Below are 57,671 nucleotides of genomic sequence, written 5' to 3' on the forward strand. Positions count from 1 at the left end.
TACTGATCGAGGAAGAAACGATCGCCGTTGCGCAGCAGGTGCGGCTCGTTGTTGGCGATGGTCGATTCGGGATCGTTGATCGCAAGCGGGTTGCGACCGAGTCCTTCGAGATAGAACGCGCCGTTCACGCAGCGAACCCGGGCGTGAATGCGCGAGATGTACTGGTCGTTGATGACCCAGTCGCTCTCCTTGGAACGCCCGATCTGCGCACCCTCCGGTCCCACGGTCTTGCGGCGATTGCTTCCCAGCAGATCGCCGTTCGGACTGATGACTTCGAGTGTCAGGAGCATCGGTTGGATTATCTTCGGAAAACAATCACCTGCAGACCAATCCGAGGACTGTACCGTCCTGCTTGCATTGATCGCAACGGTCGATGGGACAAGGGGTCGGATGATAGACCAGACTTCCGCTCGAATGGGCCGTGAGGCGCGCGCCAGATCACACTTCGGGGACTTCGCGCGCGAAGGCAGTCGCGTCGCGTCGAACCGGCAGATCCGTCGACACCGCGGAATGGCCAAACGGTGCCTTGACCGTTCACGCAACCGTAGTATTGAATCGAGCGAGACATTGAGCGGGGATATTCATGCGTAAGAAAGGGACGAAGGTGGCGGCTCTGTTTCCCGAGCGTCGCCGCGAGAACAACAGCGCGCCGCAAGCTGTCCCTGCGCCGGTCCCCGTCGCTTCGATGCCGACGACGCTCGGCTGGATCGTCGCGGCCAGCAGCGAGAGTGAGAAAGACGCCACTGTGATGGTCGATTTTCCCGGCTCGCCGCACGGCACGCATCCGGCCCGTCTGGGTATCGCACTCGAAGCCTGCGCCATCGAATCTGCCATCACGCGCCGGCAACCCGCGGTCCTGGTGTTCGAGAACGGCGATCCGCTGCTGCCGATCATCGTCGGACTCATCCAGGCGCCGTCGCCGGATTCGGCACAGGCGACGGTCGTCGAAGCCGATGTCGACGGCAAACGCGTGCGTGTGGTCGGCCAGGACGAGATCGTGCTCCAGTGCGGACAGGCCTCCGTCACCCTGCGTCGCAACGGCCGCATCGTCATCCGCGGCACCTACGTCGAAACGCATTCCGAAGGAACGAACCGCATCAAGGGCGGCCAGGTTCAGATCAACTGAACCACGCATCGTCGCCCGCATGTCATCGGCGTCCTCCGCCCGCTCGCCTCTGCCCGATCTCATCGAAGAAAGTTTCGATGAGGCCACGTTCCTGTGGCAGCGCTGGGAAGCCGAACTCACCAGCCTCACCCGCAATCTCGATGAAGTCTGGAGCTGGACGGAGGATCGACTGCACGGCGCACTCGCGGGCGTTCACGTTCTCGGCGACGGTCTCATCGATTTCTGTCGGCCGCATCTCGCGTCCGACGATCCACGGCGCATCACGGTCGCCACGGCGTTGCTTGCATCGCGCGGTTCCGCGGATGTGGTCAATGTCCTGAGCGAAGCCCTGACAGATGCCGACGCTCCGAAGCTCGCGGCCATGGCGCGCGGACTGGAGACGACCGGATCCAGCCAGGTACTCAGTTCGACCGCGGGCCTGCTTGCGGGCCTGTCGCCCGCGCATCAAGCAACGCTCTGCCGCATCAAGACGGCACGCAGCGCACGGCCCGGTCCGGAGCTGGCCGCCGCCTTCGCCGCCGGCGAAGCTGGAATGCAGATCGCCGCATTGCGTGCCGTTCGCTTCGCGGCGAGCGAACATCTCGACGAGTGGGTCGGCGCGGGACTGAGAACGAAACATCCGCAGGCGCGGCTGACGGCGATCGAAGCCGGCATCGCCCGCAATGTGCCGGCGGCCTGGACGGCGGCGATCGATGCGGTCGGCAATGCGAACGCGGAGCTGGCTCCCGTATTGCGCCTGATCGCGATGCTGGGCGGCGCGGAACATCACGCGCTGATTCACTCCTCGCTGCGCGTGCCGCAATTGCAGGCGCAGGCGCTCTGGGCGCTCGGGCACGTCGGTACGCGTCACGCCGTCGAGTTGTGCCTGCAGGGAATGAAGCACGAGAAGCTCGCGCGCAGCGCCGCCGAGGCGTATTGCCACATCACCGGCGCCGATCTCGCTCGCGATCATCTCGCCGCCGCCGAAACGCCTGCCGAGACGCCGGCGTTCGAAGCCGACGATCTGGAAGCCGATCTGGTGCCCGCACAGGAATCGCTCTGGCCGCTGCCCGATGCGGATGCCGTGCGCCGTCACTGGGAACAGCATCAGGCGTCCTTCCAGCCCGACGTGCGCTACATCCGCGGCCAGCCTGCGTCAGTCGAAGCCCTGCTGGGTGCCATCGAAACGGGACCGATGCTGCGGCGTCCCGACCTGGTATTGAATCTCGCCGCGAAAACACAGGGCGCCTACGACGTCGAGACCCGCTCCTTCGCTGCGCGCCAGCGGATCATGATGGCGCGCGGACGCAGCGCGCTGGCGGGAGCGCGCTGAGTCATGCTGCAGCTCGACAACCGCACGCCCTTCAAAGCCAGCATCGCGGTCCTGCCCGACAGGGCCGGCATCGACACGCTCCATGTCGTCATCAAGGCCACGCTCATGCTGCGCCCGAGCTTGTCGCTCGCGCCTGAACAAGTGCCGGTGACGATGGCGGATGAGTACTACGGCGATCCTGCACTCTCCAGCCTGCGTGCGGTGTCGGAATTGCACATCGGCAAGCCCGGCACGGACGTGCTGCTCGTCGGTCACGCACATGCGCCCGAAGGACGTCGCCTGCAGCGCATGCACATTTCCATGACGGTGGCCGAGCGGCGCAAACAGATCCTCGTCAGCGGCGATCGCACATGGCAGTCCGATGGCACGCCAACCGCGCCCGTGCCTTTCGAATCGATGCCGCTGGTGTGGGAACGCGCCTTCGGCGGCTTTCACCGGCTATCCGATCGCACGCTCGCCGAAGAGCGCAATCCGGTCGGCTGCGGATTCGCGGGCGAGCGCACGGGCAGCGAAATGAAACAGCAGCCGGTGCCGAATCTCGACGATCCCGCGGCGCCGCTGCAGAAGCTCGGCCAGGCTGCGAATCCAGCCTGCTTCGCGCCCACGTCGGCATCCTGGCTGCCGCGCCGCGCTTTCGCGGGCACCTATGACGCGAACTGGCAGCGCACGCGCGCGCCTTATCTGCCCGCGGATTTCGATCCCCGCTTTCTGCAGTGCGCCGCGCCGGAGTTCGCGTTCGACCGATTCCTGCAGGGCGGCGAACGCATCGACGTAGATGGCTGCACGCCCGATGGCCCGATCTCATTCAACGTGCCGGCTTCGCCGCTGGATGTGACGATCGACGTGGCTGGCGCGCCGCAACGCCCGCCCGCCAATCTCGAAACGCTACTCATCGAGCCCGATGCCAATCGTCTGTGCATGACCTGGCGCAGCGCCCTGTCCTGCGATCGCAACGTGCTGAAAGTCGAGAAGATCACGCTCGCCCTGGCGAGCCGGTCACGCGCATGAGCTCCATCGTCATCCAGTCGAGCAATGTCCTGTGCGCGATCGGTCGCGGCAGCCAGCAGGCGTGGGCATCGGCACGGGCGGGCATTGCGCGCATCGTCAACTCGGGCGTAATGGACGGGCGCTTCGATCCCATTCAGATGGGTTTGGTGCCGGAAGATGCGCTCGGTCAACTCACTCCGGATATCAGCCGTCTGCCCCTGCCCACGCGCGCGCGGCGCATGCTGCGGCTGGCAACACCTGCCTTGCAAGGACTCTCCGTCGACACATCGGCACCGATGAGACTGTTCCTCGGCGCTCCCCGACTCACTCCTGCCGAGGCGCCCTGGCTGCGGCACTTCCCGCAGTATCTGCAGACGCTCAGCGGGTTACCGATCGATGTCGCGCGTAGCATCGTAATCCCCCAAGGACGTGCTGCGGCGCTGCTGGCGCTCGAAGCGGCGGTGAATGCCCTGCAGGAAGATGCGTCATCGCCCGTGATCGTCGGAGGCGTCGATTCGTTTCTGGATCTGCGATTGCTGAGCGCGTTGAGCGATGAAGGCCGCGTGCTCGGCCCGCGGATCATGGATGGTTTCATTCCAGGCGAAGGTGCGGCCTTCCTGGTCGTCGCAAGCTCTGATACCGGCATCCGCATCGACGCAGTCGCAAACTTCGACGATCCGGGGCACCGCTACGGATCCGCGCCAGCGCGCGGCGAAGGACTGGCGGAAGCGCTCAACGTGCTGCGCGGTCGCCTGCCTGCATCGATACCGCCCGTCGGCGTGACCTTCGCCGGATTCAACGGCGAAGGATTCGAGGCCAAGCTATGGGGCGTAGCGCAACTGCGTCATCGCGACTTTTTTGCGCCGGACATGGCACTGGAACATCCCGCCGACAAGTACGGCGATGCCGGCGCTGCCACGGGCGCAATACTGTCAGCCATTGCGACAGTGGCATTGCGTGACACAAGTCGCGCCGGACCCGCGCTGGTGTGGGCCGCGTCGGATTACGATCCACGCGCCTGTGCGTTACTCTCTGTTTCACCCTGACCGACTGGAGACGCAGACATGCCGGGAACGGTGTTCGCCAATCTTCGCGGCGTCGCTCACAAGGGCAGCGGCGGCCAGAGCCCCATCTTCCCCGATGTCTGCAAGACACCGACGCCCGGCGGTCCGGTGCCGATTCCCTATCCGAACATCGGCATGTCGTCGAACACATCTTCCGGCCCGACATCGGTGAAGACCGATGGCCAGATGCCCATGACCAAAGGCGCCAAGTACATGATGTCGACCGGCGACGAAGCGGGTTCGGCGATGGGCGTGATGAGCAACAAGATCAAGGGCGCTTGCGAATACATGATGTATTCGTTCGACGTGAAGTTCGAAGGCAAGAACGTCTGCCGGCTGGCAGATCCGCTGTTTCACAACGAAAAGAACGGCATGGGCTGAACGGAGAGTCCGGCGCAAGGAAGCGAGCGATGCCGCACTTCGTGATGGCCTGCCACGGCGTGAGCGTCGATGCCATCATCGTCGACGAAGCAGTCAAGGCCGCCGTCGAACAGCGGCAGATCGAGGGAATGGTTTTTTACGATCCTGCCGACTGGGCCGGGTGTATCCGCGAAGCGGATCGAAATCAATCTCGATGGGAGCCGGGAAGTCCCTTTCCTCTGCCAGGCCATCTTGCCAGTCCCAACCCACGTCGAAGCAGTTGTGGCAGGGACGGTGTCCGCCGGCTCAAATCGCCATGAAGTCTTCCGGCTTCACGAATTTCATCGTGTCGATCCCCGCATTCTCGATCGCCTCCTTGACCGTACGGTGAATCATCACGACGGAAAATTTTTCCGCGAGTCTGAACATGAGTACGTCCTTCGCCAGCGAGTCTTTGATGGCCAGCCCATGTATCTGAGTGTCGCCGAGAAAGTCGCCGTCGTGACTCGCCATCGTAGACTTCGCCCGATCAGCCGCTGACACCAGCCCGATCAGGTTGAATGCAAAGTACTCGTAAGCCTCGCCGCTCGATGTATTGCGTAGCGTGACCGGAAGGAAATCGACGTTGTCGACGCCCGCCGACTCGATGGCCTGCTTGAGGCGCTTCGACATCAACGGAACGCTCGCGTCCTGAAAATCGTCGGGCTTCCCTGCATATCCCTTGTACGGCACGGCCTTGATCTCGACCAGGCCTGACGGTCGCATCTGCGCTCGCGTCCCGCGCCCCCAGTCGTCAAAACCCTCTACATCGTCCCAGTCCTCGATTTCCATGTATCCCTGCACCGATTTCTGTTCAATCGAGGGAATCGCGCGCAAAACAAAATAGTCGGACATCCGTGGACTCCAGCTTGCTCAACCATAGACGCCAAGTACGCGACTGGACGTGTAGTAGCCATTGTTGATGGCCTTGCGATTATGAGCCGTGAAAATGAGGGCCTTCTTGTGTTCGGCGGACAGCGCATTAAGCCGCCCCACCAGGCCATACGGCGGCGTGAGCTGATCCTTGAGATCCTTGTCGCACACCGGGCACTTCGAACGGTCCGTCCACAATGCATCGAGCTTCTTGGCAATATCGAGAAGCGTGCTGCGTACGTTTGCGTTGTAGGCCGGATGCGCGTCATGCAACTGCAGATTGCCGGCACTTCTCATCGCAGCCAACGCATAGGCCTCCTTGAAGGGATCATTGAACTGCCCCCAGTTCTGACCGAAATCCGTCCCCACCCTGACAGCGTAGTTGCCCGGAAGCCATACGCCATTGCTGGCGTTGTTGATGTCGTAACCGATCGGTCCCTTGAACCCCTTGGGATTCTTGCCTTCCCAAACCATGTACTTGTGCAGCAGGGTAGCCTTCTTCACCGAAGCGTTGCCTGGAAGGAGATGGTGCGCCGCCGGAACGATTTCAGTCTGCACGCCCGCCTCTATCGGATCCTCCGCTTCCACCTTATGGCTGATGTTCCAGGTAGGTCTCGAGCCCAAGTTCCCCCCGAGCACAGATGCGTCATTGTGCTCGCCATTCTCGGGCCCCTCATCCTCACCCTCCGGGCTGGCTGGATCCTCCGTCTCGCTGTTCCTGATTGCGGAGTCGTTCTTTTCCTCGCAAAACCAGCATGGGCTCGTCTTGTCCAGCACGATCGCTGGCAGCGCCACAGATTCAAGCATTTCCATAGGATCAGTCCGTCCGCTTTCGCACCGTGCTAGTTCTGCGTCACCTTGCTTCCCTTGATGGCGATATCACTGGATGCCTTGACGTTTATCTTGCCACTGCCGTCGAGCGTGATGTCCTTGCCTTTGATGGTGATCGTTCCGTCCTTCTTCATCGTAATGCTCGCTGACCCCGTTTTGATCGTAATCTGATCGCCGACATCGATCACCATGCCTTTGGCGACGGTCAGACTCTCATTCTCGCCGACCGACGTACTGCGCGTCTTGCCGACCGTCACATCTACATTCTTGCCGACTTGGTCCGTGCGGTTCGCAGAGATCGTGATGTTCTCATCCTTGCCAACGCTCAGCGATCTGTTCGCACCGATGCTGACCGACTGATCCTTACCGATGCTTACGCTTTCGCTACCGCCCACCGACTCAGACCGATCCTGACCGATGCTGATCGTTTCGTTCTTGGCGACATTCTCCGTGCGGCCCGCACCGATGGTAATCGACTCATCCTTGTCGACCGTTTCGGTGCGGGTACCATGAATCGTGATGGTTTCATTGTTATCAACCGTCTCCGTCCGATCATGCTTGACGTGCGTTGTCTCGTCATTGTCGATCGTCTTGGTCCGATCGTGCCCGACCCAGTGGGTCTCGTCGTTCTCGACCTCGATGTCCTGGTTCTTTTCCGCGTGCATGAAGAGCTGTTCCGAGCCCTTCTTGTCTTCGAAGCGGATCTCGTTGCAGTTGTCCGCGGTGCCGTTCAACGTGCTGCGCGTGCGCAGGCCCGACTGGGTCTTGTTGCCCGGCAGTTCGAACGGCGGCATGTTGTCGGCGTTGTAGACGCGGCCGGTGATGATCGGCTGGTCCGGATCGCCTTCGAGAAAGTCGACGACGACTTCCTGGCCGATGCGCGGAATGCTCATCCAGCCCCAGTTCTTGCCGGCCCAGATCTGCGAAACACGCACCCAGCACGAGCTCTTTTCGTCGCGCTGACCTTCGCGGTCCCAGTGGAACTGCACTTTCACGCGGCCGTACTTGTCGGTGTGGATTTCTTCGCCGCTCGGCCCGGTGACCGTTGCCGTCTGCGGACCGCCGACCGCCGGCTTGCGGGTCGTTATCGGCGTGCGGAACGGCTCCTTGGCGTCGATGGCGTCGAAGGAGCAGGTGTAGTCGTCGGGCGTGCCAGCCGTGCCTGACTCGTAATCGCCGGCGTGAACGCGGTGTACCGCGCCGACGATCAGGTATTCCTTGTTCTGGTCCTTGCGCGGATAGCCATCCAGCTTGAACAGATAGCCGGTGGCGAGGCCGCGGGCGTTGCCGACGCCGGTCTGCAGTTCGTACTGCGCCTGCAGCGATTCGAGCCTCGCGCGCGCGTAATGATCGCCATCGCCTGACACGGTGAAGCCACCGGGATAGTCGAACATTTCCGCGTCCGACTTGGGGAAATCGCGCTTCTGCACATACTGCGTCTTCAGCTGCGCACGCGGCTTGGTGAAGTCATAGTCCATGACGACGTACTTGCCCGGCTGCACATTGCGCTGCCGCTGCCAGTCATGGATGTGGTCCTTCTCGCGCTGTGCGTTCTCCGAAGGCGGAAAGTACTCGATGGTCTCGTACGACGCGAAGCTTTCGTGCCCGCTGTACGAATCGGCGAGCACCAGCGTGTGCGTACTGGCCGTATGTTTGAAGTAGTAGTAGATGCCCTCTTCTTCCATGAGCCGCTGCACGAAGTTGAAATCGGTCTCGCGGTACTGCACGCAGTACTCGCGCTTGCGATAGCTCTTCGTCAGCGTGTCCTTGACGTTCGTGTAGCCCTGTTCCTTGAACACCTGCTTCACGATCTCGGGCACGCTCAGATTCTGGAAGATGCGGCAATCCGCGGTGCGCGTCAGGAACCAGAGCCACGGCACGGCACGCGCGCGATAGCTGGCGTAGTCGCCCAGACGGCCGGTCTGGCCGAACTCGGCGATGTAGGCATGAAAGTGCCGCTGGCTGCCGTCGTCGAGCAGCACCGACAGGGTGATCTCCTTGCCCAGCAGCTTGTCGAAGTCGAGACTTTCGTCGGGACTCAGCAGATCGAGATCGATTTCGAAAAGGCGCCCGAGCTGTTCGGTGACGCTGGCAGCACGGATCAACAGTTGATCTGCGGCCAATGGACTTTTGAGGGTTATCTTTCTGCTCACTGGCGCTGCCTGCGGATTCCCACCCGACGTGGCGAATTTCTAACACAAAGCCCGCGCGGGGAGCCAATCGACCAAAGGCCGAATCGGCGGGCGGGCGTCACACTTCTACGGTGTCGGATCCGTTGACGGCCGCTGCCAGCGCAGCACGACTTCTTCGGCGGCGGACCAGAGGTAGTAACCGCCCCAGGGCGGCCCGGCATCGATGATCACCGCTTCGAGATTGTCGAACTTGCCGCGTGCATAGGCCTGAAAATTCAGCTCGCGTACCTGGTTCGCAGCCACGTACGCCTCCCACCGTTCCTTCTCTCTCGGGATGATGCGGGTGCCCTGCGCGACCGCATTCTCCAGCGCGCGTTTGAAGTCGGGAAAGTTCAGTTCCACTACGGTCGGACGGCTCATGCGCAGATTCCTGATGATTGCTTCGAAGTCGCAGCTTCATCTGATGCGGATTGCGGAACGTGCTGCCGCAATTTCTCGACATTGCATTCTGGTTCAATCGGCCACCGGCCTGTGTGACCGATCTCCTGTTTTCTCGAGCACTTTAACGCCCCTTGAAGACGGGCGGGCGCTTCTCGTGGAAGGCGCTGACGGCTTCGCGATGGTCTTCGGTCATCCGCGTGAGGGTCAGGTGATGAGCTTCCAGATCGAGCGAATCCGCCAGATCACCGGCCTCGGCAACATTCAGGTTGCGCTTGATGTAGCGGTTGGTGACGCGAGGACCGTCGCCGATCTTTCGCGCGATCTCGAGAGTGACCGCCTCGAGTTGCTCAACCGGGACGACGCGGTTGACGAGTCCAATGCGCAATGCCTCGGCTGCATCCAGCTTCTCGCTCAGATACATGAGTTCGCGCGCCTTCGCCGTGCCGACCAGCCGCGTCAGGAACCAGGTGATGCCGAAGTCGCCGGACAGTCCCACCCGGGCGAAGGCCGTCGTCAGCGTGGCGTCTTCCGCTGCGATGCGCAGGTCGCAGGCCGTCGCCAGCGCGAGACCGGCGCCTGCCGCCGGGCCGCGCATCATCGCGATGGTCGGCTTGGGCATCTGGTGCAGGATGTGCGAACACTCCATCGCAGCGCGCAGATTGTCGGCCCAGGGTTCGAATTCACGCCCGCCTGCGCTCGTCGGTTTCGCAGCAGCCCCTTCGCGCAAATCCCCGCCCGAACAGAATCCACGCCCTGCGCCGGTCAGGACGACCGCACCGACGGACGCATCCATCGCGACCTGCTCCAGTGCGCGCCGCAGTTCTGCCACCAGAGGGACATTCAGCGCGTTCAGCGCCTCGGGTCGATTCAGGATCAGCGTGACGACGGCGCCGTCGCGGCGTATCTGGACCAGGGATGACTCGTTCATTGCGGCGCCTCTGACGCGAATGCCACGGGAGTATAGACACCGAGCGGCGATCGGCGTGAACTGCTCGACGTTTCGGTACGCGATGGCACGACTACACTGCGTCGGGAAACCCCGCTGTCACGACAGGCATCGCACATGCGGTCCGAACTCAAATTCGCAGCGACGCTGCTATTGCTGGCAGGCGCGCTCACTGCGCTGGGCGCCGAATACAACGGCGAGTTCGCAAAGCCGGGTGACTCCGACTCGGCCGACAGCATCATCGTCCGCTGGCGTGCCTCGGAGACCGGCGGAATCCGGCTGCAGAAGGCAGCCCGCCTGAGCGGACTGCAGATTCACCGCAAGCAGTCATTGGACACGGACACCGACGTGCTGGAACTGCCGCACAGGCTGTCGGGAAACGATCTCTCGACGGTGCTGCGTCAGATCGAGGCGGATCCCGAGGTCGTCTATGCATCCCCGGATCTGCGGCGACACGCACACGCACTCACCAACGACCCGCTGCTCGCGAGCCAGTGGTATCTGCTGGCGGAGCAGCCTTCGGCGACGCGTACCGACGCCGCCTGGGGCATCACGTCCGGCGATCCGTCGCTGGTCGTGGCGGTGCTCGATACCGGAGTGCGATTCGACCATCCCGATCTGGGTCGAACGCAGGAAGGCGGCAAGCTGCTGCCCGGATACGATTTCGTCTCTCGCCTCAACGTGGCGAACGATGGCAATGCGCGCGACGCAGATCCGTCGGACCCGGGCGACTGGGTGGATTCGACGGATCGCACGCAGGCCGACTTTTCGGACTGCGACATCGTCAACAGTTCATGGCATGGAACGCGAGTGGCCGGACTCGTCGGCGCGCTCACGAACAATGCAGCGGGCGTGGCAGGGGCAGCATTCAACACCAGGATCCTGCCGGTGCGCGTCCTCGGCAAATGCGGCGGATTCGACTCCGACATCATCGCCGCCATGCGCTGGGCCGCGGGTCTGAGCGTGGCCGGCGTGCCGGCGAATCCGACGCCGGCCGCGGTAATCAATCTCAGTCTCGGCAGCGATGGCCTTTGCACTGCGGCCTATCAGGCGGCGGTCGATGAAATCACGGCGCGAGGCGTGCTGGTGGTTGCGTCCGCCGGCAACGAGGGCGGGCCAGTGGGCACGCCGGCCAATTGCAGCGGCGTTCTCGGCGTCGCAGGCATTCGGCACGCCGGCACCAAGGTCGGCTTCAGCAATCTCGGACCCGCGCTGTCGATCGGCGCGCCGGGAGGCAACTGCGTGAACACCGGCATCGGTCAGCCGTGCCTGTTCTCGATCGTGGTCGCCAGCAACAGCGGCACGACGATTCCCGCGATGTCCACGTACACAGATCAGATTCGCTACAACGTCGGCACGAGTTTCTCGGCACCGCAGGCCGCGGCCGCAGTCGCGCTGATGCGCGCCGTCAACAGCCGGCTGTCGCCGGGACAACTCGTCACGCTGGTCAGGCAGTCAGCCTCGCCCTTTCCCGTCAGCGCCGATACGACGATTCCGACCTGTCACGCACCCGTCGGCGACACCGATCTGCAGGCAACGGAATGCAATTGCACGACTCAGACCTGCGGCGCGGGAATGCTGAATACCGGCGCGGCCGTTGCGGCGGCGCGGCGTCCGTTTGCGATCCTGCAAACCGCAGGAACGGCCGCTCCAGGCGCCACGATCGCACTCGACGCCGGCACCAGCTTCGCCTCGAACGGTCGCACACTGGTTTCGTATCGATGGAGTGCGGAAAGCGTGAATGGCAGCGTGCTGCCCGTCATCGCAGCACCGGCGCAGGCGAGCACGTCGTTGCAGATGCCGAACAGCGGTCGATTCACGCTGCGTCTGACGATTGCTGACGATCAGGGAGAACAGGACACGGAAGCCGTCATGCTTGCGGTGCCCGACCCACCCGCAACACCAACGCCAACGCCACCGGCGACGTCGGGCGGTGGCGGAGGTGGCGGCGAGACCGGGTGGGAACTGATCGCGTTCCTGGCGTTGCTGCTATTTCGCACCCGGCAGTCGATTGACGAGACCGACCAGGTACTCGTTGAATTTCGGGCCGAGCGTCTCGTGCTTCAGTCCGTACTCGACCGTCGCCTGTAAGTAGCCGATCTTGCTGCCGCAGTCGTAGCGTTTGCCTTCGAACTCGTAGGCATAGACGCTCTCATCGGCCAGCAGGTCCGCGATCGCGTCGGTGAGCTGGATTTCGCCGCCCGCACCGCGACCCGTACGTTCGAGTTTGTCGAAGATGGTCGGCGACAGCAGATAACGACCCACCACGGCGAGGGTCGAAGGCGCATTCGCCGGCCGCGGCTTCTCGACGATCTGCTTGACCTTGGACACACGCCCGTCGGTCTCCTCGGTGGACACGATGCCGTACTTGTCCGTGTCGGCGCGCGGCACGGTTTCGACGCCCAGCACGCTGCCGCCGCGCTCGGCGAAAACATCCGCCATCTGGCGCAGACACGGCGTCGGCGCGTCGATCAGATCGTCGGCGAGATGAACGAAGAAAGGCTCGTCACCGACCACGGGCTTGGCGCACCACACGGCGTGACCGAGGCCCAGCGGCGACGGTTGACGGATGTAGATGCAGCTGGCCCACGAGGGAACGATGTCGCGCAATGCCTTGAGCAGATCCACCTTGCCCTGCGCCTCGAGCGCTTCTTCGAGTTCGTGGTCGGAGTCGAAGTGGTCTTCGATGGCGCGCTTGGAACTGCCCGTGATGAACACCAGTTTGCGCGCGCCCGCGGCCAGCGCTTCCTCGGCGGCATACTGGATCAGCGGCTTGTCGACGATCGGCAGCATTTCCTTTGGACTGGCCTTGGTCGCCGGCAGGAACCGCGTGCCGCGTCCCGCTACCGGGAAAACTGCCGTCCGGATGTCTTTCGCTTGAGTCACAGCCGCGTCTCCGTGAATGGACGCGGCATCATATCGCAGGCCTCGCCCCATCAAGATGACGCCCGTCACGAGACGGGCGCCATCGATACTTGAAGAAGAGCTGCAACGCTCTCTGTGGCGGAAGGTTCCGCTCAGCCCGTCTTCTTCTCCGCCTCGACCCGGATATTGGTGCGATTGCGCTCCACCGTCTTGGCACCGATTCCCTTCACCTTGGACAGATCATCGGCGCTCTTGAACGCGCCGTTCTTCTCGCGATACGCAACGATCGCCTGCGCCTTGCTGAGGCCGACACCCTGCAGTTCCTTGGCGATGGTGGCGGCATCGGCCTTGTTGATATCGACCGGGCCGGCCCATGCCAGCAGCGGCGCCAGACTGGCGATCAGGATCTGGACGGAACGACGGGTTGCAATCGACAGCTTCGAATTCGACATTGGCTTCTCCCTTGCCTTGGAAATGGTGGTGACACTCGGATCACGAACGGTGATCGCGATGCATCCTGCACCGTGCCGATGGCACGGTGTCGACGAATAACTGGGAAGACAACGCAGAAATGCGTTGTGACGTGACGATTCAGTCTTTCTTGTCGCCGGCCAGGGCACTGGATCGCGCGCTGGCTTCCGCCAGCCGCAGCGCCCGCCGCAGGCGACCGCGTTCGTTCAGCAGTTCGGCAACCCAGTAAACCCGGCTCGCCAGGCCGAAGACCAGGCCGAGGGTGAATGCGATGACGAGCGCCAGTCCGAGGGGAGAAACGAGACGGCCGAAAGCGAGTTCGATTTCGACGCGCCCGGGATTGGTGGCACTGACCAGAAGCGCCAGGAGTGCGGCGAGGACGATCGATCCGACGGCAAGAAAACGTTGCATGAGTCGACCGCGCGATCAGTCGCGGATCGCGTTGCCCGCTCCGTCGTTGACGCGTTCGCGCAGGTCCTTGCCGGGCTTGAAGTGAGGCACGTTCTTGCCCGAGAGCGCGACGGTTTCGCCGGTCTTGGGGTTGCGACCCTGGCGCGGCGGACGGAAATGCAGCGAGAAGCTGCCGAAGCCGCGAATCTCGATCCGCTGACCCTGCGCCAGCGCATCGCTCATGATTTCCAGCACTTGTTTGACAGCCAGCTCGACGTCTTTGGCGGGCAGGTGCTTTTGCTTGGCTGAAATGAGCTCGATGAGTTCCGATTTGGTCATGCCCGGGCCCGTTGTTGTTCTTCCAACATCATCCGATGCCACATCGTCTTGACCGGAAGATGCGGCGCAGACGCACGTTCAGTGCATCTGCGCCGCCAGTCGGTCAGTTCGAATCCTGGCCGCCGATGTGCTCCTTGAGCAGATCGCCCAGGCTCGTTCCGCTCGAAGATTCGCCGGCGCGATAGCCCTGCACCGCTTCGTTCTCTTCGTGGATTTCCTTCGCCTTGATCGACAGCGCAATCGTGCGGGTCTTGCGATCGACGTTGGTGAACTTGGCTTCCACCTCGTCGTCGACCTTGAGAACCGTACGCGCATCCTCCACGCGGTCACGCGACAGCTCCGAAGCACGCAGGTGGCCTTCCACGCCGCCGCCCAGGTCGATGATCGCGCCCTTGGCGTCGACTTCGCGCACCTTGCCGGTGACGATCGTGCCCTTCGGATGCTCGGCGATCCAGGTCGAGAACGGATCCTTCGCCAGCTGCTTGATGCCCAGCGAGATGCGTTCGCGTTCCGGGTCGATCGACAGCACCATGGCTTCGACCTGCTGACCCTTCTGGTAATTGCGCACCGCTTCTTCGCCCGGGATGTCCCAGGAGATGTCGGTCAGGTGCACCAGGCCGTCGATGCCGCCCGACAGGCCGACGAAGATGCCGAAGTCGGTAATCGACTTGATCTGGCCGCTGACGCGATCGCCGCGGTTGAAGTTGTCGGAGAAGTCCTTCCACGGATTCGACTGGCACTGCTTGATGCCCAGCGAAATGCGGCGGCGCTCTTCGTCGATGTCGAGCACCATGACTTCCACTTCCTGGCCGATGTGCACGACCTTCGACGGGCTGACGTTCTTGTTCGTCCAGTCCATCTCGGACACGTGCACCAAGCCTTCCACGCCCTCTTCGATTTCGACGAAGCAGCCGTAGTCGGCAATGTTGGTGACCTTGCCGAACAGACGCGTGCCGGTCGGGTAGCGACGGCCGATCTGCTGCCAAGGATCGTTGCCGAGCTGCTTGATGCCGAGGCTGACGCGCTGACGTTCGCGGTCGAACTTCAGGATGCGGACATCGATCTCGTCGCCGACATTGACGACTTCCGACGGATGCTTGACGCGCTTCCACGCCATGTCGGTGATGTGCAGCAGGCCATCGATGCCGCCCAGGTCGACGAACGCACCGTAGTCGGTGAGGTTCTTGACCGAGCCGCGCACCACGGCGCCTTCCTGCAGCTTCTCGAGCAGTTCCGAACGCTCTGCGCTGTATTCCTGTTCGACCACGGCGCGACGCGAAACGACAACGTTGTTGCGCTTCTGATCGAGCTTGATGACCTTGAATTCGAGCACCTTGCCTTCGAGGTACGAAGGATCGCGGACCGGACGAACGTCGACGAGCGAACCGGGAAGGAACGCGCGGACGAAATCGATCTCGACCGTGAAGCCGCCCTTGACGCGGCCATTGATGATGCCCTTGATGATTTCCTGTTTCTCGAATGCCTCTTCGAGCCGCGTCCAGGTGCGTGCACGCTTGGCCTTCTCGCGCGACAGGCGGGTTTCGCCCGAACCGTCTTCGACGCTGTCCAGTGCCACTTCAACGGTGTCGCCGGCGGAGACTTCGATCTCGCCGCGCTCGTTCTTGAACTGGTCAACCGAGATGACAGCCTCGCTCTTGAGGCCTGCATTCACGATGACGTAGTCGTCGCCGACTTCCATCACCTGGGCATTGAGGATGGCGCCGGGCTTGATCTTCTGCGAGGCCAGGCTTTCTTCGAACAGTTGCGCAAAACTTTCGGTCATGAGTACTTCCAGGGTCGCATCGACCCGTAATCCTTGCCGTGATCCTTCAGCAGCGAGGGGTTGTTGCAATGAACCGCGCATCCGGCGCGGCGACTAGAAAGCGTGAGGCACGAGACTTGAGGCTTGATCCAGAAAGACCGGGAACTGCGCGTCAGCCTCCCCGCATCAAGTCTCTCTGCCAAATCACTTCGCGGAGAACCGCTGCGCCGCCAGTTCGAGCACGCGCGCAACGACCGCATCGATGCTCATAGAAGTGGAATCTATGATCTGGGCGTCGTCGGCGGGCCGCAGCGGGGCTATCGGGCGGCTTGCGTCGCGCCGATCGCGCTCGGCGATCTCCTGCGAAAGGGCGGCGAGGTTAGCATCGAGACCCTTGTCTTTCAACTGCTTATGGCGCCTTCGGGCCCGTTCCGCGGCACTCGCCGTGAGGTAAATTTTCAGGGCGGCGTCCGGGAAAATGACCGTGCCCATGTCCCGGCCGTCGGCGACCAGTCCCGGGGGGAGCGCGAAGGCCCGCTGTCGGGCCAACAAGGCGCTTCGTACCGACGGCATGGCCGCCACCTGGGATGCGCCGGCGCCCGCCTCCTCCGTGCGGATATGCGTGCTGACTTCGCGGCCTTCGAGCCAGATCTGCTCATTACCGGCGGTATCTGCGCCGAACCGGACGTCCAGATGCCCGGCAATCGCGGCATTGGCGGGTTCGTCGGACGGGGGGATCCCGCGTGGACGCGAGGCATACGCGACCAGCCGATAGAGGGCCCCGCTATCGAGCAGATGCCATCCCAAGCGATCCGCGACCTGCCGGGCCACGGTGCCCTTGCCCGACCCGCTGGGTCCGTCGATGGTCAGGACGGCCGTGGGCATCGCGATTCAGGGGTGTTCGGCCAGGTCCAGGCCCGCCGCCCGGGCGGTCTGCAGGAAGCCCGGGAAGGACGTCGCGACGTTGGCGACGTCCGCGATCTCGATCGGCGCTGCCGCCCGCAGGCTGGCGACGCTGAAGGACATGGCGATGCGATGGTCGCCGTGGCTGTCGATCCTGCCGCCGCTGAAGGCATGTCCGGTCGGCCGGCCCTGGATGCGCATGCCGTCGGGCAGCACTTCGCAGTCCACGCCCATGGCCTTCAATCCTTCCGCCATGACGGCGATGCGGTCGCTCTCCTTCACCCGCAGCTCTTCTGCACCCGTCACGATCGTCTCGCCCTCGGCACAGGCGGCCGCCACGAACAGGGCCGGGAATTCGTCGATGGCCAGAGGAACCAGATGCTCGGGCACGTGGATGCCCTTCAATATGGTCGGCCGGACTTCGATATCGGCCACCGGTTCGGCCCCTGCCGAACGATGGTTCACCAGGCGCAGGTCGGCTCCCATCAATGCCAGGATGTCCAGCAGGCCGGTACGGGTGGGATTGATCCCCACGCCCTGGATGGTGAGCCCCGGTCCGCGACCGATCGATCCAGCAACGAGGAAAAAAGCACTCGAAGAAAAATCGCCGGGAACCTCCAGCGAACACGCCTGCAGCCGTTGCGGCGGTTCGAGCGTGACGCGGCCCTCCGCCGCATCCACCGCGCAACCGAACGCGATCAGCATCCGCTCGGTGTGATCGCGCGTCACGGCAGGCTCGACCACCGTCGTCGGGCCGTTCCCATAGAGACCCGCCAGCAGAACGGCGGATTTGACCTGGGCACTCGCCACGGGCAGGTCATAGTGGATGCCCTTCAGCGTCGTCCCGCCGGTGATGCGCACGGGCGGCTTACCATTGAGCGTGGCAATGCGCGCGCCCATCTGGCGCAGCGGCGCGGCGGCGCGTTCCATCGGCCGCTGCATCAGCGACGCATCGCCGATCAGTTCGCTGTCGAAAGCCTGGCCGCTGAGCAGCCCAGTCATCAGGCGCATGGCGGTGCCGGAGTTGCCCATGTCGAGCGCGTGGCCGGCGGCCTTGAGTCCGCGCAGCCCGACGCCGTGCACGCGCACTTCAAACTGACCCGGCCGCTCGATCGTCACGCCCAGCGCACGCATGGCCTTCATGGTGGCGAGGCAATCCTCGCTTTCCAGGAATCCACGTACTTCGGTCGTGCCCTCGGCGATACCGCCGAGCATCAACGAGCGATGGGAAACCGACTTGTCGCCAGGCACGCGGACCGCGCCGGCAGCGCCCTGCACGGGCTGAGCAATGTAGTAAGACATCTGAAGGTACGGACGGAAACTAGAGAGCTTGTCGCAGCGCGCCGAGCATACGCTGATTCTGCTCGGGCGTTCCGATCGTGATGCGCAGGTGGTTCGGGAGCTGGTAGTTGCCCACCGGCCGGACGATCACGCCCTGACGCAGCATGGCTTCGTACACCGGGCCGGCGGGTCGCCCGCAGTCGACCAGGATGAAATTGCCTCGCGTCGGATAACGTCGCAGCCCGAGCTGATCGACGCCCGCCTCCACCTGACGCAGGCCTTCGCGATTGAGTGTGACCGACTTCTGCAGATGCGTCGTGTCTTCGAGCGCCGCTGCCGCGGCCGCCAGTGCAATCGAATTGACGTTGAAGGCCTGACGCACGCGATTGACCATGCCTGCGATGGCCGGACTCGACAGCGCATAGCCGACGCGCAGGCCGGCGAGTCCGTACGCCTTCGAGAACGTGCGTGTGACGATGAGGTTCGGAAATTCGTTCAGCCAGCGGCTGCTGTCGGGAAATTCTGCGTCCTCGACGTACTCGATATAAGCCTCGTCCACGACGACGAGCGTCGTCGATGGCAGTCCCGCGATGAACCGTTTCAATGGCTCGCGCTCGACCCAGGTACCGGTGGGATTGTTGGGATTCGCGACGAACACCACTCGCGTTCGTTCATTGACGAGCCGTGCCATCGCGTCGAGATCATGGCCGAGCGCCATCGGATGCGATCCGGCAAACGCGGGTGCCACCCGCGCCGTGGCGCCCGTTGCCTGGATGGCGATCGGATAAATCGCAAAGCCGTACTGCGAATAGACGGCTTCGGCATCGCGATCGAGAAAGGTTTCCGCGATCATGACGAGCACATCGTTGGAGCCGTTGCCCAGCGTGATGTCCTCGATCGCGCAACCATGCTTGCGCGCCAGCGCCTGCTTCAGCACGAAGCCGCCGCCGTCCGGATAGAGACCGATCTCCTTCGCCGCAGCAGCCATCGCCGCGCGCGCATTCGGCCCGGGGCCCAGCGGGTTTTCGTTCGAAGCGAGCTTGATGATGTCGCTGAGACCGTACTCGCGTGCGAGTTCCTCGATGGGCTTGCCCGGCACGTACGGCGCCAAGGTACGGACGGAAGGAACGGCGAGTTGGGAGGGATCGGTAGGCATGGGCTACGGGCTACAGGCTACGGCCAGAAACTGTGCAACGGAATCTCCTATTCGGGCTGTCGCCTGTCGCCTGTAGCCTGTAGCCCGTACTCCTTTTCACAGCACCGCACACGGATACGACCCCAGCACCCTGAACAGCGAAGCCTCCTTCTTGAGCGCATCCAGCGCCTGCTTCAGCGGCTGTTCGCTCGCGTGTCCCTGCACGTCGATGAAGAACACGTAGTCCCACTTGTGCTTGCGCGACGGACGCGACTCGATGCGCGTCATGCTGATGTTGTTGCGCGCCAAGGGCGTCAGCAGGCGGTGCAGCGTCCCGGGCGACTGCGTGTCGCCGCCGGAAAACAGCAGCGTCGTCTTGTCGTTGCCGCTGGCATCGAACAGCTTGCGGCCGATGACCAGGAAGCGCGTGGTGTTGTCGGGACGATCCTCGATGTCGTTCGCGATCAGGTTCAGTCCGTAAACTTCGGCGGCGGTCTGGCCGGCAATGGCTGCCGTGCCTGCCTCGTCGCGCGCCCTCCGCGCCGCCTCGGCATTGCTGCTCGCAGTGATGCGTTCGATGCCGGGCAGATGCTCGTCGAGCCAGTGACGGCATTGCGCCAGCGACTGCTGATGCGAAACCACGCGCGAGATCTGCGGCAGCCCCTGCATCTTGCCCATCAGGTGCTGGTGAATGCGCAGTTCCACTTCGCCGCAGATCTTGAGCGGCGAGACCAGGAACATGTCGAGCGTGTGATTGACCGTGCCCTCGGTGGAATTCTCGATCGGCACGACGCCGAAGTCGGCGTGGCCCGCCTGCACTTCCTCGAATACTTCGCGGATCTCGCCCATCGGCAGGGCGCGCGCCGAGTGACCGAAATGTTTCAGCACCGCCTGCTGCGAGAACGTGCCTTCCGGCCCGAGAAAGGCAACCTTCAGCGGCTCTTCCTGCGCAAGGCAGGCCGACATGATTTCGCGGAACAGGCGCACGATTTCCTCGTCGCGCAGCGGCCCTTCATTGCGTTCCATGGCTCGGCGCAATACCTGCGCTTCGCGTTCGGGCCGGTAGAAATCGGCGGTGTGCAGGCCCTGCGCCGTCTTGGCGGCGCCGACCTGCCGCGCCACCTGGGCGCGCTCGTTGATCAACTGATGAATCCGCTCGTCGATCGCGTCGATGCGCTCGCGCAACGAACCGATCTGTGCGGCCGGCGGGGTTTTCTCGCTGCGCGAGGCCCGGTTCGTTTTCTTTTTCGCTCGCGCCTTCACTCGCTACACCCTGCGAACGTTCAGCACGCCTTCGATCGACTGCAGGCGGCCGATGACGGAATCGGGCATCGCGCCGTCGATGTCGATCAACGTGTAGGCCAGATCGGCGCGCGACTTGTTGAGCAGGTCGGCGATGTTGAGCTTGGCATCAGCCAGCGCCGTCGAGATCTGGCCCACCATGTTCGGCACGTTCTCGTTGGCAATGGCGATGCGTGCAGCGCCCGGAGTACGCGGCAGCACGGCCTCCGGAAAATTCACGCTGTTGCGCACGTTGCCGTTCTCGAGGAAATCGCGCAGCGTGTCCGCGACCATGATGGCGCAATTCTCCTCCGCTTCGCCGGTCGAGGCGCCAAGATGCGGCAGCGCCACGACCTTCGCGTGATTCTTCGACGCTGCAGTCGGAAAGTCGCAGATGTATGCGCCGAGCTTGCCGCTGTCGAGCGATTCGACGACCGCCGCCTCATCGACGATGCCGGCGCGCGCGAAGTTCAGGATGACGCCATTGTCCTTCAGCAGCCTGAGCCGGTTCGCGTTCACCAGGTGCCGGGTCGCATCCATCAGCGGCACGTGCACGGTGACCATGTCACAGCGCGAAAACAGATCGTCCAGCGACAGCGCCTGTTCGACGCCCGAGGAAAGCTGCCATGCACGCTGCACGGTGATCTGCGGATCGAAGCCGAGCACGTGCATGCCGAGGCCGTGTGCCGTGTTGGCCACTTCGACGCCGATGGCGCCGAGACCCACGACGCCGAGCGTGCGACCCGGCAGTTCGTAGCCGACGAATTTCTTCTTGCCCTTCTCGACCGCCTCTTCGATTTCGTGGTCGGTGCCCTTGAGCGCGCGGACGTATTCCTGCGCCTGACAGATGTTGCGGGCGGCGAGAAACAGGCCGGCGATCACCAGTTCCTTCACCGCATTGGCATTGGCGCCCGGCGCGTTGAACACCGGGATGCCGCGCTTCGACAGTTCCTTGACCGGGATGTTGTTGGTGCCCGCACCGGCGCGCGCGATAGCCTTCACGCTGTCCGGCAGCGACATGCCGTGCATGTCCGCGGAACGCAGCATCACCGCATCGGGATGGCCGATCTCGGAAGCGACTTCATAGCGGTCGCGCGGGAAACGCTCCAGGCCCCGCACCGAGATGTTGTTGAGCGTGAGGACCTTGAAAGTCATCCGTGCTTCCTTGCGAACTCGTTCATGAACTCGACCAGCGCACGCACGCCTTCGACCGGCATGGCGTTGTAGATGCTGGCGCGCATGCCGCCGACCGAGCGGTGGCCTTCGAGCGTGACGAGACCGGCCGCTTTCGCTTCGGCCGTGAACGTCTTGTCGAGATCCGGCTTCGCCAGCGTGAAAGGCACGTTCATCCATGAGCGCGCGTCTTTCGCGACGGGGTTGCGGTAGAAGTCCGACGAATCGATGGTGTCGTACAGCAGTTCGGCCTTTGCCTTGTTGCGTTCGCCCATGGCCTTGAGGCCGCCGTTCTTCTTGAGCCACTTGAAGACCAGGCCCGCGAGGTACCAGGCGTAGGTCGGCGGCGTGTTGAGCATCGAACCTTCCTTCGCCATCGACGCATAGTTCATGAACGACGGTGTTTCGGGACGGGCGCGGCCCAGCAGGTCGTCACGCACGATGACGAGCGTCAGGCCTGCCGGACCGATGTTCTTCTGCGCGCCGGCGTAGATGACTCCGAACTTCGCGACATCGATCGGGCGCGACAGGATGGTGGACGACATGTCCGCCACCAGCGGCACGTTGCCGGTATCCGGCACGAAGTGGAATTCCACACCGCCGATGGTCTCGTTCGGCGTGTAGTGCAGGTAGGCCGCATCCGCGGTTCGCTTCCAGTTCGCGAACGACGGAATCGATGCATACGGCTCGCCGGCATCGGCAGCGACATTCACCTTCGCGTACTGCTTCGCCTCGCCGATGGCCTTCTTCGACCACGCGCCGGTGTTCACGTAGTCGACGGTGCTGTCCTTCGTCGACAGGTTCATGGCCACGCCGGCGAACTGTCCCATCGCGCCGCCCTGCAGGAACAGCACTTTGTAGTTGCTCGGCACGTTCAGCAGTTCGCGCAGATCGGCCTCGGCGGTTTCAGCGATCGAGATGAAGGCTTTGCCGCGATGGCTCATTTCCATCACGGACATGCCCGTGCCCTGCCAGTCGAGCATTTCCTCGCGGGCTTGTTCGAGCACTTCGACGGGTAGGACGGCGGGACCGGCACTGAAGTTGTAGACGCGCATTGGGAACCAGGTGACGTAAGTGACGAGGGTGACGTAAGTGACGAGGGTGACGTAAGTGACGAAGGTCAGAGCTATTCAGAAGACTCGCCGCCCTCTTCGCCTTCGCCGCCATCCGCGAGGATGCGTTCGAGGCCGACGAGGCGGTCGCCTTCGTCGAGACGGATCAGGCGCACGCCCTGCGTATTGCGCCCCTGTTCGGAGACGTCGCTGACGGGCGTGCGCACGAGCGTGCCGCTGGAACTGATGAGCATGATTTCATCGTCCGGGCGCACCAGCAGCGCACCGACGACGCGGCCATTGCGCTCGGTGACCTGCAGCGCGATGACGCCCTGACCGCCGCGGCCATGGGCCGGGAAATCGTCGATCGGCGTGCGCTTGCCGTAGCCATTCTCCGAAGCGACGAGCACGGCGCCTTCGGCATCCGCGATGATGAGCGAGATGACTTCCTCGTTCTCGCCTTCCGGCAGACGGATGCCGCGCACGCCGGCCGCATTGCGGCCCATCGGACGCACGTCGTTCTCGTCGAAGCGGATGGCCTTGCCGCCGGCGGAGCACAGAATGATGTGCTTGCTGCCATCGGTGATGTCGACGCCGACCAGCCGGTCGCCCTGATCCAGTTCGATGGCGATGATGCCGGCCTGGCGCGGACGCGAGAACGCTTCCAGCGAAGTCTTCTTCACGGTGCCATTCGCCGTGACCATGAACACGAACTTGTTTTCTTCGAACTCGTGGATCGGCAGCACGGCGTTGATGCGCTCGCCTTCCTGCAGCGGCAGCAGGTTCACGATGGGCTTGCCGCGCGAGCCGCGGCTCGCCTGCGGCAACTGATACACCTTCAGCCAGTACAGCTTGCCGGTGCTGGAGAAACACAGCAGCGTGTCGTGCGTATTGGCGACGAACAGCTTGTCGACGAAATCCTCGTCCTTCACTGCGGTAGCCGCCTTGCCGCGACCGCCGCGACGCTGCGCCTGATACGCCGTCACAGGCTGGGCCTTCGCATAGCCGCCGTGCGACAGCGTCACGACCACGTCCTGCTGCTCGATCAGATCTTCGATCGTGAGGTCGGAATGATCCTGATTGATCTCGGTGCGGCGCTTGTCGCCGTACTTGGCGCGGATGTCTTCAAGCTCGGCGCGGATCACCGCGAGCAGCCGTTCCGGACGCGCGAGGATGTCTTCGAGATCGCGGATCTGTTCCAGCAGTTCCTGGAACTCGGCCCAGATCTTGTCCTGTTCGAGACCGGTGAGGCGATGCAGGCGCAGGTCGAGAATTGCCTGAGCTTGGACATCGGACAGCCGATAGCCGCCGTCGACGAGCCCGTATTCGTCCGCGAGCCCCTGCGGCCGCGTCACGACCTGCCCCGCCCGCTCCAGCATCTGCGGCACGGAGCCGGACGACCAGGTCCGTTCCATCAGCGCGACCTTGGCTTCCGGCGGTGTCGGCGAGGCTTTGATGACCGCGATGACTTCATCGATGCTGGCTAGCGCCACCGCCTGGCCTTCCAGGATGTGGGCGCGATCGCGGGCCTTGCGCAGATCGAAGATCGTGCGGCGCGTGACCACTTCGCGCCGGTGACGCAGGAAGGCCTCGAGCATTTCCTTGAGGTTGAGCAGCTTCGGCTGGCCGTCCTGCAGCGCGACCATGTTGATGCCGAAGACGCTTTCCAGCGGCGTGTGCTTGTAAAGATTGTTCAGCAGCACGTCGGCGACTTCGCCGCGCTTCAGTTCGATGACGATGCGCATGCCGTCCTTGTCGGACTCGTCGCGCAGGCCGTCGCCGGCGATGCCGTCGATGACTTTCTCGCGCACCAGTTCGGCGATGCGCTCGATCAGGCGCGCCTTGTTCACCTGGAACGGCAGTTCGGTGACGATGATGGCCTGCCGGCCTTTTTCGTCTTCTTCGATCGTCGTGCGCGCGCGCACATAGATGCGGCCGCGGCCCGTCAGATAGGCGTTCACGATTTCGCGCGAGCCATTGATGATGCCGCCGGTGGGAAAATCCGGGCCCGGCACGTGCTGCATCAGCGCGGCGATCGGCAGATTGGGATCGTCGATGAGTGCGATGCAGGCGGTGACGACTTCGGTCAGGTTGTGCGGCGGGATGTTGGTCGCCATGCCGACCGCGATGCCCGACGAACCGTTGACCAGCAGGTTCGGCACGCGGGTCGGCAGGACGGTGGGCTCCTGTTCCTTGCCGTCGTAGTTGTCGACGAAATCCACCGTCTCGCGATCGATGTCGGCCAGCAGTTCCGACGACAGCGACGTCATGCGGCACTCGGTGTATCGGTACGCGGCCGGCGCATCGCCGTCGATCGAGCCGAAGTTGCCCTGGCCATCGACCAGCGCATAGCGCATCGAGAAGCCCTGGGCCATTCGTACCAGCGCGTCGTAGGCCGAGGTGTCGCCGTGCGGGTGATATTTGCCGAGGACGTCACCGACCACGCGCGCGCACTTCACGTACGGGCGCGAATGCACGTTGTTGCTCTCGTGCATGGCGAAGAGGATGCGGCGGTGAACCGGCTTGAGGCCGTCGCGAACGTCCGGCAGCGCACGCCCGACGATGACGCTCATCGCATAGTCGAGATACGACTTGCGCATCTCGTCTTCGAGGTTGACGTGCAGTATTTCGCGGGCGATGTCGGCCATGCTGTGCGATTCGACTCTGAAGTTTTCTACCCCGCGCAGCCATCGGCAGCCCTGTCGATATCGAGGGCAGATCCGAAGGACAAACCCGGGGTAATGAAGTGGCGAATGGTAGCACAGCAACGCGCTTCACCGAACTGTCCGGGGCGCTCGCAAGCTATACTTTCGCCCGCCTTCACCTCACGAATTTTCGCGACCTCCCGGAACCCGCATGGACCCTATCGACACGCTGATCGCGGCACGCTGGATCGTTCCAGTCGAGCCCTCCGGACACGTGCTCGAACACCATGCCATCGCGATCCGCCAGGGCCGCATCATCGCCATCGAGCCGGAAAAACAGGCCCGCGAACGCTATGCCGCAAGGGAAACGATCGAACGGCCGAACCACGTCCTGCTGCCTGGGCTCGTCAATGCACACACCCACGCGGCAATGGCACTGCTGCGCGGTGCGGCCGAGAGCGCCTCGCTCGATCACTGGCTGAGCGCGCAGGTCCGCCCGCTCGAAGAACGATGGATGGATGCCGAATACGTTCGCGACGGGACCGAACTGGCCATCGCCGACATGCTGACCAGCGGCACGACCTGCTTTGCGGACATGCATCTGTTTCCCGAAGTCATCGCGCAGGCGGCCTCGTCGCTGCGCATGCGCGCGAGCATCGGCATGCCCGTCCTCGATGTGCCGACTCAATGGGCCGGTTCAGTCGATGAATACCTGGCCAAGGGACTGCAACTGCACGACGAGTATCGGGACGATCCGCTCATCACCACCTCGTTCGCTCCTCACGCACCCCACGTCGTCAGCGATGCGACGTTGACCCGCGTACAGCGGGCGGCGGACGAGATCGAGCTGCCCGTGCGGATGCAGGTGAACCAGAGTCACACCCAGACCCTCCGCGATGGCGAAAGAACCCTGGCCCGGCTCGAGCGTCTCGGGCTGCTGTCGCCACTGCTGTCGGCGGTTCACATGGTTCATCTCGACGAGGACGACCTGGACCGTGCTTCGCGCGCCGGCATCAGCGTCATCCATTGCCCGCAATCGAATCTGAAACTGGGCAATGGCGTATCGCCGATTCGCGCCCTGCGCGCCCGCGGCGTGCGGATCGCGCTGGGCACCAACGGCGCCGCGAGCAACAACGACCAGAGCCTGTTCGATGAAATGCGCACGGCCGCGCTGCTCGAACGCGGCATCATCACCTGGCAACTGGACGGCTCTCCGCCCATGACTGCGCACGACTGGCTGCACGCCGCCACGCTCGGCGGCGCGCAGGCACTCGGACTGAGCGAGTCCATCGGCTCGCTGACGCCGGGCAAATGGGCCGACCTGTGCTGTGTCGATCTGGCGCGGCCTCAGTCCCAGCCTGTTTACGATCCTGTCGTGGCGCTCGTGCATTCGATTTCGCGCGAGCAGGTATCCGATGTCTGGGTGGCCGGACGCGCGCTGCTCACTGACGGACGCCTGACCCAGATCGACCTCGACGCCCTGCTGCAACGCGCGCAGGGCTGGCAGGAACGCATCGCCTCCACCCGTCTTACCGAAGAGTGACCACCGTCATGCTGTCAGCCGGCAATCACGATCCCGCGGAAATCGCGCGCTTCGACGCGACGGCGCAACGCTGGTGGGATCCGCAGGGCGAGTTTCGGCCGCTGCATGTCCTGAATCCCGTGCGTCTCGACTACATCGATGAGCGCGTCGGCGGATTGAAAGGCAGGCGCGTACTCGATGTCGGCTGCGGCGGCGGATTGCTGAGTGAAGCGATGGCACGCCGCGGCGCGGACGTGACGGGCATCGACCTGGGCGCAGCGACGATCGAAGTCGCGGAACTGCATGCCCTCGAAGCCGGCGTTCCCGTGCGGTATCGGCGGGAATCGGCGGAGGATCACGCGGCGCATTCGGCCGGCACCTACGACGTCGTCACCTGTCTCGAAATGCTGGAACACGTGCCGGAACCGGCCGTCGTCCTGCGGGCGCTGCATGCGCTCGTCAAACCCGATGGTCACGTCGTGCTATCGACGCTCAATCGCAATCTCAAGTCCTGGCTGCTCGCCATCGTCGGCGCCGAATACGTCATGGGGCTGCTCGAACGCGGCACGCACACTTACTCGCGATTCATCCGGCCGTCCGAACTGGCCCGCTGGGCACGCGCCGCGCAACTCGAACCAGGCGACATCGCGGGCCTCGACTACGACCCGCTGCGAGGCACGGCCCGCCGCAGCAACAATGTAGACGTGAATTACATGATGCATCTGAGGCCCGCCGGATGACGGGCGAGACGCTGCTGATCGCCGCGGTCGGACTGATCGTCGGCCTGCTGCTCGGCGCGCTGTTCGCGTCGCTGCGTCATCGCAAGCGCGCGGAGCCCCTGCACGTCGAACTGGCGGTGCTGCGTTCGCAGGTCAGGTCCGAAGAAGACATCGAGCGCGAACGCCAGGCATCGCTCGAGCGCACGATGGAGCGCCTGCAGGCTTCTTTCGATTCGGTGGCGGGCCAGTCGCTGCGCTCGAACAGCGAAGTGTTCCTGAAGCTGGCGCGCGAGCATCTGGGCCAGCATCAGCAGACCGCGGTCGCGGCGCTCGCGCAGCGGGAAAAAGCCATCGAAACCATGCTGACGCCGATCCGCGAAGCGCTCACCCGCAGCGAGCAGCAGATGCAGCGGATCGAGAAGGAACGGGCCGAGAGTTTCGGCAGCCTGCGCACCTCGCTCGAAGCGGTGACGCTCGGCCAGCAGGCGCTGCAGCGCGAAACCCGCACGCTCGTGAATGCGCTGCGCCGGCCGGAAGTGCGCGGCCAGTGGGGCGAAATGACGCTGCGTCGTCTCGCCGAACTCGCCGGCATGGTCGAACACTGCGACTTCAGCGAACAGGTGCACGTACGCACCGTCGACGGCGCGCTGCGGCCCGACATGATCGTGCACATGCCTGACGGCCGCGACCTCGTCGTCGACGTGAAGACACCGCTCGATGCCTATCTCGAAGCCGTCGACGCGACGACGGATGAACAGCGCGGCATCGCGTTGCGCCGTCACGCGCAGGCACTGGGGGAACGCGTGCGACAGCTCGGCTCCAAGAACTACTGGAGCCAGTTCGAGAACAGCCCCGACTTCGTCATCCTGTTCGTGCCCGGCGACCAGTTCCTGTCGGCCGCACTCGCCGAACTGCCCAACTTGCTCGAAGACGCCATCCGCCAGAACGTCATCGTCGCGACACCTTCCAGCTTCGTCGCATTGCTGAAGACCGTCGCCTATGGCTGGCGCCAGACTGCGCTGGCCCAGAATGCCGAAACCATCCGCACGCTGGCCGAAGATCTCTACAAGCGACTCGCGGTCTTCACCGGGCATCTCAGCCGCCTCGGCCGCAACCTCGGCCTGAGCGTCGATGCCTTCAACAGCGCCGTCGGCTCGCTCGAACGCCAGGTGCTGCCCGGCGCACGCAAGTTCACCGAACTCGGCGTGCGCCCCGAAAAGGAAATCGACTCCGTCGAACCGATCGACAAACTCGCCCGCGATCCGCAACTGCGCGAGCCGGAGAGTCAGCTCGAACTTGGCGGCCTTCCGGATTCGCCGATCGAGCAGAGATCGGAGTAACCGTGACCGGCAGGGAATCCCACGGGGCAAAGAACGCATAGAACGCAAAGCCGGAGAAGACAATGGCCGCAAAAAGCGCAAAAGGCGCAAAGGTCGGATAGAAGGTCGGATAGAGAGCACCTATTTTTTTGCGCTTTTTGCGCTTTTTGCGGCTATTTTCTTTCTATGTGTTCTACGCGTTCTTTGCCCCGTGGGATTCCCTGCCGGTCACGGTTACTCCTTTGACTTCATCCCTCGACGACTCCCTGATCAATCGCGCCGCGCCCGCCGGTTCGATGCGCTACTTCGCCCTGCTTTACACGCCCGCGGAAATGCGCGATGCCGTGACGGCGCTGTACGTCATCGACGCGGAGATCCGCGAGTCGGCGCAGAGCGCGAATCACGACGTCGCGCACACGCGGCTGCAGTGGTGGCGGCAGGAAGTCGACCGGCTGGTGAACGGCAATGCGCAGCATCCGGCCACGAAGATCCTGGGCGATCTGCCGGGCGTGGATCGCAAGCAGTTCGCGCGGCTGCACGAACTCATCGTCGCCGCCGACATGGACCTGGCGCGCATGACGTATCTGAATGCGAAGGAACTGCGCGCCTACAGCGGCCGCAGCGGCGGCACGGTACAGGAACTGATCGCGATCGTGATGAGTCCAGGTCCGGTGGCCGAGCCGGTTCTCAAGGCAGCCAATCGCCTCGGCGTCGGTATCCGACAGACGGAGATGCTGCGTGATGTCCGGCAGGATGCCTACGACGGCCGGTTGTACCTGCCGCTCGAGGATCTGCAGCGCACCGCAGTGAGCATCGACGATCTGCGCTCCAAGGACATCAGCGGGAAGGTCAGAACCGCGCTCAAGGATTTCCGCACACTGACCCTTCCGGATCTCGTCGATCCGGGGACTGACCTCGAACCGGCAGCCAAGGCATACTTGCGCCCCGTTTTCGTCCTGGCCGGCCTGCATCGTCGCCTGCTGGACCGGATCGCCGGCAGAAACTACGAGGTGGCGACGCAGCGCATCGAACTCGGACCGCTGGAAAAAACCTGGACCGCATGGCGCGCCGCGCGGCGCGCCCGCTGATTCCTGCCTTCGTCACTCTCGTCACCTTCGTCACCCTCGTCACTTTCCTCATGCTCGACCCCCGAACCTACCAGCCTCCTGCCGATCTGCTGCGCGGCCGCGTCATCCTGATCACCGGTGCGAGCGACGGCATCGGCCGGGCCGTGGCGCGCGCAGCGGCCGCTCACGGCGCCAGCGTCATCCTGCACGGACGCAACGTGAAACGGCTGGAAGCGGTTTACGACGAGATCGTGGCCGCCCATCAGCCACGCCCGTCCATCCTGCCGCTCGATTTCGAGAAGGCGGGATCGACCGAGTTCGACGCGGCGGTCGGCGCGATCGAGAAGGAGTTCGGACGGCTCGACGGCCTGCTGCACAACGCGGGAATGCTCGGCGAGCGCGCGCCGGTCGAACACTACGACGTGGCGAAGTGGATGCGCACGATGCACGTCAACGCCAATGTGCCGTTCGTGCTGACGCAGAGCTGCCTGCCGCTGCTGAGGCAATCGAAGGACGCATCGATCGTCTTCACCTCGAGCGGCGTGGTGCCGAATCCCCGTCCCTTCTGGGGCGCCTACCTGGCCTCGAAATGGGCCAGCGATGGCCTCATGCGCATGCTCGCGGAAGAACTCGAACAGCCCGGCATCCGCGTCAACAGCATCGATCCCGGCAGAGTGAAAACCAACATGCGCCTGCAGGCGTATCCCGCGGAAGATCGTTCGGTGCTCGCCGAACCGTCAGCGATCGTGGGGCCGTATCTCTATCTGCTCGGCCCGGACAGCAAGGGCGTCAGCGGCCAGACCATCGGCTGCCAGTAGCGTGTTGATGACTGTCCGCGCACGGCATATCACGACGGCCAGGAGTTGATATGCCGAGAATGAAGCAGGCTGTTTGCACGAACCGGGCAGACTGTCGCATCAGTCGATCCTTCGCCGCGCCCATTCCTGAGGCCGCGGCGATTCGGGGGGAGGAAGCACTATGAATGAACCGGTCACGGCGGCCGCGCCCGCACCTGCATTGGCACCCACAAAGGAAAGCTACCGCTACTACGCCGTGTGGCTCCTGTCGTCGGTGTACCTGCTCAACATGCTGGACCGGACGCTGCTGACGCCCTTGATCGAGCCGATCAAGCTGGAGTTCGGCCTGTCGGATGCGCAGATGGGTCTGCTCGGCGGCATGGCGTTCGCGCTGTTCTACACCACCCTGGCCATGCCGCTGGCGCGACTGGCGGACCGCGCCAACCGGGTCAACATCATTTCCATCGCGATCGCCGTGTGGAGCGTATTCACGGCACTGACGGGTCTGGCGACGGGCTTCTTGACTCTGCTGGCGGCCCGCATCGGCATCGGCGTGGGCGAAGCGGGCTGCAACCCGGCGTCCTATTCCATCATCAGCGACTACTTCGACGCCAAGCGCCGCGCGACCGCGCTGGCGATCTTCCATGCCGGCGCCTCCGTGGGCGTCTTCATCGGGTTTCTGGTGGCAGGCTACGTGCTGCAGCACTACACCTGGCGCCATGCGTTCTTCATCGTCGGCGTCCCGGGGCTGCTGCTGGCGCTGCTGGTGAAGTTCACGTTGCGCGAGCCGCAGCGCGGCATGTCCGACCAGCACCAGTCGCTGGAAGCTCCGCCGCCGGCCATGCAGGTACTGAGGCAGCTGTTGAGCAAACCCGCGTTTCGCCACATGGCGCTGGCCTGCGCGCTCAACAATGCGGCGATCTTCGGCATCGGCAATTTCGTGCCGTCCTACCTGATCCGCTCGCACGACGTCAGCGCCAGCGATGCGTCATACGTGCTGGCCTTCGTCCATCTGGCCTCCGGCTTCCTGGGCGCCTTCTTCGGCGGCATGCTCAGCGACTACCTCGCGAACCGTCACCAGGATCGGCGTTACTACCTGTGGGTGCCGGGCTGCTTCATGCTGCTGTACTTCCCGATCGCGCAGCTCACCTACGCGACGCAGGACGCGATGGTCGCCATCGCCGGCGTGACGCTCTCGCAGATCTGCATGGTCGTCTATCTGTCGCCCTGCCTGACCGCGCTGTTCGGCATGGTCGGCATTCGCGAGCGCGCATTGTCCAGTGCGCTGCTGCTGCTGGTACTGAACTTCATCGGCATCGGCTTCGGCCCGTATGTCGCGGGCCTGGTCAGCGACCTGGTGAACGCGCAACTGATCAGCCAGGGCGTGGATACCGTGCAGGCAACGGCCGACGGCCTGCGCTGGTCGCTGCGCGGCATGACGGTGCTCGGACTCTGGGCCGCCGTGCATTACTTTCTCGCGGCGCGCCGGTTGAAGCAGGATTCGCTGCCGGCAACGACCTGATCATCAGCGGAAGAATCTCCCCGGTTTCCAACGGCCCATCGCAAAGGATTACAACATGAAGCAATTGCCGTCCGTTCGCCGCATCGTCACCGGCACGAATGCATCGGGACACTCCTACATCGCGGAAGACGGGCGGTCGCCTGCCGAGGTCACGATGGAGACGCGTCCCGGCTTCTGCAACAGCAATCTGTGGCGAACGCTGGGCGCCGATGTTTCCGTCGATGCGCCCGACAGCATCACGCAGCACAGAGGCGTGCTGCCGCCGCAGGGCGGCACCGTCCTGCGCGTCATCGACATCCCACCGGAAAGCAACGATCTCGAAGAACTGCGCAAGCAGACGGCAGCCGTCTTCGCCGAGATGTATCCGGATGCGACGCGCCACGATCACGCGCTCGAGCGTCATCCCGGCATGCACATCACGGATACCGTCGACTACGCCATCCTGTTGCAGGGCGAACTCGTCGCGATCATGGATGAAGGCGAGACGGTCATGCGTGCGGGCGACATCCTGATCCAGCGCGGCACCAATCACGCCTGGGCGAATCGCTCCGGGCAGATCGCGCGCATCGCCTTCATTCTCGTCGACGGCAGGCGCTGACGCCTGTGATGGCCAACCTCTGAATGGGCCGTTGACCGGCGACCACGGTTGCTCGGAGCAAGCCGCACCAATGCGCTCCCGCCAGCGCTGATTGACCGACCTGCTGACGGGATATACGATTTTCCCCACGTATATCATTGACCTCTGCCAGAGGAGCCTGCCGTGAAAGTCGCCAAATGGGGAAACAGCCTTGCCGTGCGCCTGCCCGCGCCTGTCGTCGATGCCCTGGGATTGAAGGAAGGGGACGACATCGAAATTCGTGTGGCGGACAAAGACTGCCTGATCGTCAATCCCGCACCCACATTCGATGAACTGCTGGCGCGGGCGCGCCAGTCGCATCCTTTGCTGCCCAAGGATTTCAGGTTCAACAGGGATGAGGCCAATGAACGGTAAGGCGTTCTTCGATACCAATGTATTGCTGTATCTGCTGTCTCAGGATGACGCAAAGACCTCGCGTGCCGCGGAACTGGTGCAGAAAGGGGGCACCATCAGCGTGCAGGTCCTGAATGAGATGGCCCATACCAGCCGCCGCAAGCTGGGCGCTCGATGGCCGCAAACGGATGGCTTGCTGGCAATGGTTCGCGCCAAGTGTGACGTCGTCCCGCTGACGGAAGAAACCTTCGACCAGGGCCGCTATCTGTCCGAGCGTTACCAGCTTTCGGTCTATGACGCGATGATTGTGTCTGCTGCCCTGTCAGCAGGAGCGACCACGCTCTACAGCGAAGACATGCACGATGGTCTTTTGATCGAAGGCCGACTGAAAGTGCAGAACCCGTTTGCTATTGGAAGAATGCGATAACAATTTCTCTGGCGCACGAGGCACCAACGACGGGTGCCGCGGATTCGCTGATCTCGTTGCTCAGAAGTGCACCTGTGCGTCCCATTCGATTGCCGGCATCCCCCTGCCTGATTGCGGCTACGCCTGCTGCGCTCCGCCGGCAAGGAAGTCGATGAGCCCGAAGGGCGCACGCTCGCCGAGGCACAGATCCAGGATCAGCCGGGCGTCCGCGGCTTCGGCCTCGCTGCGCGCGAACATCGCGCCTTCGTAGGCAGCAAGCGCCGCTTCGATGCCGCCGGGATGCGCGGCGATCGCCTTCCCGAGTTCGGCCCCGTCGAGCATCGCCAGGTTGGCTCCCTCGCCGGCGGGCGGCATCAGGTGTGCGGCATCCCCCAGGAGCGTCACTCCGGGGACCCGCGCCCATCGGTGCCCGGCCGGGAGTGTGTGGATCAGGCGCGGGACCGGCGTGGTGTCGCCGTCGGTGATCAGCGCAGTGAGTGCCGGCGCCCATCCAGCGAATTCGGCCGCGATCCGGGCCGTCGCGGCGGCGGCATCGCCGAAGTCGATGCCGGCGATCCATGCGGCGGGGCGGTTCAGTTGAACGTAGCCATGCAGCACGCCGCCCGCCTCGCGGTGCGCGACGATCCCCTTGCCCGGCGTAAGCGCGTACATCGCACCGCTGCCGACCGCGGCGGCAGCAGCGGGGTGCCGCCGGTCCGCATCATGCAGATAGGTCTCGATGAAGACGGTGCCGACGTACTCCGGCTTCGCGTCAGACAGCAGCGAGCGGACCTTAGACCAGGCACCGTCGGCCCCCACGAGCAGCCCGGCGCTCTCCGTCGACCCGTCGGCGAAGGTCAGTCCGTGCCGGCCATCGCCAAGGGCGGCCACGGCGGCCAGCCTTTTTCCCCATCGGATCGTCTGCGCTGGCAGGGACTCGATCAGGATCCGCCGCAGATCGCCCCGCAGCACCTCCGGACGGCGGCCATCGTCGGACTCCTCGAACAGCACCCCACCGTGCGGATCGAGCATGCGCGTCGCCGCGCCACCCGCATGGACGATCGCGCGGAACCGGTCGATGAGACCGGCCGCCTCCAGCGCCCGCTGCCCGTTGTGCTCGTGGATGTCCAGCTGTCCGCCCTGAGTGCGGGCTTCGGCCGAGGGCTCCGCCTCGTAGATCGTCGCGGGGATGCCATGGACATGGAGGACGCGCGCCAGGGTGAGGCCCCCGAGACCGGCACCGATGATCGTGACTGGTTTCATCCTTCATCTTCCTTCGAATGTCTTGTGGAACATTGTTTCACAAGACATTCGAAATCCTCGACGCCGAAGGGCCGATAGGGCGACACCCGGCCGCAAAACAGTGAACCGCTTCGCCCCTCTGCAGGTGACATTCGCAGACAGGCCGGTCTATGATCCATGTGTCACACGACAGATGTGACAGTGATCCCAGGACGCAGGTGAGCGATGGTTCCATTCAAGGTCAGGCTGAATCCCGGCGAATCCATCTTCGAACAGGTCTGTTTCGCGGCGACGCGCGCCATTCTGGCGGGCGAACTCAAGCCCGGCGAGACCTTCCCGTCGGTTCGCTCGCTCGCGACGGCTTTGAAGATTCACCCGAACACTGCGCACAAGGTCGTGCAATACCTGGTGCAGGAACGCTGGCTGACGGTGAAGCCCGGTCTCGGCACGCTGGTCGCGCCGCCGCCCAAGGCGCGCTCGGGTGATCGCAAACGCCTGCTCCACGACGATGTCGAGAAGCTCGTGGTAGAGGCCATCCGCGTCGGCGCCAGTCTCGACGATGTCCTGGCCGCAGTCGCAGAACAATGGCAACGGCTACAGGGGCTGAAGGCGGTGTCCAATGATCATTGAGACGCACGGCCTGTACAAAACCTACGGCCGCGTCGAAGCCATACGCGACGTCAACCTGCGCGTGCCGGCCGGTGCGGTCTTCGCGCTGATCGGCCCCAATGGAGCAGGCAAGAGCACGACGCTTCGCCTGCTGATGAACATCCTCGCCCCCGATCGAGGTGAAATACGGGTGCTCGACACGCGCTCGACGGCGCTCGCGCCCCGTCATTTCCAGCAGATCGGCTACGTCTCGGAAAGCCAGCGTGTGCCGCAGCGGCTCAGCATCGCCCAGTACTTCGATTACCTGCGCAGCCTCTATCCGACCTGGGATCGCGAACTCGAGCGCGAGCTGCTGCGGCAGTTCGATCTGCCGCCCGCGCGCCGGCTGAAACATCTGTCGCACGGCATGCGCATGAAGACGCTGCTGATCGCGGCGCTGGCGTTCCGTCCCAGACTGCTGGTGCTCGACGAACCTTTGAGCGGGCTCGATCCTCTGGTACGCGACGAAGTCGTCAATGGACTGCTGCAGCAGGCGCACGACACGACGATCGTCATTTCATCGCATGAGCTGAGCGAGATCGAAAGCTTTACGACGCACGTGGCGTTCATGCAGGACGGCCAGTTGCTGCTGCAGGAAGCAATCGAGGACCTGCAGGCGCGCTTTCGCAGCGTCCTCGTACGATTGTCTGCCGTCAAACAGCTGCCTTCACCCCTGCCGCGCGGTTGGCTTTCGCCCGAGATCGCCGGCCATCAGCTGCAGTTCGTCACCTCCGCCTTCGAGGGCGAACGGGAACTGCACCAAACCCTCGCCGGTCACTTCGGCGCGGTGACGGTGGCCACCGAAGGCATGAGCCTGCGCAGCATTGCGAATGCACTGATGCAGGACCACAGGCGCCGCAGATCATGACAGCGCATCCGTCCATGAATAAAACGTCCACGGGAATCGGCATGGCCATCCTCAAGAAGGATGCGCTGGCGCTCTATCCATTGCTGCTGCTGACGATGCTCCTGCAGATGCTCGATGTGCTCGTGAGCAGATTCGACGCATGGTCAGCGCTGAGTTTTTTCCTGCCCACGATGATCGGCCTGGCAAATGGCATCGTGACCCTCGCCGTGATCCAGGCGGATTCGCCGGTGAGTCTGACCGACGACTGGCTGTGCCGGCCGGTACCGCGCCGCGCGCTGATTCCGGCAAAGCTCGGCCTGCTGGCGCTCGTCATCTATGTCCCGCGCGTGCTGACGGTGCTTGCGGTGGATCTGCTGCAGGGTCGCTCACTGGTCGAGTCGGCATGGGAAGCCGTGCTGTTTCACGATTCCGTGGAGCTGCTGTACCTGCCGATCGTGCTGATGGTGGCCGTGTGTACGGCGAGCGTGATTCAAGGCGTCGGCGTGATGATTGGTCTTTTCATTCTGGTGTTCGTGATTCCGACACCGTTCATATCGCCGCCCGGCCCCGAAAACCTGTCCGTCGGCGAGGCATTGCAAGTCAACGGCGCGTTCTGGATGGCAATGATCCCCGGCAAGACGATCTTCATCGTCGCGGCGGTGTTGTGTCTGTGGTGTGCCTATGCCCGTCGCAATCAACGTGCAGCGCGCGCAGTCCTGGCGGGTGGTGTGTCGCTCGGCGTGCTGGCGATCGTGGCGCCGATCGTTCTGCTGCCCTGGCAGAGCACCTTCGCGCTGCAAAAGACGTCGCAAGGTCGGCAACCGGCGCCCGTGTCGCCGAGTCTGCATCAGGTATCCGCCTGCTTTCCGGCAACACGCGTTCCCGATGCTGCGAACGACCGTCAGTTCGACAGCGTCGGCGAGCGATTCGGTCTGCGTCTGTGGGGCGACGAGCGATTGAAATCGGCCGGCAAGGACGCGATCGCTTTCGTTACGCAGACGAGCGTGCGTGGCTTGCCCGAAGACTGGCGAGTGCAGATCGCATACGTACAGGCGAACTATTACGGCAGCGGTGCAGCGCCGCTGGTCCAACTGCGTCCGGCGCGTTTTACGACGCCCGGAGCTGCGGGCCTCGCCGGTGGCGCTCCGGGCAGCGAGATCATCACTCGCGCCTGGCTGCTGCCCGAAACCGCATTGCACCGGCTTGCGCAGGCCGACGCGCCGAGGCTCGAACTCGAGTATTCCGCGGCGATGCTCGAGCCCGTCTCCTTGCAATTGCCCGCCGACGGAAAACGCCGTCATTTGCCGGGCATCGGTTACTGCAGCGCGAAGCGCAATGCACTCGACGATCGGATCGCAGTCGATTGCCTCAGTGTCGGACACCTGCCCGCGCTGATCTCCGCAGAGCTGGCCGGCATACCCGCGAGTCGTGTCGATGCAGGACCTGTCGACTTCGCGCCTCGGCTGCTGCGCGCTTTGCAGGTTCAGCAGACGACCGTCGAAGTTCAGTCCCCTGATCTGATCGAGAGCGATGTCGTCACGCTGCGAGCGTACTTTCCCAAAGGCTTCGCCACGCTGCGCGCCGCGAGCAACGGCTTGCTGGGCGATTCACTCACGGCATGCCCGGCGCCGTCGGCGGCGTCGCAGCTCGGACCGCAGATGTCGACCTGGAACGATCGCTCGCCTCACGAAGTGAAGTCCGTCGCCGTGGAAGAGAACGTGCAGATCGAGGTGCTGGACTGGGGCGGCAGCGGCCCGGCAATGGTATTGCTGCATGGACTGGGCGCGACCGCCCACTCATTCGATGACCTCGCGCCTCTGCTCTCGAAGCACTATCGCGTGATCGGCATGACTCGACGCGGCATCGGCCGTTCGAGCCACCCCGACCATGGCTACGGCCAGGCAAGGCTCGCACAGGACATCCTGCGGGTGCTCGATGCGTTCGGCATCGACAAGGCGGTGTTCGTCGGCCACTCCATCGCCGGCGACGAGTTGAGCACGCTCGGCGCGCATCACTCGCAGCGCGTCACGGCACTGATCTATCTGGACGCAGCGTACGATCGCACGCTGCCGGTTTCGAGCCGCTACCGCGAACTCAATGCGAGCCTGCCCGATCGCCCGCAGCCGCGTCCCGAAGAGCTGCTGTCCTACACGGCGCTGCGGGGCTACTTCGACAGAGTGGGGTCGGCGCCGCTCCCGGAAGGCGAGGCGATTGCGATGTGGAATGTGAACGATCGCCACCTGGCCGGCCAACGCACGATCGACCTGCGGCTGCTGCAAGCGATCGAGGCGGGCATTCCCAGGCCGGACTACGCCCGCGTGCATGCGCCTGCGCTTGCGATCTACGCCACGTCCGCGGGACCGGATGCGTTACTGCAGCCCTGGCACGATCGCACTGATACGGATTTGCGCAACACGCTGCGCGAACTGCAGTCCATGAAGGACGCCATGCAACGCCGCGAAATCGAAAAATTCCGCACCGGCGTGCAGGGTGCACGGGTGCTCGAAATACCTGGCGCGTCGCACTGGATTCTGCTGTCGCATCGTGACGCCGTACTGCAGGCGATCGACGAGTTCACCGCAACACTGCCGGCGGCACCGTCGATTCGCAGGGACGAAGGGGGATGAGGTGGCGTCAGCGACCGGACCGTCGACCGCCGGCAGGTTTGCGCCGGCCGGGCGATGAACCTGTGTCGCGCGGGCCTTTGCGTTCGCGCGAATTCCGCGGCTCTGCTGCGCGCACCGAACGCTTGGCCGGTTTGCGCTGACGGTCCGCCGCGACGCGCGGGGCGCGAACCCGACGTGTCTCGGGCACCGGCTTCACGAGTCCGGCGAGTTCGTAGAGTCGATCCACGAGATGTTCGGGAAGCGCCTGGTGCTTGCCTCGCGGCAGATCGCGCGGCATTTCCAGGTCCGCGTATTTCACCTGCATCATGCGGCTGACCACTGCTGTGGGGACGCGTGCGCGAGCGCTTTTACATTAGCCCGGAAGAATTGTCCGCGATGCTTGCGCGGTTGGGTGCGCGCAAATGAACGATCGAATCGAGTCCGTCGTTTTCGATCTTGACTGCACGCTTTGGGATACGTGCGCAGCCTGCGCGGTCGCATGGAACAACGTTCTGGCGCGATCGCTCTTTCGCCTCGTTCGCCGGCCTGTACGAATTTCTCGTCGCCTTGCGCCAATTTTGAATCGACGCTCGACAAGGCTTTAAAATTCGGCCGTCGATAGATCGCAATCTCACCAAATCAATCTCATTGGGCATACAGATGGAATACCGTCAACTGGGTCGCACCGATATCAAAGTCAGCGTCATCGGCCTCGGCACGATGACGTTCGGCGAGCAAAACACCGAAGCGGAAGGGCACGCGCAGCTCGACTACGCGCTCGACCACGGCGTGAACCTCATCGACACCGCCGAAATGTATTCGGTGCCGCCGCGCGCGGAAACCTACGGTTCGACGGAACGCATTATCGGCGCGTGGCTGAAACGCAGCGGCAAGCGCGACAAGATAGTACTCGCCACAAAGGTGGCCGGCCCGACGCACGTATTGAAAATCGACCACGTGCGCGGCGGCAAGACGGGGCTGGACCGCAAAAACATTCTCGCCGCCGTCGAGGGAAGTTTGCAGCGCCTGCAAACCGACTACGTCGATTTGTATCAACTGCATTGGCCGGATCGCAGCACCAATTTCTTCGGCCGCATGGGCTACCGGCACATGGAGGACGAGCAATCCGTTCCCGTCGAAGAAACGCTGGATGCACTGACCGATCTGGTTGCTTCAGGAAAAGTGCGCCACATCGGCCTCTCCAACGAAACGCCGTGGGGCTTGCATCAATTTTTGCGCGTTGCCGAGCAGCGCAAACTCGCGCGCATCGTCAGCATTCAAAATCCCTATAACCTTCTTAATCGCACCTTCGAAGTGGGCCTGGCGGAGATGGCCATCCGCGAACGCGTTGGTTTGCTTGCGTATTCGCCGCTCGCCTTCGGCATGCTGTCCGGTAAATTTTTGAACGGCGCGCGGCCGCCCGAGGCCCGCGTCGTGCGCTTTCCGCGCTTTTCCCGTTACAACGGCGACATTGCCGAAAGAACCACCGCCGCCTATGTCGATATCGCGCGCAGGCATGCGTTCGATCCGAGCCAAATGGCGCTGGCCTTCGTCAATCGGCAACGATTCCTCACCTCCAATTTGATCGGAGCGACGACGCTGGCGCAGCTCAAGACGAATCTCGGCAGCGCAGAACTCAAACTAAGCGACGAAGTGATGCAAGCAATCGAAGCGGTGCATCGCGCGCAAGCCAATCCTTGTCCGTAGCCCGCGATGAGCATGGCAGGGCCTGCGCTGGCAAGGACGCTGACATGGTGTTTCACATTGAAGCGGGGGACGAAGTGGATATTTTCGATCACCCAACCAAGAGCGCTATCCAGGTCAAAAGATCTCAGGATCGAATATTTTCCACGGAACGGCAGGCAGTATCTCTTCCGCAGATGGGGAGACGCTATCTGGCTTGAGCGAGCAAGAAAGTTTTCGATGCACGCTATCTGGCAGTGCGCTAGAGATCGACTAATCCATGGTCAAGGACGGTACAGTTTATGGACAGGTGATGCAGGCCTCGCTATTTACCTACATCATTGTTTGCGTCCAGAAGAAGCAGCGATACCAGGGCTGGATCTATTTTGATAGCGGATAGGAATTTCAATCCACCTGCCCGATTCGCATCGCGGCATCGCGGTCTTATGTTGACCCCGGGATCAGTCGCGATTTACTCGGTGTTTTGCCGGCCGATGGAATTGTCGGGGCGGATAGCCCAAAGGGCGCGATATCTCTTCGTTTTCCGATCAAGTGCTCGATGCACTATTTCCGCAGCTATTCCCGCATAGTTGAGGTTATAAGTAAGTCGGTCATGAACTTTGCGCTCGTCAACGTTTTTGATTTAGTACTTCGCTGAGGAAGGCGATCGCCTTTGGCCATCCATCGGTACGCGCTGCAACGTTTCCACCCTGCGTTCCACCCAATTCGTCTTTCGCCGTAGGATCGTCGGGAGTGTAGGGTTCTCCAACAGCGCCGTGTCCAGCATTTGAGTACCGCAATAGTTGCACCCGCGACTGAAATTTCTTCTCCTTGAGGCGCGCAATAACCTCGTCCGACATTGGGCAAGACGGCCACAAGCGATCGTCTTCACCGCAGATCAAGAGAATGCCTCCATTGATTTTCTCAACGGGGATAGCGGCATCAGGGTATGCATCACGCTTTGCGAAGCTTCGGATATATAAGTCGTAGACTGTCGTGAATGACTTGGAGTGATCGTATGGGAGAAACGAAACAGACTTGCCGCCAAGACTGAATGACGCAGCCCCACCTGGCGCGCTTGCTTTCCCTATGCCTTGCCAGACGACATTGGAGGGGGCGCCTGCTACGACTGCTCGTATAGTCGGATTGCGCGATGCGATGAGCAGCGCGGCTTCCCCGCCCGTGGAAATTCCGAATGCGCCAATGCGATTGGCATCGACGGCGGGTTGTTCTTTCAACCAATTGATCGCAGTGTCGAAATATTCGAGGGGGATGTTGCCCAACTCGTCCGGCAATCCTGGTGCTCGGAAATAGGCCAAGGCTAATGTTGCGAATCCGTGCTGCGCAATTGACCGTGCAGTGTCTCCGCCTACGCCACCTTCCGAACCACCTAGTACGATCACGGCAGGCAGCGGTTTTTCTGCTCCCGCAGGCACAAAAAAAGCTGCCACAAGTCCGTTCGCTCTCACGGAACTTTCGATGGGTTCCCTAGCTTGAGCGACAGCGGGTGCGATGGTTCTCACACTTAGAACCAAGCACGCACATACGATAGTTAGCTTTCTCATGAGCACTTGCTTTCTGAGCTATTCGCTTGATCGTAACGATATCTCGCGAGTCGCGGATAGGAATTTCAATCCACCTGCCCAATTCGCATCGCGGCATCGCGGGTCTTAATTTCGAGAGTTCGTCTTTCGAGATACGCACGGCCTTCTCCAGCGTCGCAATGGCGCCGGGCAGATCGCCGAGTTTCGACTGCGCGCGGGCCAGCCAGCTGAGCTTGCTCACGACGGAATCGGCTTCGGGGCCGAGAATGCTCTCGGCGCGCTCGATGGATGCCTGCAGATGCGCAATGCCTTCCTCGAGGTTCCCCGAATCGACCAGCGCGCGGCCGTAGACATCCTCGGTTTCGGCGAGCAGGTTGTTGCGTCCGCCGTTGCCGAAATTCCTGATGGCGCTTTCATGCGCCGCGCGCGCCGCGACGAGACCTTCCGCGGCGTTGCCCATGAGCAGGTATTCCTGCGCGCGCTGGCGCGTGGCGAGAATGGTTTCGGAGTCGTCCGCGCCGAAGGCTTTGCGCAGTACGTCGACGGCCTCCTGCATCTGTGCGATGGCCTGCTCGCCTTCGCCGCGCTCGCCGGCAATGAACCCGCTGATCATGAGCGAGGACGCCAGGTGCCGGGCGCCTTCCTTCTCTTCGCCGTAGGCACGCAGCAGAGGAAGGGCAATCGCCAGTTCCTTCTCCGCGACAGCGTAGTCGGACCGCTGCAGGGCAATGCTGGCGAGCTGACTGTGGCCGATCGCGACCGGCAGGCTGTCCGCCGGCAGCGAACCGGCCGCCACGGCGAGCGCCTTCTCCAGCGTCGCGCGTGCTTCTTCCGTCCGTTCGAGATTCGATTGCGCCTCGCCGACGATCAGCAGCAGTTCCGCGGCACTGCGCGGCTGCGACACCAGTTCGCGATCGATGCGTTCGCGCGCGAATGTCAGCAGCTCGGCCGCACTCATGTTGTTCTTGCCGGTGAAGAACGGATCCGCGGACCGGAAGATGGATGCGGTGAACTCCTTCACCTCCTCGGCATGACGTCGCTGCTCGCGCGCGACCTGCAACTGCCACATCGACACCGCAAGTCCGATCGCCAGCGCCGCCACGACGGCGACGGCTGCACCGACCACCAGCCGGTTGCGCGCCGCAAACTTACGCAGCCGATAGCTGGCGGAGTCGGGCTGTGCCAGCACGGGATCGTTGCGCAGGTAGCGTTCGAGATCGTCGGCAAATGCGGCCGCGGTGCCGTAGCGCTCGGCCGGTTCCTTCTTGAGCGCCTTGAGGACGATCGTGTCGAGATCGCCGCGCAGCAGTCGCGCATCGCTGCCGCTCTCGGTCACGTCGCTGGGCCGATGGATGTGGGCGGAGACGACTTCCCAGCCGGTGTTCGCGGCGTTCTTGAGCGTATACGGTCGGAATCCGGTCAGCAGCTCATAGGCCACCAGGCCGAGCGAATACACATCGCTCTCCGTGGTCACCGATTGCCCTAGCAGTTGTTCGGGCGACGCGTACGCAGGCGTGAGCATCAACGTCGCGACCTGCGTCAGCGCCTTGTTCGGACCGCCCTCCTCCAGCAGCTTCGCGATGCCGAAGTCGAGCAGATGCGTCTGCCCCTGCGCGTCGATCAGGATGTTCGAGGGCTTGAGATCGCGATGCACGATCAGCCGCGAATGCGCGTAAGCGACGGCCCGCGCAATCTGCGCGATGAGCTGCACCCGGGTTCGCAGCTCCAGCGCGCGGTCGCGGCAGTAGATGTCGATGGGCTGGCCTTCGATGTACTCGAGCGCCAGGTAGGGCCGGCCATCCGACGTGATGCCGGCATCGTAAAGACGCGCAATGTTCGGATGTTCGAGCGAGGCGAGAATGTCGCGCTCCTGCACCGCGCGATCCGTCAGCTTCGTCAGCGCCCACCAGTGTGGCAGCTTCAGCGCCACCCTGCGCCGGATCACTGCGTCATCGCGCTCGGCCAGCCACACCGAACTCATGCCGCCCTCGCCGATGGGCTGGATCAGCCGGTACGGCCCGACGAGGGCGCCGGCGAACGGCGATGCGGGCAGCGGGACGCCCTCACCCTGCGATCGCGTGAACTCCGCCAGTGACTGGAGGAAGTCGTCGGTTTCGAACTGCGCCTGCTTCTGCAGCAGATCGGCGAGCGTCTGCTTGAGATGGCCCTTGCGGGGATCGAGCGTCGCCAGCCATTGCTCGCGATCGGGCTCCGACAGTTCCAGCGCCGTCTGCAGCAGCGACAGGAGTTCTTTGAGATCGCCGGGAGGCAGTGGCTGCATGCGAAGCCGGCCTGTGTCGTGGACGTGGCGCAATCGTCGGCGAGATGGCAACGGCTGACAAGCCGCATGGCGCCGCCGTCCGCGCAACACCTACGACGCGAACGGCCCGTTCGTTATGTCCAAGCGTCGAACACTGGTCCGACGCTTGCTATGGTTCGGGCCATGCATCCCTTCGTCTGCGTCACCGCCCATCATCCTGCGGCACTGGCCGATCTCAAGGATCGGCGCGCCGCGTTGCTGTCCCTGTGCCGGCAAGGGCATCTGAAGGGTTCGATCCTGCTCACGCCCGAAGGCATCAGCCTGTCGGTCGCGGGAGAGACGGAGGCAACGGAGCAGCTGATCGAGCAACTGCGCCGCTGGCCGGGCCTCGAAGATCTGCAGCCGCAGGTCGCGGGCATCGAGCATCAGCCGTTCGTGCGCATGAGCATTCGGGTGAAGAAGGAACTCCGCGCGCCCGACCTGGAATCAACCGATGCGCCGTGGATTCAGTGCACCAACTGCCGCCATGTGCTGACGGCCGAGGATCGCCAGCACGAACGCTACGAGGCAGGCAGGCACTGCCCCTACTGCTGCGGGATCGACGCGAACGACATGGCGAAACGCATCGCGATCCGCCACGAACAGATCGAGCGCCTCATCCATCCGCTGCCCGGTAGCGTGCCGCACGATCATTTCCGGCCCGTGACCATTCCGGCTGCCTGCGATGGACTGACGCTGCTCGATGCGCTGTGCCGCATCGTCAGTCACATTCCCGCGAACTTCTGGCAGGAGCGTTGCGACAAGGGGTTGCTGCTCGATTCCGCCGAACGCCCGGCTCCCGCTGCGACCCGCGTGCGCGCCGGCGAACGTTATCTGCACCGATTTCCCGGCGTCATCGAACCGGACGTCGACATGCGGATCGAGTTGCTGCATGAAGACGAAGCGCTGCTGGTGATCAACAAACCTGCGCCGCTGCCGATGCATGCCGGCGGCCGCTTCAATCGCAACACGCTCAAGTACATCCTCGACGCGCTCTATCACCCGCAGACGCCGCGCCCGGCGCATCGACTGGACGCCAACACGACCGGCGCACTCGTCGTTTCGCGCACGCGTCACATCGCCGGAAAGATCCAGGCGCAGTTCGCCCGCGGCGAGGTGGAGAAGAACTATCTCGTGTGCGTCCACGGCCATCCGGCCGCCAACGAGTTTGTCTGCGCAGCGCCGATCAGCGCCGATGCCGGCCATGCCGGGTCGCGCGTCATCGACGCAGCATCGGGACTGCCGGCACGTACCGAATTTCAGGTTCTGCAGCGACTCGACGACGGCACCAGCCTGCTGGAAGCACGACCGCTCACCGGCCGCACCAACCAGATCCGGGTGCATCTGTGGCACCTCGGATTTCCCGTCTGCGGCGATCCCGTCTATCTGCGCGGCGATGAACTCGGCGACAGCCAGACGCTGCCGGTCGATGCTGCGCCGCTGTGCCTGCATGCGTGGCGCATCCGCTTTCGGCATCCGCTGCAGCGCAAGCTGTGCGAGTTCACGGCGGCGCCGCCGGTGTGGTTCGTCTCTTCTCTGCCTGTGGGGCCGGCTTGAGCCGGCCTCTGCCTGTAGGTCAGGCTTCAGCCTGACTTTTCAGATGGCCGGCTGAAGCCGGCCCCACAGGCAGAGCCGTCGACGTAGAACCACTCACCACCTTCGCACACGAACCGGCTGCGTTCGTGATGCCGCCCGGCCGAGGCGCCGCCCACGCGATAACGCGCGATGAACTCGACCTCGGCGCGATCGGCATCGACGGTTCGCGCACTCACGACCTTCAGACCGAGCCATTTGAGGCCGGGCTCGAAGCTCACCGATGCAGGTCGCGTGCTGACGTGCCAGGTCCGCAGCAGATACGGCGCATCGAGCAGCACGAAGGCGGCGTAACGCGAACGCATCAACTGTTCTGCCGTCGGTGCCGATGCGCCTGCATGCCAGCGGCCGCAGCACGCAGCCAGCGCGAGCGTCGAACCGCACGGACAGGGCATCGATGTCATGGAAGAAGGCGCGAACGACATTGCTGCCGTCCGCGCCGTTGCCTCAGGCAGCTGGCTTCAGATCCGCCTTGTGTCCCTTCAGTCCGTAGTACGCGATGTACAGATAGCAGACGGCAGGAACGATGAAGGAGTACAGCAGATTGATGTCTGCGAAGTAGCCCTGCAGCAGCGGAATGATCGCGCCGCCGACGATGGCGACGCACAGGATGCCGGACGCCTCGCCGGTGTGCTTGCCGAGGCCGTCGATGGCGAGCGTGAAGATCGTCGGGAACATGATCGAGTTGAACAGGCCGATGGCGAGCAATGCCCACATCGCCGTCTTGCCGGCGAACAGCATGACGACCAGCAGCAGGCCCACGGCCACGAAGGCATTGAACGCCAGCACGCGGCCGGGCTTCACCTTCGTCATCACCCAGGCGCCGATGAAGCGGCCGACCATCGCGCCGCCCCAGTAGTACGACAGGTACTTGCCCGCCTCCACTTCCGTCAGTCCGCCGATCGTCGGCTGGCTCAGGAAGTTGACGGCAAAGCTGCCGATCGACACTTCCGCGCCGACGTACAGGAAGATGCCGACCGCGCCGAGCACCAGGTGCCGATAGCCCCAGACGCTCTTGTGCTGCTGGTACGTCCCCGCACCGGCATCGGCCGGCTGATCCTGCGCCTCGATCTGCGGCAGCTTCACCAGGGCGATCAGCACCGCGATCACGAACAGCGTCAGTGCGAGGATGACGTACGGGCCCTGGACGGTCGCTGCCTCGGCGGCGCGCACCGTCGCTTCGTCGCCTTCGGGCCTGACCGCCGAGAGGATCAGTACTGATCCGAGGAAGGGTCCGATGGTCGTGCCGAGCGAATTGAACGCCTGCGTCAGCGTCAACCGGCTGGAGGCCGTGCGCGGCGGGCCGAGAATCGCGACGTACGGATTCGCGGCCACCTGCAGCAGCGTGATGCCGGAAGCCAGCACGAACAGCGCACCGAGGAAGAACGGATACGACTGCATGCCTGCCGCCGGGAAGAACAGCAGGCAGCCGATGCCCGCCGTCACGAGGCCAATGATGATGCCGCGCTTGTACCCGGCACGTTCCACCAGGAAGCCCGAAGGCAGCGACATCACGGCATAGGCGCCGAAGAAACAGAACTGGATCAGCATCACCTTCACGTAGCTCAACGAGAAGGCAGCTTTCAGATGCGGAATCAGGATGTCGTTCAGTGAGGTGATCAGCCCCCACATGAAGAACAACGACGTCAGAACGATCAGTGCGGAAAGGTAGCTGGTTTGCTGGTTGTTGGCGGTTGTAGATGTTGTAGTCGTCGACTGATAAGCCATGAGCCGGTCTCACTGCTGGTGTATCCCCCACCTGCGCCGGCAACGCGAGGTCGCGGCGCGGCGGCATCTTAGCGATTCCGCCGTTGACAACGCCATCATTTCTGCAGGGGCAGCGGTGGACCGGGCAACGCTCAGGCCGAGGTCAGTGGCGCGGGAGCGGCAAATCGCTCGACGACCAGCACGAGCATGCTGATTCCCGCGTAGACCGCGAGCACCGTCAGCAGCGTGGTACTGACGGCAGGCCAGGACAGAGGGCCGGCCAGCGCGACGCACAGCGGCAGTGCGAGCGGCGACCATTCCAGCCACCGGCCCGCGGGCCCGCCTTCGAGCCACTGGCCCTGCACGTAGAACGATGCACAGAACCAGCCGAAGGCCAGCAGCACGAACGAGCGCGGCAGATCCTCGGCGGCGCCGAGCAGCCACAGCGAACCCGCCGTCAGCAGCCAGAACTGCGCGAACACGTAGCCCTTGCTGAATCCGGCGGCGGGCGGATCGAACTTGCCCGGCGGTGCGGCGTTGGCATATTTCGCCTCGAACTCCGCTGCAATGTCCTCGGGAAACCAGCCGGGACGCATGAACCAGATCCGCAGCTTGTCGCGCCAGCGGCGCGTGCGCCAGGCGATCCGTGCGGTTTCCCACCAGAAATGCACGTTCGCCCACAGCGGATTCCAGCTCTTGAGCCCGTGCGTGATGCCGTACTCGCAGGGCACATCGGGAAGTTCGTCCTGGAACGTGCCGAACAGGCGGTCCCACAGGATGAAGACGCCGCCGTAGTTCCTGTCGATATACAGAGGATTGCGCGCGTGATGCACGCGATGATTCGACGGCGTGATCAGAATCCATTCGAGCGGGCCGAGCCGCCGGATGTGCTCGGTGTGCACCCAGAACTGGTAGATGAGATTGAGGCTGCCGACGGTCACGACCACCGCTGCGGGAATGCCGGCGAGGAACAGCGGAATGTAGAAAACGAAGCCGATGTAATCCGTGCCGGCCTGGCGCAGCGCGGTGCTGAGATTGAACTCCTCGCTCTGGTGATGCGCGACATGCGAGGCCCACAGGATGCGCCACTCGTGACCGAAGCGGTGTTTCCAGTAGTAGCAGAAATCATAGGCGACGAAGGCGACGACCCATTGCCACGCGGAGTCCATCGACCACTGCGGCACGCCCAGCCATTTCACGAGCGCGCCGAACACGATGCCGGCGAAACCGAGCTTGAGCAGATCGACGAGCCGGCTCAGCACGCCGAGCTGCAGGCTGTTGACGGTGTCGTTGAGACGATAGGTCTGCCGGCCGGCGAAGCGGCCGTAGAGAAATTCCAGCGCCATCGCCAGGATGAAGAACGGGATGGCGACTTCGACGTAGTTCACTGAGCGGTCCCCTGGCCGGATCGGCCGGCCGGAAGCGGGTGGACGACAGTGTCCACCCGCCTTCACTCCTCAGAACTTCTGACCGAACTTCAGTCCGACCGTGCGCGGCTGGCTCGTCACGATGTACGGATTCACGCCGCATACATCCGTCGAGCACGCGGCGAACGTGTACAGCTGGGCACGCTCGTCGAAAGCATTGTTGATGAACAGCTCGAACGAATAACTGTTCTTCCGGAAGCCTGCAGAAAAATCGGCGATGGCGTAGGAATCCTGTTTGCCCAGGATCTCGCGATCCGCTTCCTGCAGATCCGACCAGCTGCTGCCGTTGTACACGCCGGCGGCCTGGAAGAAACCGTCGCCGGTGCCGACGGGGAACGTGAAGCGCGCCGTCAGGTTCGCCTTGAACTTCGGCGTCACTGGCAACTGCGTGCCCTTGGGCGCCGTCGCAGGTCCGTCCGGATCCGGCAAGTAGTCCTCCGTCAGCTCTGCATCGAGATACGTGAATCCACCGCCGAGCGTGAGCCCATCCGAAGCGGCCCAGGCCATATCAATTTCGAGACCCCTGATCTCGGCATCGCCGGCGTTGCGAATGACGGTGAGCCCCACGCCGGAAGGCGGCAGGAACGAGAACTGGATATCGCTCCACTCTTCCATGAAGACCGCGCCATTGAGGCGGAAACGGTTGCCTGCCCAGGAGGTCTTCCAGCCCAGTTCATAGTTGTCGAGATAGTCCGGCTTGTAGCGCGGCACATCGTTGTTGCGGTTCACGCCGCCTGGCCGGAAGCCGCGCGAATACGTCGCATAGACCATGCGATCGTCATCGATGCGGTAGGTGACGTTGACGCGCGGAATCGTGTCTTTGTCGCTGACCGTATCGTCCAGGTTGGTACATGGCGCGTCGCGCAGCTGGTCTGCCGAGAAGCAGAAAGCTTCGCCGTACGTATCGCCATAGACATAGTTCTCGGAGAAGCCATAGAAGCCGTTCAGGGAACTCTCGGTCTTGAATGTTCGCAAGCCGCCCGTGAGGGTCAGCTGCTCCGTGACGTCGAAACTCAGCTCTCCGAACAGTGCGTAGTCCTCATCCACGCGATTCTGCTGCGTCAGCCACAGCGTGCCGGGCCAACCGCTCACGCTGGTGTCTACGCCGAGGCCGCGGATCTGGTAGTTCTGGAAGATCTCGTGTTCCTGCTTCTGATAGAACGCGCCCACCAGGAAGCGCAGCCGATTGTCCGAGGGCGACGATAGCCGGATCTCGTGACTCTGGCGTTTGTAGTCGTCCGTTCCGTGAATGAATTGCGACGGGTCGCCGAGCGGCACGCCCTCGTCGTCCGTCCAGTACACACCCGACCCGCCGAGATCGTAAAAGTAGGAGTAGTCGGAATAGTCCTGGTTCACGACATCATCGCGCTTCAGGTACGCGCCGGCATACACCAGATCGAAATTTCCGATCCTGCCTTCGACCGTCAGCGCGGCCTGCATGAACTTGTCCTCGCTGGTCTCGGGATAGTACTTGGCCACTTTCAGGTCGCCGAGATTCTTCGCGTACGCGAACGAGCCGTCACTCGTCTGCTTCTGGGCCATCAGTGCCGGCGTGATCGTCCAGTTGTCATTGAGATCGATACGCAGTGCGGCCCTCGCGCCATAGGTTTCCACTTCGTTCTGATCTTTCTTGGCATGGAAAGGTGTCGATACGCAGCCTGCCGGCGGCGAGGGGGAATTGACGACGCATTCGCCCGACGTCGTGAAGGTTCTGGGAGTCGCGACGTTGTCGATGTAACCGGGCTGGTTGTCATACCAGCCCACCAGCCGGACTGCCGCCGAGGTTCCGATCGGGACATTCACGAATCCTTCGGCTACGTACCCGCTGCCGCCGTCTTCGATCGAACTGCCTTCGAGGTCGTACCCCGCGGCGAACTTGTCGGGATCCGGCTTGTTGGTGATGATGCGGATCGTTCCCGCCTCGGAACTCGCGCCATAGAGCGTGCCCTGCGGTCCGGCGAGGGCTTCGACGCGTGCAATGTCGTAGAGGTGAACGTCGAGAGCACCCTGAATCGTGGTGATGGGCTGCTCGTCGAGGTACATGCCCACCGTCGGCTGCGGTCCGGAGTGGTTGTTGTTCTCGCCGCTGGCAACGCCGCGCATGTAGGCGAGACCGAATCCCGGGCCGATGGAAGTGAATGAGACGCTGGGCAGGAACTTGACGTAGTCGTCGAAGCCCTGCACATGCAGCTCTTCCAGCTTCGCGGTTCCCATGGCCTGCACGCTGACCGGGACCGACTGCAGATCCTCCTGGCGTTTCTGCGCCGTGACGATCACGTTCTCCAGCACGACGTTGCCCGTTTCTTCCGCTGCCGATGCAGCGTGGCTCACCGCGAACACGGCGGCCGCCAGCGGCAGCGTCGTGACGGCGTGCCGGACGGTTTGCAGTCTTCTCATCTTTCTCAATCTGCTGCGCGTCATGTGAATCCCCTGGGTAGTGGCTTCAAACCCTTCCATTCCATCAATGCGGCTCGAACGGCGGCACCGCCGGATAGCTGTCGAGCATCGGCCCGAGCGCTTGCCGGAGCGGCTCCAGCCAGGCGTCGAAGTGACGCCAGTGATCGACACCGTCCTTGAAGATCGGCTGTCGCACCTGTTCGGAGCTGGCGGTACGTACGGCGCGGTCGTTTTCGTAGAAGCGCAGGCAGCGCTCATCGAACGGCAGTCCGCAGTACTCGAGCAGGCGCCGCACCTGCAGCTCGGTGTCGTCGACCATCTCTTCGTAGATGACGCGGTGAATGCGGCCAGGCAACACCCCGTCGATGTGCGCCATCAGTTCTACGTAGTCATGGTAGTACCGGCCGAGATCCTCCAGCCCGTACGTGAAATGCTGCCCACGCGCGAAATGCTGCTTGAACGCGGAGAAGCAGCAGCCGAGCGGATGCCGGCGCGCATCGATGATCCTGGCATTGGGCAGGATCAGATGGATCAGGCCGACATGAGCAAAGTTGTTCGGCATCTTGTCGATGAAGAACGGCAGACCCTGCTTGCGGTAGATCCGCGTGCGGTCGAGATAACGTCGTCCCAGTTGCTCGCATTGCTCCGCCGTGAGCGACGCCAGCACTTCCGGATAGCGGGAATCGGCACCCTTCCATCGCGAATCGGCCAGCTCGCGCGCCAGCGACACGATATCGGTCAGCTCCATCGTTCCTTCGACCAGCGGGTGGCTCGCCAGAATCTGTTCGAGCAGCGTCGATCCGGCGCGCGGCAATCCGACGATGAAAACGGGATCGGCTTCCCGGGCGCCCCAGCCTCGACGCTCGTTGAAGAAATCGGCCGTGAAGACGGACTGGCAGCGACGTACGTACTCCGACGTGTCGTCGGCGCGATACTGGATCAGCGCGCGCCGCTGGCGATTGCCGGTATCGTAGTGCCGGAACGAGGACGCATGGTCACCCATGTCCTCGCATGCCTTGCCGAGCGCAAAGTGGAGATGAAACCTGTCCTCTGCCGACAGGTCGTCGCGATCGAGCAGGGCCTGCATTGCCGCCCTCTCTGCGGCGGAAAAGCGGAAAGTCTTGAGGTTCGCCAGACTCCAGTACGCCTCCCCCAGATGCGGGGCCAGTTCGATGGAGCGGCGATAACCGGCAATGCTCTCCTGCTGACGGCCGGCCGTCTTGAGCGTATGCGCGAAGCTCATCCAGACCTTGGCATGACGCGGATACGCATCGACGACTTGCGAATAGAGTTCGATCGCTGCGTCGTAGTCGCCGAGTGTGCTCAGGATCGCGGCCTTCAGACTGCGATAGCCATGATTGCGCGGATCCGCGGCGAGCGCTTGGTCGATGGCCATCAGCGCCTGAGGCGACTTGTTCTGGCGATGCAGGACGACGGCATGATTGTGTCGTGCTGCAACGAAGCCGGGCGCCAGTTCGAGACACCGTTCGAGCAGCGATTCCGCATCTGCGTAACGACCCAGCCGCGCCGCCACCTCCGCCAGCATCCGGATCGCCGGCACATCCGTCGGCGTCTGCTTCAGATAGTCGCGCAGCAGCGCTTCCGCTTCGGCGATGCGGTTCTCGCACAATGCCGCGGCGGCTTCCAGCAGGCGCGGATTGCGCGTCGAGTGACGGATGTGCTGTGCGTATGCCTCGTCGGCAGCGGATGGATCGTCGAGCGCACGCAGGTGATCGCCGAGCACGCGCCAGGCATCGGGAAGATCCGGCTTGAGCTGCAGCGCGCGACGCAGCGCGGCGACTGCGGCATCGCCCTGCCCGTCGGCGGCGAGCGTGAGTCCCAGTTCGTAGTGAGTCTGTGCGGAATTCGGCTGATGGGCAGCGAGATCGGTGAGGACGGCGAGCGCTGCCGGCACGTCGCCGCGCAACCGCTGGCCGATGCCCAGCAGCAGGATGGCCTGCGGATGACCTGGCACCACCTTGAGGATTTCGCTGGCCTGTTCGACGGCCAGTGCGGGGTCGCGATGAAGAAGATGCGCCGTATGCGCCAGCGCCGTGTCCAGAGTGCCAGCAGGTTCGACCGCGGCGGTCACGCCGTTCTCTCCGCACGCATGGCTTGGATTGAATGACTCAGGACACTCCCCGTCGGTTTCCCGCCACGTTCGCATCCTGCAACGAAGGGCGGCGGCTGCTGAATCCCCGTCGCTAGGCTAACCATCGGCCTTGATCGAGGCAAGGCGCACGGGTCTGCAGGCGAATGACCCGCGGGCTTGTATGCATCGCGGGTAGACGTTGCAGCCCGGCAACATGCCGCTGCATCCGGCAAAGGCAGCGTTCGTCGTCCGGACACTGCGCACCGATCGCTGAAACATTTGCTCCCCGTTCCGTGTCCTTCGACCCGGACAGCCTTCTGCCGGCGTTTGCAGGCCGTTGACCGAAGCGTTCTGGGCATGGATCGCCCGGATGTCTATGGTCGGACGCCATCAGCGGTCGCTCGCGCATCGGAGGATGCATGCGCACTCAGGGAATCATGCCGACGGGGATCATGCGGACGGGAATCATCGGACGGTTCGCACTGCTGGCGGCGTTCACGACCGCACTCTGCGTGCACGCATGCGCGCTGGCCGCTCCGGAGAATGCGGAAATCGAGGCGGTCTGGAAGAAGCAGCAGATCACCTTCGTGTATCGCGGCTACAGCACGTTCTATACCTGCAGTGCATTGCGCCAGAAACTGCGCTCGATCCTCACCGAGCTCGGCGCGCGCGACACGCTGACGCTGCACGGTTATGCCTGCGACGATTCGTCCGGCAATGCGCGTTTCGATGTTCTGCTGGAATCGCCGGTCGCCGCGACCGAAGAAAACGTCGCCGCGCTGACCGGGTACAGCAGCGAACAGCGCCTCGTGGCACGCGTACGCGGTGAACCGCTTCCCGGTGCGGCCGACCTCGAGCGATTTCCGGCCTCATGGGAAACGATTTCGTTTTCGAGAAACCGTTCGATGCGCCTCGACGCGGGGGACTGCGAACTCGTCGAGCAACTGCTGCGTGCGATCCTGCCGCTCCTGTCGGTGCAGATCGTCAGCAACAATCTGCGCTGCTCACCCTTCGGCAATCTCCGTCCGCCGCGGCTCACCGTGCTGGCGCTGGTTGCACAGCAGCCGGACCCGTCCGCCGTCACGAACGCTGCTGTGCCTTGATCCACTCGCGGACCTGCACTTCCAGCACGTCCATGGGCAGCGGTCCGCCGAGCAGCAGCCGATCGTGAAACTGGCGCACGTTGAATTTCTCGCCCAGCGCACTCTCCGCCTCCTTGCGCAGCGCGCGGAATTTCAGTTCGCCGATCTTGTAGCCCAGCGCCTGGCCCGGCCATGAAATGTAGCGCTCGAGTTCGGTCTGGATGTTGTGCGGCGACAGCGCCGAATTGTCGATGAAACAGCGGCGGGCCTTTTCGATGTCCCAGCCGAGCCAGTGAATGCCGGTGTCGGCGACCAGCCGGCAGGCGCGCCACATCTCGTAGGAATAGCGGCCGAACATTTCGTACGCATCGCGATAGATGCCCATCTCTTCACCGAGAAATTCGGAATAGAGACCCCAGCCTTCGACGAACGCCGTCGGGCCGAGATTGCGGCGGAAATACGGCAGGCCATCCAGTTCCTGCGCGAGCGCGATCTGCAGATGATGACCGGGCACCGCTTCGTGGACGGTCAGCGCCGGCAGTTCGTACAGCGGCCGCTGGTCGAGCTTCGATGTATTCACGATGTATCCGCCCGGCTGACCGAGCTTCATGCTGCCGCCCCAGTAGCGGCCGGTCGTGTAGCCTTCGGCCATCTCGGCCGGCACGGGCCGCACGTCATACGTGAGCTGCGGCAACCGGCCGAACAACGGCGGCACGCCGCCCACCGCACGCTTCGCGACCCCGCTGGCTTTCTCCAGCAATTCCTGCGGCGTCTTCGGATAGAAGCGCGGATCGGTGCGCAGCATGTGCAGGAATTCGGCGAAGGTACCCTTGAAGCCGGTCGACGCGATGGTCTTCTCCATCAATTCGCGGATGCGCGCGACTTCGGACTGGCCGAGCTTATGGATTTCATCCGGCGTCATGGTCGTGGTCGTTTCGCGGCGGACCAGGAAACGATAGGTCGTTTCGCCGTTCGGCGTGGAACGCCAGCCGATCTGCTTGCGGGCCGCCGGCAGATACTCACGGGCGAGAAAGTCGACGAAGGCTTTCTGCTGCGGCACCACCTGATCGCGCACGATCTGCAGGGCGCGATCACGATAGTCGGCCTGCGTCGCCTGCGGAATGCTCGACGGCATTTTCGCGAACGGCGTCAGCAGCACATGATCTTCGGGGTTTGCCGCAGCCTGCTGGCGCGCCACGTCGAGAACGCGGTCGACCACGATGCGCGGCTGCGTCAGTTTCGTGCCGATGCCGCGGCGCAGGTTGGCGATGTTCTGGCGATAGTAGTCGGGCATCGCCTGCAGGCGCGACATCCAGGCATCCGCGTCGGCGCGCGATGCGATCACTGTCGTCCGCCCGATGTAGTCGCCCAGCGTGTGAAAGCCGCTGTCGTTCTCGAACGCGATGCGCGACAGGTCGTAGCCGTATTGCTCGATCAGGATGTCGACCGATCGCTGCAGCAATGCATGATTCAGTCGCGATTCGGCGGAGAGCTGCCGTGCATCGATGGCGGCGATGCGCTTCCCGAGCGTCGTGAATGCCTCGCGCAGTTTGCGTTCGCTTTCCGGCCGGACGTCCGGCAGACGGGCCAGCGCTTCGATATCGCCTTCCTGCCCTGCGGTCAGCGGATCGCGGATGCGATCGAGGCGCTCATGGTCGGCGATGACCTGGGCAAGCGCAGTTTCGGCGACGTTCGGCTGCGTCTGGGCGTGCAACGGCGCAGGCAGGCACAGTACGAAACACAGGCAGACCGGCACGCGCAGTGGCCGGAGCATGGGTTCGACTCAGCCGCCCGCCATCGGCAACTTGTTCACCATGCTGCGATAGGCCGATCGCGCCTTGCGCAAAGCTTCGCCCGGCGTGCTCGCCGCGCCGCTGGAACTCGCTCTCCACAACGAACGCTGGGTCGCGGGATCGAGGATGTAGAGAATCAGGTCGCCCTCGCGACCGATGCCCGGCGGACGCGGAGCCGACGCGTCGGAGGGTGTATCGCCGCTGCTGGCATCGAATACGGAGGTATTCACCGGATTGATGTGCTTGCTCAGATCTTCTTCGACCGCCTCGGTCATCGTCGTGCGCGCAGCAGCACCGAGCACGACCAGCACATCGGCCGGCTCACTGCCTGTCACTTCGCGATACCCCCTGCCCTGCAACGCGCCAACGGCGGCGGCCCGCAGTTCGCTGGCGATGCGATCACGCTGACCTTCCGGAATCTGTTCGGGAAAGATCAGCCGTTCCTCCTGCACCTTGAAGGTCCGGAACGCCGGCACGGTGGCGAGATCGCCTGCAGTTTCGATCGGATCGGTAGCGCAACCGGCGAGCAGGAAGGCGGCGAGAACGAGACCCGGAATTTTTTTCGTCACTTGATGTTCACATCCAGTTCGTAGTCGACCCGACCGACTTTCTGCGCCTGCGATCTCAGCAACCCGAGCCGCACCGTGTAGGTGCCGTTGCCCGGCACCACGCCCTCCCAGCGGGTCGTACCATCGATGAAGTTCGTATAGATCGCCGGCGCGTTCTTGACCGTGCTCGCGAAGACCGGCGCCAGCAGATCGATACCGATCCAGGGCGACAGATCCGACGACACGGCCAGGACGACTTTCTGCCCTTTGCGGGCATCGAATGTGTACTCGTGCTTGTCCTTACCGACCAGCCGCCCCTGGACGCGCGCGGATCGGGCATCGTCGAAGGTCAGCTGCGTTGCCTTGCTGGAATCTGCGTCGTCGGCGGCCTGGTCATCGGCCCGCACCTGGAACGACCAGCCCACGACCGCGA

52 protein-coding genes (1 of these 52 only partly in view) are annotated in these 57,671 nt (G+C 63.5%); 22 read left to right on the forward strand and 30 right to left on the reverse strand.

The window, feature by feature from the left end:
- The coding region (locus V7D81_RS05175; protein ID WP_324314998.1) for an FHA domain-containing protein at positions 1–290 on the reverse strand (290 nt) is incomplete at its 3' end.
- Between the two features lie 293 nt (positions 291–583).
- On the opposite strand from V7D81_RS05175, the gene V7D81_RS05180 reads away from it, so the two are divergent.
- Genes V7D81_RS05180 through V7D81_RS05205 form a run of 6 tightly spaced genes read left to right on the forward strand, consistent with a single transcriptional unit; the run spans position 584 to position 5,169 of the window.
- Positions 584–1,126, forward strand: coding sequence for a DUF6484 domain-containing protein (locus V7D81_RS05180; protein ID WP_324315000.1), 543 nt, complete (start codon positions 584–586; stop codon positions 1,124–1,126).
- 19 nt (positions 1,127–1,145) lie between these two features.
- Positions 1,146–2,438, forward strand: a complete 1,293-nt coding sequence (locus tag V7D81_RS05185; protein ID WP_324315002.1) for a TIGR02270 family protein — start codon at positions 1,146–1,148, stop codon at positions 2,436–2,438.
- Between the two features lie 3 nt (positions 2,439–2,441).
- Complete coding sequence (locus V7D81_RS05190; protein ID WP_324315004.1) at positions 2,442–3,446, forward strand: DUF2169 family type VI secretion system accessory protein; 1,005 nt, start codon at positions 2,442–2,444, stop codon at positions 3,444–3,446.
- Positions 3,443–4,471 carry a hypothetical protein gene (locus tag V7D81_RS05195; protein ID WP_324315005.1) on the forward strand — a complete coding sequence of 343 codons (1,029 nt, stop codon included), beginning with the start codon at positions 3,443–3,445 and terminating at the stop codon, positions 4,469–4,471. Before V7D81_RS05190 ends, V7D81_RS05195 begins: the two co-directional genes overlap by 4 nt.
- Before the next feature lie 18 nt (positions 4,472–4,489).
- Complete coding sequence (locus V7D81_RS05200; protein ID WP_324315006.1) at positions 4,490–4,870, forward strand: DUF4150 domain-containing protein; 381 nt, start codon at positions 4,490–4,492, stop codon at positions 4,868–4,870.
- A 29-nt stretch (positions 4,871–4,899) separates the two neighbouring features.
- The gene (locus V7D81_RS05205) at positions 4,900–5,169 is read left to right on the forward strand and encodes a hypothetical protein (RefSeq protein ID WP_324315008.1); all 270 of its coding nucleotides are present in this window, start codon (positions 4,900–4,902) and stop codon (positions 5,167–5,169) included.
- Here the strand turns inward: V7D81_RS05205 and V7D81_RS05210 are convergent.
- The 5 genes from V7D81_RS05210 to V7D81_RS05230 form a co-directional block, all read right to left on the reverse strand.
- Entirely contained in the window at positions 5,156–5,743 is a 588-nt protein-coding gene (locus V7D81_RS05210) for an imm11 family protein (protein ID WP_324315010.1), read from the reverse strand. The genes V7D81_RS05205 and V7D81_RS05210 overlap by 14 nt on opposite strands.
- Before the next feature lie 18 nt (positions 5,744–5,761).
- Positions 5,762–6,574, reverse strand: a complete 813-nt coding sequence (locus tag V7D81_RS05215) for an AHH domain-containing protein (RefSeq protein WP_324315011.1) — start codon at positions 6,572–6,574, stop codon at positions 5,762–5,764.
- A 29-nt stretch (positions 6,575–6,603) separates the two neighbouring features.
- Positions 6,604–8,745, reverse strand: coding sequence for a type VI secretion system Vgr family protein (locus V7D81_RS05220; RefSeq protein WP_324315013.1), 2,142 nt, complete (start codon positions 8,743–8,745; stop codon positions 6,604–6,606).
- Between the two features lie 105 nt (positions 8,746–8,850).
- The gene (locus V7D81_RS05225; protein WP_324315015.1) at positions 8,851–9,144 is read right to left on the reverse strand and encodes a hypothetical protein; all 294 of its coding nucleotides are present in this window, start codon (positions 9,142–9,144) and stop codon (positions 8,851–8,853) included.
- Between the two features lie 142 nt (positions 9,145–9,286).
- Positions 9,287–10,093 (reverse strand): enoyl-CoA hydratase, encoded by an 807-nt coding sequence (locus tag V7D81_RS05230; protein WP_324315016.1) that lies wholly within the window; start codon positions 10,091–10,093, stop codon positions 9,287–9,289.
- 135 nt (positions 10,094–10,228) lie between these two features.
- On the opposite strand from V7D81_RS05230, the gene V7D81_RS05235 reads away from it, so the two are divergent.
- Complete coding sequence (locus V7D81_RS05235) at positions 10,229–12,202, forward strand: S8 family peptidase (protein WP_324315018.1); 1,974 nt, start codon at positions 10,229–10,231, stop codon at positions 12,200–12,202.
- Here the strand turns inward: V7D81_RS05235 and galU are convergent.
- The 12 genes from galU to gyrA form a co-directional block, all read right to left on the reverse strand.
- Positions 12,101–12,997 (reverse strand): UTP--glucose-1-phosphate uridylyltransferase GalU, encoded by an 897-nt coding sequence (galU, locus tag V7D81_RS05240; protein ID WP_324315019.1) that lies wholly within the window; start codon positions 12,995–12,997, stop codon positions 12,101–12,103. The genes V7D81_RS05235 and galU overlap by 102 nt on opposite strands.
- A gap of 131 nt (positions 12,998–13,128) precedes the next feature.
- A complete protein-coding gene (locus tag V7D81_RS05245) occupies positions 13,129–13,428 on the reverse strand; it encodes a ComEA family DNA-binding protein (RefSeq protein ID WP_324315021.1) in 300 nt (99 codons plus the stop codon).
- A gap of 139 nt (positions 13,429–13,567) precedes the next feature.
- On the reverse strand, positions 13,568–13,858 hold the full coding sequence (locus V7D81_RS05250) for a hypothetical protein (protein WP_324315022.1): 291 nt from the start codon (positions 13,856–13,858) through the stop codon (positions 13,568–13,570).
- A gap of 15 nt (positions 13,859–13,873) precedes the next feature.
- Positions 13,874–14,176 carry an integration host factor subunit beta gene (locus V7D81_RS05255; protein ID WP_324315087.1) on the reverse strand — a complete coding sequence of 101 codons (303 nt, stop codon included), beginning with the start codon at positions 14,174–14,176 and terminating at the stop codon, positions 13,874–13,876.
- A gap of 103 nt (positions 14,177–14,279) precedes the next feature.
- The gene (rpsA, locus tag V7D81_RS05260) at positions 14,280–15,959 is read right to left on the reverse strand and encodes a 30S ribosomal protein S1 (RefSeq protein ID WP_324315024.1); all 1,680 of its coding nucleotides are present in this window, start codon (positions 15,957–15,959) and stop codon (positions 14,280–14,282) included.
- Between the two features lie 183 nt (positions 15,960–16,142).
- Complete coding sequence (gene cmk / locus V7D81_RS05265; RefSeq protein WP_324315025.1) at positions 16,143–16,823, reverse strand: (d)CMP kinase; 681 nt, start codon at positions 16,821–16,823, stop codon at positions 16,143–16,145.
- 6 nt (positions 16,824–16,829) lie between these two features.
- On the reverse strand, positions 16,830–18,143 hold the full coding sequence (aroA, locus tag V7D81_RS05270; RefSeq protein WP_324315026.1) for a 3-phosphoshikimate 1-carboxyvinyltransferase: 1,314 nt from the start codon (positions 18,141–18,143) through the stop codon (positions 16,830–16,832).
- A gap of 19 nt (positions 18,144–18,162) precedes the next feature.
- Positions 18,163–19,278 (reverse strand): histidinol-phosphate transaminase, encoded by a 1,116-nt coding sequence (hisC, locus tag V7D81_RS05275; RefSeq protein ID WP_324315027.1) that lies wholly within the window; start codon positions 19,276–19,278, stop codon positions 18,163–18,165.
- Positions 19,279–19,374: 96 nt separating this feature from the next.
- Positions 19,375–20,451 (reverse strand): prephenate dehydratase, encoded by a 1,077-nt coding sequence (gene pheA / locus V7D81_RS05280; RefSeq protein WP_324315088.1) that lies wholly within the window; start codon positions 20,449–20,451, stop codon positions 19,375–19,377.
- A gap of 72 nt (positions 20,452–20,523) precedes the next feature.
- Positions 20,524–21,693 (reverse strand): phosphoglycerate dehydrogenase, encoded by a 1,170-nt coding sequence (locus V7D81_RS05285; RefSeq protein WP_324315029.1) that lies wholly within the window; start codon positions 21,691–21,693, stop codon positions 20,524–20,526.
- Entirely contained in the window at positions 21,690–22,766 is a 1,077-nt protein-coding gene (serC, locus tag V7D81_RS05290; protein ID WP_324315031.1) for a 3-phosphoserine/phosphohydroxythreonine transaminase, read from the reverse strand. Before serC ends, V7D81_RS05285 begins: the two co-directional genes overlap by 4 nt.
- 71 nt (positions 22,767–22,837) lie before the next feature.
- On the reverse strand, positions 22,838–25,411 hold the full coding sequence (gene gyrA, locus V7D81_RS05295; RefSeq protein ID WP_324315032.1) for a DNA gyrase subunit A: 2,574 nt from the start codon (positions 25,409–25,411) through the stop codon (positions 22,838–22,840).
- A 208-nt stretch (positions 25,412–25,619) separates the two neighbouring features.
- Here gyrA and V7D81_RS05300 point away from each other — a divergent pair, with 208 nt between their 5' ends.
- From V7D81_RS05300 to V7D81_RS05340, 9 genes are all read left to right on the forward strand, one after another.
- The gene (locus V7D81_RS05300) at positions 25,620–26,951 is read left to right on the forward strand and encodes a TRZ/ATZ family hydrolase (protein WP_324315033.1); all 1,332 of its coding nucleotides are present in this window, start codon (positions 25,620–25,622) and stop codon (positions 26,949–26,951) included.
- 8 nt (positions 26,952–26,959) lie between these two features.
- Positions 26,960–27,670, forward strand: a complete 711-nt coding sequence (gene ubiG, locus V7D81_RS05305) for a bifunctional 2-polyprenyl-6-hydroxyphenol methylase/3-demethylubiquinol 3-O-methyltransferase UbiG (protein WP_324315089.1) — start codon at positions 26,960–26,962, stop codon at positions 27,668–27,670.
- The gene (locus tag V7D81_RS05310; protein WP_324315034.1) at positions 27,667–28,989 is read left to right on the forward strand and encodes a DNA recombination protein RmuC; all 1,323 of its coding nucleotides are present in this window, start codon (positions 27,667–27,669) and stop codon (positions 28,987–28,989) included. The genes ubiG and V7D81_RS05310 overlap by 4 nt, the downstream gene beginning before the upstream one ends.
- 221 nt (positions 28,990–29,210) lie before the next feature.
- Positions 29,211–30,056, forward strand: coding sequence for a squalene/phytoene synthase family protein (locus V7D81_RS05315; protein ID WP_324315036.1), 846 nt, complete (start codon positions 29,211–29,213; stop codon positions 30,054–30,056).
- A 50-nt stretch (positions 30,057–30,106) separates the two neighbouring features.
- Complete coding sequence (locus tag V7D81_RS05320) at positions 30,107–30,853, forward strand: YciK family oxidoreductase (protein ID WP_324315037.1); 747 nt, start codon at positions 30,107–30,109, stop codon at positions 30,851–30,853.
- Between the two features lie 160 nt (positions 30,854–31,013).
- On the forward strand, positions 31,014–32,354 hold the full coding sequence (locus tag V7D81_RS05325; protein ID WP_324315038.1) for a spinster family MFS transporter: 1,341 nt from the start codon (positions 31,014–31,016) through the stop codon (positions 32,352–32,354).
- Between the two features lie 55 nt (positions 32,355–32,409).
- On the forward strand, positions 32,410–32,952 hold the full coding sequence (locus V7D81_RS05330) for a cupin domain-containing protein (RefSeq protein ID WP_324315040.1): 543 nt from the start codon (positions 32,410–32,412) through the stop codon (positions 32,950–32,952).
- Positions 32,953–33,114: 162 nt separating this feature from the next.
- A complete protein-coding gene (locus V7D81_RS05335; RefSeq protein WP_324315041.1) occupies positions 33,115–33,345 on the forward strand; it encodes an AbrB/MazE/SpoVT family DNA-binding domain-containing protein in 231 nt (76 codons plus the stop codon).
- Complete coding sequence (locus V7D81_RS05340) at positions 33,335–33,751, forward strand: PIN domain-containing protein (RefSeq protein WP_324315042.1); 417 nt, start codon at positions 33,335–33,337, stop codon at positions 33,749–33,751. The genes V7D81_RS05335 and V7D81_RS05340 overlap by 11 nt, the downstream gene beginning before the upstream one ends.
- A gap of 117 nt (positions 33,752–33,868) precedes the next feature.
- Here the strand turns inward: V7D81_RS05340 and V7D81_RS05345 are convergent, their stop codons facing one another.
- Positions 33,869–34,993 carry an FAD-dependent oxidoreductase gene (locus V7D81_RS05345; RefSeq protein WP_324315044.1) on the reverse strand — a complete coding sequence of 375 codons (1,125 nt, stop codon included), beginning with the start codon at positions 34,991–34,993 and terminating at the stop codon, positions 33,869–33,871.
- Between the two features lie 204 nt (positions 34,994–35,197).
- Between V7D81_RS05345 and V7D81_RS05350 the strand changes: the two genes are divergently transcribed.
- Genes V7D81_RS05350 through V7D81_RS05360 form a run of 3 tightly spaced genes read left to right on the forward strand, consistent with a single transcriptional unit; the run spans position 35,198 to position 39,094 of the window.
- A complete protein-coding gene (locus V7D81_RS05350) occupies positions 35,198–35,602 on the forward strand; it encodes a GntR family transcriptional regulator (protein WP_324315046.1) in 405 nt (134 codons plus the stop codon).
- Positions 35,592–36,488, forward strand: a complete 897-nt coding sequence (locus V7D81_RS05355; RefSeq protein ID WP_324315048.1) for an ABC transporter ATP-binding protein — start codon at positions 35,592–35,594, stop codon at positions 36,486–36,488. The genes V7D81_RS05350 and V7D81_RS05355 overlap by 11 nt, the downstream gene beginning before the upstream one ends.
- Before the next feature lie 14 nt (positions 36,489–36,502).
- Positions 36,503–39,094, forward strand: a complete 2,592-nt coding sequence (locus V7D81_RS05360; protein WP_324315050.1) for an alpha/beta hydrolase — start codon at positions 36,503–36,505, stop codon at positions 39,092–39,094.
- 7 nt (positions 39,095–39,101) lie between these two features.
- Here the strand turns inward: V7D81_RS05360 and V7D81_RS05365 are convergent, their stop codons facing one another.
- Positions 39,102–39,401: a hypothetical protein gene (locus tag V7D81_RS05365; protein WP_324315052.1), complete on the reverse strand. Its 300-nt coding sequence runs from the start codon at positions 39,399–39,401 to the stop codon at positions 39,102–39,104.
- Between the two features lie 332 nt (positions 39,402–39,733).
- Between V7D81_RS05365 and V7D81_RS05370 the strand changes: the two genes are divergently transcribed.
- Positions 39,734–40,780 carry an NADP(H)-dependent aldo-keto reductase gene (locus V7D81_RS05370; protein ID WP_324315053.1) on the forward strand — a complete coding sequence of 349 codons (1,047 nt, stop codon included), beginning with the start codon at positions 39,734–39,736 and terminating at the stop codon, positions 40,778–40,780.
- A gap of 605 nt (positions 40,781–41,385) precedes the next feature.
- Here V7D81_RS05370 and V7D81_RS05375 read toward each other — a convergent pair.
- Both V7D81_RS05375 and V7D81_RS05380 read right to left on the reverse strand, forming a co-directional pair.
- A complete protein-coding gene (locus V7D81_RS05375) occupies positions 41,386–42,225 on the reverse strand; it encodes an acyl-CoA thioester hydrolase/BAAT C-terminal domain-containing protein (RefSeq protein WP_324315055.1) in 840 nt (279 codons plus the stop codon).
- Positions 42,226–42,244: 19 nt separating this feature from the next.
- On the reverse strand, positions 42,245–44,581 hold the full coding sequence (locus tag V7D81_RS05380) for a serine/threonine protein kinase (RefSeq protein ID WP_324315057.1): 2,337 nt from the start codon (positions 44,579–44,581) through the stop codon (positions 42,245–42,247).
- A 162-nt stretch (positions 44,582–44,743) separates the two neighbouring features.
- Between V7D81_RS05380 and V7D81_RS05385 the strand changes: the two genes are divergently transcribed.
- Positions 44,744–46,156, forward strand: a complete 1,413-nt coding sequence (locus V7D81_RS05385; protein WP_324315059.1) for a pseudouridine synthase — start codon at positions 44,744–44,746, stop codon at positions 46,154–46,156.
- A 26-nt stretch (positions 46,157–46,182) separates the two neighbouring features.
- Here the strand turns inward: V7D81_RS05385 and V7D81_RS05390 are convergent, their stop codons facing one another.
- The 5 genes from V7D81_RS05390 to V7D81_RS05410 form a co-directional block, all read right to left on the reverse strand.
- Positions 46,183–46,587 (reverse strand): YchJ family protein, encoded by a 405-nt coding sequence (locus V7D81_RS05390; RefSeq protein WP_324315061.1) that lies wholly within the window; start codon positions 46,585–46,587, stop codon positions 46,183–46,185.
- A 52-nt stretch (positions 46,588–46,639) separates the two neighbouring features.
- Positions 46,640–47,920, reverse strand: coding sequence for a sugar MFS transporter (locus V7D81_RS05395; protein WP_324315063.1), 1,281 nt, complete (start codon positions 47,918–47,920; stop codon positions 46,640–46,642).
- Positions 47,921–48,051: 131 nt separating this feature from the next.
- Positions 48,052–49,287 (reverse strand): sterol desaturase family protein, encoded by a 1,236-nt coding sequence (locus V7D81_RS05400; protein ID WP_324315065.1) that lies wholly within the window; start codon positions 49,285–49,287, stop codon positions 48,052–48,054.
- A gap of 69 nt (positions 49,288–49,356) precedes the next feature.
- On the reverse strand, positions 49,357–51,723 hold the full coding sequence (locus tag V7D81_RS05405; RefSeq protein WP_324315067.1) for a TonB-dependent receptor: 2,367 nt from the start codon (positions 51,721–51,723) through the stop codon (positions 49,357–49,359).
- A 64-nt stretch (positions 51,724–51,787) separates the two neighbouring features.
- Complete coding sequence (locus V7D81_RS05410; RefSeq protein ID WP_324315068.1) at positions 51,788–53,815, reverse strand: tetratricopeptide repeat-containing sulfotransferase family protein; 2,028 nt, start codon at positions 53,813–53,815, stop codon at positions 51,788–51,790.
- Positions 53,816–54,234: 419 nt separating this feature from the next.
- On the opposite strand from V7D81_RS05410, the gene V7D81_RS05415 reads away from it, so the two are divergent.
- Positions 54,235–54,918: a hypothetical protein gene (locus tag V7D81_RS05415; RefSeq protein WP_324315070.1), complete on the forward strand. Its 684-nt coding sequence runs from the start codon at positions 54,235–54,237 to the stop codon at positions 54,916–54,918.
- On the opposite strand, the gene V7D81_RS05420 is transcribed toward V7D81_RS05415, so the two are convergent.
- The 3 genes in view from V7D81_RS05420 to V7D81_RS05430 are tightly spaced (at most 9 nt apart) and all read right to left on the reverse strand, a layout consistent with a single transcriptional unit that may run on beyond the window.
- On the reverse strand, positions 54,896–56,671 hold the full coding sequence (locus tag V7D81_RS05420) for a DUF885 domain-containing protein (RefSeq protein WP_324315072.1): 1,776 nt from the start codon (positions 56,669–56,671) through the stop codon (positions 54,896–54,898). The genes V7D81_RS05415 and V7D81_RS05420 overlap by 23 nt on opposite strands.
- A gap of 9 nt (positions 56,672–56,680) precedes the next feature.
- Positions 56,681–57,259: a DUF4136 domain-containing protein gene (locus V7D81_RS05425; protein WP_324315074.1), complete on the reverse strand. Its 579-nt coding sequence runs from the start codon at positions 57,257–57,259 to the stop codon at positions 56,681–56,683.
- A protein-coding gene (locus V7D81_RS05430) for a hypothetical protein (protein WP_324315075.1) crosses the window boundary here: on the reverse strand, positions 57,256–57,671 show its 3' portion. It continues 43 nt past the right edge of the window; only the last 416 of its 459 coding nucleotides appear in the window; its start codon lies off the right edge, out of view; it ends in the stop codon at positions 57,256–57,258. Before V7D81_RS05430 ends, V7D81_RS05425 begins: the two co-directional genes overlap by 4 nt.

Source organism: Povalibacter sp. (genome assembly GCF_036735925.1).
GTDB lineage: Bacteria > Pseudomonadota > Gammaproteobacteria > Steroidobacterales > Steroidobacteraceae > Steroidobacter.

What these genes read in the sequence shown, in the direction of transcription:
- V7D81_RS05360 (WP_324315050.1), top strand. Translation starts at nt 36,503, where the DNA reads ATGAATAAAACGTCCACGGGAATCGGCATGGCCATCCTCAAGAAGGAT.
- V7D81_RS05190 (WP_324315004.1), top strand. Translation starts at nt 2,442, where the DNA reads ATGCTGCAGCTCGACAACCGCACGCCCTTCAAAGCCAGCATCGCGGTC.
- V7D81_RS05405 (WP_324315067.1), bottom strand. Translation starts at nt 51,723, where the DNA reads ATGAGAAGACTGCAAACCGTCCGGCACGCCGTCACGACGCTGCCGCTG.
- V7D81_RS05300 (WP_324315033.1), top strand. Translation starts at nt 25,620, where the DNA reads ATGGACCCTATCGACACGCTGATCGCGGCACGCTGGATCGTTCCAGTC.
- V7D81_RS05185 (WP_324315002.1), top strand. Translation starts at nt 1,146, where the DNA reads ATGTCATCGGCGTCCTCCGCCCGCTCGCCTCTGCCCGATCTCATCGAA.
- V7D81_RS05225 (WP_324315015.1), bottom strand. Translation starts at nt 9,144, where the DNA reads ATGAGCCGTCCGACCGTAGTGGAACTGAACTTTCCCGACTTCAAACGC.
- V7D81_RS05230 (WP_324315016.1), bottom strand. Translation starts at nt 10,093, where the DNA reads ATGAACGAGTCATCCCTGGTCCAGATACGCCGCGACGGCGCCGTCGTC.
- ubiG (WP_324315089.1), top strand. Translation starts at nt 26,960, where the DNA reads ATGCTGTCAGCCGGCAATCACGATCCCGCGGAAATCGCGCGCTTCGAC.
- V7D81_RS05245 (WP_324315021.1), bottom strand. Translation starts at nt 13,428, where the DNA reads ATGTCGAATTCGAAGCTGTCGATTGCAACCCGTCGTTCCGTCCAGATC.
- V7D81_RS05210 (WP_324315010.1), bottom strand. Translation starts at nt 5,743, where the DNA reads ATGTCCGACTATTTTGTTTTGCGCGCGATTCCCTCGATTGAACAGAAA.
- V7D81_RS05255 (WP_324315087.1), bottom strand. Translation starts at nt 14,176, where the DNA reads ATGACCAAATCGGAACTCATCGAGCTCATTTCAGCCAAGCAAAAGCAC.
- V7D81_RS05330 (WP_324315040.1), top strand. Translation starts at nt 32,410, where the DNA reads ATGAAGCAATTGCCGTCCGTTCGCCGCATCGTCACCGGCACGAATGCA.
- V7D81_RS05350 (WP_324315046.1), top strand. Translation starts at nt 35,198, where the DNA reads ATGGTTCCATTCAAGGTCAGGCTGAATCCCGGCGAATCCATCTTCGAA.
- V7D81_RS05415 (WP_324315070.1), top strand. Translation starts at nt 54,235, where the DNA reads ATGCGCACTCAGGGAATCATGCCGACGGGGATCATGCGGACGGGAATC.
- V7D81_RS05340 (WP_324315042.1), top strand. Translation starts at nt 33,335, where the DNA reads ATGAACGGTAAGGCGTTCTTCGATACCAATGTATTGCTGTATCTGCTG.
- V7D81_RS05420 (WP_324315072.1), bottom strand. Translation starts at nt 56,671, where the DNA reads ATGCTCCGGCCACTGCGCGTGCCGGTCTGCCTGTGTTTCGTACTGTGC.
- V7D81_RS05180 (WP_324315000.1), top strand. Translation starts at nt 584, where the DNA reads ATGCGTAAGAAAGGGACGAAGGTGGCGGCTCTGTTTCCCGAGCGTCGC.
- cmk (WP_324315025.1), bottom strand. Translation starts at nt 16,823, where the DNA reads ATGCCCACGGCCGTCCTGACCATCGACGGACCCAGCGGGTCGGGCAAG.
- V7D81_RS05355 (WP_324315048.1), top strand. Translation starts at nt 35,592, where the DNA reads ATGATCATTGAGACGCACGGCCTGTACAAAACCTACGGCCGCGTCGAA.
- hisC (WP_324315027.1), bottom strand. Translation starts at nt 19,278, where the DNA reads ATGCCTACCGATCCCTCCCAACTCGCCGTTCCTTCCGTCCGTACCTTG.
- V7D81_RS05310 (WP_324315034.1), top strand. Translation starts at nt 27,667, where the DNA reads ATGACGGGCGAGACGCTGCTGATCGCCGCGGTCGGACTGATCGTCGGC.
- serC (WP_324315031.1), bottom strand. Translation starts at nt 22,766, where the DNA reads ATGCGCGTCTACAACTTCAGTGCCGGTCCCGCCGTCCTACCCGTCGAA.
- V7D81_RS05215 (WP_324315011.1), bottom strand. Translation starts at nt 6,574, where the DNA reads ATGGAAATGCTTGAATCTGTGGCGCTGCCAGCGATCGTGCTGGACAAG.
- V7D81_RS05325 (WP_324315038.1), top strand. Translation starts at nt 31,014, where the DNA reads ATGAATGAACCGGTCACGGCGGCCGCGCCCGCACCTGCATTGGCACCC.
- V7D81_RS05385 (WP_324315059.1), top strand. Translation starts at nt 44,744, where the DNA reads ATGCATCCCTTCGTCTGCGTCACCGCCCATCATCCTGCGGCACTGGCC.
- V7D81_RS05345 (WP_324315044.1), bottom strand. Translation starts at nt 34,993, where the DNA reads ATGAAACCAGTCACGATCATCGGTGCCGGTCTCGGGGGCCTCACCCTG.
- V7D81_RS05235 (WP_324315018.1), top strand. Translation starts at nt 10,229, where the DNA reads ATGCGGTCCGAACTCAAATTCGCAGCGACGCTGCTATTGCTGGCAGGC.
- V7D81_RS05285 (WP_324315029.1), bottom strand. Translation starts at nt 21,693, where the DNA reads ATGACTTTCAAGGTCCTCACGCTCAACAACATCTCGGTGCGGGGCCTG.
- rpsA (WP_324315024.1), bottom strand. Translation starts at nt 15,959, where the DNA reads ATGACCGAAAGTTTTGCGCAACTGTTCGAAGAAAGCCTGGCCTCGCAG.
- V7D81_RS05200 (WP_324315006.1), top strand. Translation starts at nt 4,490, where the DNA reads ATGCCGGGAACGGTGTTCGCCAATCTTCGCGGCGTCGCTCACAAGGGC.
- V7D81_RS05320 (WP_324315037.1), top strand. Translation starts at nt 30,107, where the DNA reads ATGCTCGACCCCCGAACCTACCAGCCTCCTGCCGATCTGCTGCGCGGC.
- V7D81_RS05195 (WP_324315005.1), top strand. Translation starts at nt 3,443, where the DNA reads ATGAGCTCCATCGTCATCCAGTCGAGCAATGTCCTGTGCGCGATCGGT.
- V7D81_RS05395 (WP_324315063.1), bottom strand. Translation starts at nt 47,920, where the DNA reads ATGGCTTATCAGTCGACGACTACAACATCTACAACCGCCAACAACCAG.
- V7D81_RS05370 (WP_324315053.1), top strand. Translation starts at nt 39,734, where the DNA reads ATGGAATACCGTCAACTGGGTCGCACCGATATCAAAGTCAGCGTCATC.
- V7D81_RS05205 (WP_324315008.1), top strand. Translation starts at nt 4,900, where the DNA reads ATGCCGCACTTCGTGATGGCCTGCCACGGCGTGAGCGTCGATGCCATC.
- aroA (WP_324315026.1), bottom strand. Translation starts at nt 18,143, where the DNA reads ATGTCTTACTACATTGCTCAGCCCGTGCAGGGCGCTGCCGGCGCGGTC.
- V7D81_RS05380 (WP_324315057.1), bottom strand. Translation starts at nt 44,581, where the DNA reads ATGCAGCCACTGCCTCCCGGCGATCTCAAAGAACTCCTGTCGCTGCTG.
- V7D81_RS05365 (WP_324315052.1), bottom strand. Translation starts at nt 39,401, where the DNA reads ATGATGCAGGTGAAATACGCGGACCTGGAAATGCCGCGCGATCTGCCG.
- V7D81_RS05390 (WP_324315061.1), bottom strand. Translation starts at nt 46,587, where the DNA reads ATGCCCTGTCCGTGCGGTTCGACGCTCGCGCTGGCTGCGTGCTGCGGC.
- gyrA (WP_324315032.1), bottom strand. Translation starts at nt 25,411, where the DNA reads ATGGCCGACATCGCCCGCGAAATACTGCACGTCAACCTCGAAGACGAG.
- V7D81_RS05250 (WP_324315022.1), bottom strand. Translation starts at nt 13,858, where the DNA reads ATGCAACGTTTTCTTGCCGTCGGATCGATCGTCCTCGCCGCACTCCTG.